The organism is Deinococcus indicus, from assembly GCF_002198095.1.
Classification (GTDB): Bacteria; Deinococcota; Deinococci; order Deinococcales; family Deinococcaceae; genus Deinococcus; species Deinococcus caeni.
Genome location: NZ_NHMK01000018.1, coordinates 1 through 54,840, shown reverse-complemented (window position 1 = coordinate 54,840; position 54,840 = coordinate 1). Strand labels below are relative to the sequence as shown.

The following is a 54,840-nucleotide window of genomic DNA, read 5'->3' as shown; positions in this document are numbered from 1 at the left end:
ATCGAGCGGCTTCAGGACGACGTGACGGAACTGACGGCCGGGTGCCTGTGCTGCACGGGGCGGGATGATCTGCTGCGGGCGCTGGTGACGATCGCCATGCGCGAGCAGAAGCCGGACGCGGTGGTGGTGGAACTGTCGGGCGTGGCGGACCCGACGCCGGTCCTGACGACGCTGCTGGAACGGTCGGTGCGCGCGGCATTCCGCGTGACGACGCTGGTGGCGGTCGTGGACGCCCGGCACGCGCTTCAGACGTTGCGGGAGCATCCGGAGGCGGCGCGGCAACTGGCGTACGCGAACGTGGTCGTGCTGAACAAGACCGATCAGGCGGACCCGGCGCTGCTGGATCACGCGCAGGGCGTGCTGCGCGGCGTGAATCCGCTGGCGGACATCAAACGGGTGGAGCGGGGTCAGGTGGACGCGGACGCCCTGCTGGCCCGCGACGACTTCGATCCGCGCGTGCTGGACGGCGTGGATGCCCGCGCGGCGCACACGCCGGGCCTGAAGTCGTTCACGTTGCGCGCGGACCGGCCGCTGGACCCGTACCGCTGGCAGCGGTTCATGACCGATTTCCTGCTGTCCCGCCCGGCCGAGGTGCTGCGCGCCAAGGGGTTCCTGGACCTGTTCGGGTACCCGCAGCGCATCCTGTTCCAGGCGGTGCGGGACCTGTTCACGGCGGACGCCTGGGACGCCGGGGACGGCACGTCCGAACTGGTGGTGATCGGGCGTGGCCTGGACCGCGCGGAGTTCGAGGGGGCGTGGGAGGCGTGCTTGACGCCGGACCCGGCGGACCTGATCCCGGACTGACGCCGGGGCCGGGCATGAACGAACCTGAAGTCGTCTCGCACGCGCGGCGGGGTGGCGCGGGCCTACGGTGAGGGCCTCACAGGAGGTCTTTCATGCTGAACCCGCTCCGGTCCCGACCACCCGCCCACGTTCCGCCTGCCCACGTCCTGGAGGACGCCGTCAGTGACCACGACGCGCTGGAGGGCGTGGCCGACACGCTTCAGGCGCTGCTGCGCGGCGCGGAGGCGACCCTGCCGCCCGGCGTGACGGACGCCCTGCACGGCGAGTGGCTGGGGCATCCGCTGCACCCGATTCTGGTGCACCTGCCGCTGGGCGGGTGGATGATCGCGGCGGCGCTCGATCACCTGCCCGCGCGGTCGCCGGGCGCGAACGACGCGGCGGCGGACCGCGCGCTGCTGCTGGGCACGCTGGGCGCGGTGGGGACCATCGCGACCGGCTGGGCCGACTGGGCGAACACGCGCGGGCAGGCGCGGCGCACCGGCCTGATTCATGGGGCGCTGAACGAGGCGGCGTTCGTGCTGAACGTGGGGTCGCTGCTGGCGCGGCGGCGGGGGCGGCGCGGCCTGGGAAAGGCCCTGTCCGGGGCGGCGCTGGGCGTGGCGGTCGCGGGCGGGTTCCTGGGCGGCGAACTGGTGTACCGGCACGGGCTGGGGGTGGGCCGCACGCTGGCGCACCGGCAGGGCTGACCCGCCGGCGCGGGCGGGGGCGGTAGCATCCGGGCATGACGCTGCACCCGGACCTGCTGTTCCCCACCGCGCATGAACTCGACACGCTGACGCCCGAGGCGCTGGCGGGCCGCATGAACGCCCTTCAGGGCACGCTGGGCGCCCGGATCGGCATCGAGTTCCTTCAGGCGGGCCGTGAGCGGCTGGTGGCCCGGATGCCGGTCGAGGGGAACCGCCAGCCGGCCGGACGACTGCACGGCGGCGCGAACCTCGCCCTGGCCGAGGAACTGGCCAGCGTGGGGTCGTGGTTGAACCTGGACCCGACGCGGCAGGTGGCGGTCGGCGTGGACCTGAGCGGCACGCACGTGCGCGGTGTGACGGACGGCTGGGTGACGGGCGAGGCGACCCTGGCGTACCGGGGGCGCAGCATGATGGTCTGGACGGTCGAGATCCGCGACGAGCGGGGCCGCGTGACCAGTCTGGCGCGCTGCACCTGCAACGTCATCGCCACCGGCGCGTGAGGGAACGGCAGCCCGGTGGGCCGCTCAGGTTCCGTCAGTCGGGAGCGGGTATGCTGCGCGGCGTGAACGAACGGCAGTCCTTCCAGCGGTCCCTGCGCGGCGCGGCCCTGCTGCTGTGCCTGGGCGTGTCGGCGCAGGCGGTCACGTCGTACCGGGTGCAGCCGGGCGACACCCTGAGCGGCATCGCGGCGCGCGCCGGGGTGAGTGCCGCGCAGATCCGCGCGGTGAACGCCCGCCTGCGCGGCACGGATCAGGTGCAGGCCGGGTGGGTGCTGACCCTGCCGGACCGGACGCTGCCCGCCCGGACGCACACCGTGAAGAGCGGTGAGAACCTGTCCGTGATCGCCGCCCGCTACGGCCTGAGCCTGAACGCCCTGCTGCGCGCCAACCCCGCCTACCAGGGCGGGAAGGCCGTGTGGGTGGGGGCGCGCCTGACCATTCCCGCCCGCAACGCCGCCCCCTCCCCTGCCCCGGCGGCCTCCGGCACGGCGGCCCGCAGCGCCGCAACGGTCCGCGCGGCCAGCTCGTCCGGCCGGTCCGGCGGGTGGCTGTGGCCGGTCGCGGGCTACCACGGCGTCAGCAGCGGCTACGGCCCGCGCGTGCTGGACGGCGTGCGCGAGGACCACCTGGGCGTGGATATCGTCGCGCCGGTCGGCACCCCGGTCCGCGCCGCCCGTTCGGGCCGCGTGCTGGAATCCCGCCCGGACTTCGACCGGGGCTGGGGCTGGACGGTCGTGCTGGAACACCCGGACGGCTGGATCACCCGTTACGCGCACCTGAGCGCCAACCTCGTGAAGAAGGGCGAGCTGGTCGTGCGCGGCCAGCCGGTCGGGCGGGTCGGGAACACCGGGCGCAGCACCGGGCCGCACCTGCATTTCGGCACGTACCTGCGCTGGGACCCGCGCGATCCCCTGAGCCTGTACTGATGCCCGCCCAGGACCGCGTTCCGGCCGCCTGCGTCCACTATGCCGAGGGGAAGGGTGAGGCGGCCCGCGCCGCCCTGCACGCCTTTCTGGACGCGCTGGCCGGTCAGGCCGGGTTCCTGGGAGCCGAGCTGCTGCTCTCGGCCGCTCAGCCGGAGCTGACGCTGGTCGCCAGCCGCTGGGCGGGCGAGGCGCCGCCCCTGCCGGTGCCGGACGGCGTGCGCGCCTGGGTGTTTCAGGTGCAGGCCAGCCGCTGACCCTATTGGCTGTTACAGCTGCGGGACGTATCCGGCGAGGTCGCCGAGCAGGTCGCGGGCGGTCAGGTCGATGCGGACGGGCGTGACGCTGATCAGTCCGGCCTCGACGGCGCCGTAGTCGGTGTCGGGGTCGTGGGCGTCGGGGGCGGTGCTGGTGCCGGACACCCAGTGGTACTCGCGGCCTTCGGGGTCGTGGCGGGTGACGAGGCGGTCTTCCCAGCGGTGCTCGCCAACGCGGGTAACACGCACGCCTGAGGGTGTGCGGGCGGGGAAGTTGACGTTCAGCAGGGTGCGGGGGGGCAGGCCGCGCGTCAGGACTTCCTGGGCGAGGCGGGCGGCGTACGCGGCGCCGGGCGCGAAGTCGTACTCGCCGGCGGGCGTGGCGCGCTGGCTGAAGGCGATGGCAGGCACGCCGAGGCTCATGCCCTCGATGGCGGCGGCGACGGTGCCGGAGTGGGTCAGGTCGTCCCCGAGGTTCGGGCCGAGGTTGATGCCGCTGACCACGAGGTCCGGCTGACCGGTCAGGTGGACGCCCAGCACGACGCAGTCGGCGGGCGTGCCGTCCACGCGGTAGGCGGGAATGTCGCCGAAGCCGGCGCTGGCGGTGTGCTTGAAGCGCAGGGGCCGGCGGATGGTGATGCCGTGCCCGACGGCGCTCTGTTCGACGTCGGGGGCGCTGACGATCACGTCCGCGAAGGTGCTCATGGCCTGGGCGAGGGCCTTGATGCCGGGGCTGAAGATGCCGTCGTCGTTCGCCACGAGGATGCGCGGGCGGGGGGCAGGGTTGCTCATGGGGGGCAGCGTAGCGCGTGGCCGGTCATGGGTTCGCCCGGCCGGCGTATGGTGAAGCATGAAGGGGACGGGGCGAGGCTGCGCGTGTCGTTGACGCTACCGGCAGGGCTGATCACTGGACGGCTGGGCGCGGCCCTGCTCGTTCGGGCGCTGCCGGGTGCCGGTGTGGCCCAGGGCGGCCCGCTCCTGCCGCACGCGGAGGTCGCCCGCCCACGTTCCGAGGGGCCTCTGAAGGTTCAGTGGCTGGCCTGTCAGGCGGCGGGGCAGCCGGAGTTACGGGCGTCCCTGACCTTGCAGGGCAGCGGGCCGCTGTACTACCGCGTGGTGAACCTCGACACGAACGACGCCGCGCACACGCTGTTGCAGGCCGGTCAGAACGCCCCGCAGGTGCGCGGCCTGTTCGCCCGCTACGTCACGCAGGGGCAGCTGCTGGGGCGGGTCACGCTGGCGGGCCTGCTGGGCACCTGGAAGCTGTTCGGCCTGAAGTTCGACTGGCAGGGGGCCACGTACCGCTGCCAGATGGGTGATGGGTGATGGGTGATGGGTGATGGGTGATGGGTGATGGGTGATGGGTGATGGGTGATGGGTGATGGGCGGCCCTGTAACCGACAGGGCCGCCCATTCAGGTCGCCGGGGTTACTTGCCCTGCTGCGCGAGTTTCAGGTAGTAGGCGCTGCTCCTGTCGGTCGGGTCGAGGGTCACGGCCTGCGTGTAGGCCTCGGCGGCGCCCGCGTAGTTCTTAGCTTCGTAGCGTACGCGGCCCAGCCACGCCCAGGCCTTGGCGTAGCGGGGGTTCTGCTGAGTGGCGGCCAGGAATCCGGTTTCGGCGGCGGCGCGGTCACCGGCCGTGTACTTCTGGTACGCGGCGCGGTGGGTCTGCACGGCGTTCAGGCCGTACTGCTGCGCCTCGGTGGCCAGCGCGAGGTTGAATTTGTCGGCGGCGGTGGGGCTGGGCAGGGCGTTCAGGGCCGTGTAGGCGTCCAGTGCGGCCTGCGTGTTCCCGAGTTCCAGGGCGAGGCGGCCTGCTTCGCGTTGCGCCTCTGTGAAGTTGGGGGCGCTGCGGGCGGCTTCCTGGAATCCGGCGAGGGCCTGGGTCTTGCGGCCGGCGTCCAGGTCGCCGTAGGCGCGGCTGAAGGCGCGGGTGGCGGCGGGGCCGTAGCGGCCGGCGCTCTGCGCGAGGCCCTGGAAGTACGTTAGCGTCTTGTCGGCGGGGTTCAGGGTGAGGGCGCGGGCGTACAGCGTCTGCGCCTGGGTGTAGTTTCCGGCTTCCAGGGCGGTGCGGGCGGCCCAGGTGGCACAGGGGACGCTGTTCGGGTCGAGTTGCAGGCAGGCCGCGAAGAAGGTGGCGGCCTGGTCGGGCATGTTGCGGGTGTACGCGGCGTACCCGAGGTTGTACTGCACGGCGGCTGCCTGCTGCGATTCGGGCGTTCCGGCGGCGGGGGCGGCGCGGAAGTAGGCGTTCCAGGCGAGTTCCGCCTGCCGCCAGAAGCCGACTTCGGTGTAGATCTGCGCGCGGAGTTTCAGGTAGTCGGGGTTGCCGGGCGCGGCGCTGACGGCGGTTTCGGCGGCGGCGGCGGCCTGTTTCCAGAGGGTCTGGTCGATGTTGGCGCTGCCCTTGGGGTAGGCGCTGCGGGCCTTGAGGATCAGGTCGCGGGCCTCGGCGGCGGCCTGCGCGGCGCCCTGGGTCTGCGTGAGCAGGCTGGTGGGGGCGGGCGTGGTGGCCGGAGCGGCGGGGGCGGTCTGGGCCGGTGTGGTCTGGGCGCTGGCATGGCCCAGCAGGGCGGCGGTCAGGGTCAGGATCAGGGTGGGGCGGGTAGGGGTCATGCGTCTCCTTGGGGCGGCGTGCGCCGGGTGAGCGGGAAGGGGCGGACTCTCAACTGACTGGTGGTCATTTTAATCACGCTTACCTGACGCTCAGGGGCGAACTTGCGTGAGGGGCCGTTCATGCTCCCGCCATCCGTCCGGCACGCCGGGGACCGCCGGGCGCGGGGAGACAAGGCTGGACTGGGATCAGCGGCAGGGTCGTGGGGGCGCCCGTCTGGTAAAACAGAGCATTGTGACGGACCTCGATTCTCCCCGCGTGTACCCGCTGCGCCTGTACGGCGACCCGGTGCTGCGCCGCAAAGCCAAGCCCCTGCAGGCCACCGACACGCTGACCGTGCCGGGCTTCGATCCGCAGACCGTGCGGCAGGTGGCGAACAGCATGCTCGAAACGATGTTCGAGGCGCGTGGCGTCGGACTGGCCGCCCCGCAGATCGGGCTGCCCGTGCGGATGTTCGTGGCCGTCGAGTACGAGGACGACGAGGAAGAGAACGAGGGCGGCGACGACAACCTGCGCTCGCGGGTGCTGCGTGAATTCGTGATGCTCAACCCGGTCCTGAAGGTCATCAACAAGAAAAAGGACCGCTCGTACCAGGAGGGCTGCCTCAGCATTCCCGGCATCTACGAGGAGGGCGTGCCGCGCGCCCGCGCCGTGCAGGTGTCCTACACCGACCTGGACGGTATGAGCCGCGTGGTCGAGGCGGACGATTACCTCGCGCGGGTGTTCCAGCACGAGGCCGATCACCTGGACGGCGTGCTGTTCCTGGACCGCCTGCCGGCCGAGGTGACCGAGGATTACCGCAAGGAGCTGCTGGCCATCGGGCAGAAGTCCCGCACGTTCCTGAACGACCTGGCCGCGCACGAGCAGCGCCGCCGCGCCGAGCGCGCATGACCGGCCGCCCGCCGCGCGTGGCGTTCTTCGGGTCACCCGCCTTCGCCCTGCCGGTGCTGGACGCGATCCGCGAGCGCTTCGAGGTCGTGCTGGTCGTGGCGCAGCCGGACAAGCCGGTGGGGCGCGGCCTGAAACTCACGCCGCCGCCCGTCGCGGCCCGCGCGGCCGAACTGGGCCTGCCGCTCGCGCAGCCCAAGAAGCTGCGCCGCAACCCGGACTTCGAGGCGACCCTGCGCGACTCCGGCGCGGACGTGGCCGTCACCTGCGCGTACGGGAAGATCCTGCCCCTCAGCGTGCTGGAGGTTCCCCGCTACGGGTTCCTGAACACGCACACCAGCCTGCTGCCCGCGTACCGGGGCTCCGCGCCGATCCAGTGGGCGCTGATCAACGGCGAGGCGGTAACGGGCACCACGATCATGCAGACCGACGAGGGCATGGACACCGGCCCGGTCCTGCTTCAGGAGGCGCTGCCGGTCGCGCCCGAGTGGACCAGCCTCGAATTGGCGGACGCCCTGAGTGCCCAGGCGGCCCGGCTGATCGTGCAGGCACTGTCCGACCTGGACGGCCTGCAGCCCACCCCACAGGACGAGGCGCAGGCCACGCACGCGCCCATGCTGGTCAAGGAGGACGGCTTCGTCCGCTGGACCGACACGGCCACGCAGGTCGTGAACCGCCACCGGGGCGTGGCCGCGTGGCCGCAGACGACCGCGTTCCTGGGCGGCGCGCGCCTGAAACTCGGCGGCCTGAGCGTCACGGCCGGGTCCGGTCAGCCCGGCGAGGTGCTGGGCGTCACCGAGGGCGGCCTGACCGTCGCCGCACAGACGGGCGCCGTGCTGATCCGCACCGTGCAGCCCGAGGCCCGCAAGGCCCAGCCCGCCCACACCTGGGCGCAGGGCGCGGGCGTGACGCGCGGCACCCGCCTGGACCTGTGGGAACCCGCCGCCCCCTGATCCCGTAGGGGACAGCGTGAAGCTCACCTTTCCCCTGACGCTGGAATTCAAGTTCAGTCTGTTCACCGAACTGCGCGTCACGGACGCGAGCGGCACCCTCGTCGCGATGGTGAAGGAAAAGACCTTCAGCGTCCGTGACGAGGTCCGCGTGTACCGCGACGAGGGCCGCCGCGAGCAGACGCACGCCATGAAAGCCCAGGGGTTCCTCGCCGGCGCCCTCGACTGGAAGGCCCGCCGCCTCATCAGCCGCGCGGACGGCAGCCCCGTCGGCGCGCTCCAGGCACAGGGCCTGCGGACCCTGTGGGGAGCCAGTTACGACCTGCTCGGCCCAGACGACGGACCGCGCTTCACCATCCGCGACGACCAGCCCTGGCTCAGCGTCGTCGAGGGCGCCATCGGCGCCGTGCCGTTCATCGGGGACCTGATCGCCATGGGCTTCGACTACCTCGTGAACCCCACCTACACCGTCACCGACGCGGGCGGGCAGGCGGCGTACCGCGTGCACAAGAAACGCAGCTTCCTGTCGCGCCGCTTCACCGTGCAGGAACTCCAACCCCAGTCCGGTCAGGACGACGAACTGGTCCTGCTGGGCCTGATCCAGCTGATCCTGCGCGAACGCGAACGCGGGTAAGCGCCCAGAAGAGCATCCCTGACCTGTCCGCCCCAGCGGCTTTCCTGCCGCCGGGTTACGCCGTCTTCAGCGCGGCTGGACGCCCGTGGCGTGCAGGATGGCGTCCACGGTCTCCTCCACCGTCAACCGGGTGGAGTCGATGACGTGCCAGCCCACCTTCGGATGGCGTTCCAGTTCATCGTCCACGAACGCGATCGCCTGCTCCAGCAGGGGGCGGAAACTGTCCCCGTCCGTCCCCCGCGCCGCCAGCCGTTCGAGCACCGCCGCCCGCTGGGGGCGCAGCAGGACGCAGTGCAGGCCCGGCCCGAGTAGGCGCTGGTAGTCCGCTTCTGGCTGCTCCCCGAACCAGAAGTCATCGAGCGCGGCGACGAACCCGGCACGCGTGTACGTGCGGGCCATCAGCGCGGCGGCCTCGTGCGCCAGCGCCAGCTGGGCGAGCAGTTCGTCGCTGATTTCGAAGCTCATGTCCACCAGCCCGGACGTCACCATGTGCCGCACGTCATCCACCGGGATGTGCACGCCCCGCGGAAAGCGGCGCATCAGTGCCCGGGCCACCGTGCTCTTCCCGGCTGCCGGTGGCCCCATGATCAGGAAGGCGTCGCTCATGAGGTGAGCCTCACCCCTTCCAGGCGGGCACCCCATCCCCGTACTGCGCGTGGGCGTCGCAGCGGGAGCGCAGCACGCACGCGCCGCAATTCGGGTCGTGCCACGAGCACACCCGCTGGCCGTGCCGGAGCAGGTTCACGTGCAGTTCGTACAGGAACGCCGGGTCGGGCGGCAGGAGCTTCAGGAGGGCGCGGTGCGCGGCCTGTTCGCCCATCTTCGGGATGGCGCCCACGCGGGTCGTGACGCGGTGGACGTGCGTGTCCACCGGGAAGACCGGCCGGGCGAAATTGAACAGCAGCACCAGACTGGCGGTCTTGATGCCCACGCCGGGCAGGTCCGTCAGGACCTTCAGGGCGTCCTTGACGGGCAGGTCGCGCAGGAAGTTCAGGTCGTACCCGCCGGGCGAGTCGCGCAGCGCGGCCAGGGTCGCCTGAATGCGCGGGGCCTTGCTCTCGGGGTAGTTGCTGCGGCGGATGGCGTGTGCCACGGCGTCCACCGGCGCGGCGATGATGGCGTCCCAGTCGCCCAGCGTCCGCAGCTCCCGGTACGCGGCTTCCTCGTCGGCGTGCGTGGTGCGCTGCGAGAGGATGGTGCTGATCAGCTCGTGCAGCGGCTCGCGGCGGGGCTTCAGGGGTCGCTCGCCGTACTCGGGCCGCAGGGTGTCCTTGATCCACACGAGCAGCGCGAGCCGCTCGTCGTCCGGGCGGGCCACGTTCAGGGGTGCTTCAGTCGTCACAACCTCAGGACTGGCTGGGGGCGCTGCCTTCCACCTCGTCCCGGCCTCCCTCGGCGGGTTCGGGTTTCGCGGCGGGGTCAATGTTCGGGTCCTTCCCTTTGGCCGCGTCGGGAATGGCGCGGCTCTGACCCTCGGCGGGGCTGGTGTTGGCGGGGTCGTAGCCGGTCTTCTGCTCGTCGCTCATGCCCTCAGCTTGCGCGTGCGGGGGCGGGGTTGGATGGCGCGCACATCAGGACGCCTTAACGCAGCCCCCGCCCACCGGCACCCGAAACAAAAAACCCGCCCTGCGGGGCGGCTTCGGAGGTGTACCTTGATTTCTTCAATGTAGCGCGGAATGCACGGGATGTCAATCCTATGCGGGGCTTTCGAAAATTGCCCTCCAGCAAGGCTTTTTTCAGGCAGGCGCAGGGAAGGGTCATGCAGTCGAGGGAGAGGCCCGCACCCGCTGGTCCCCTCCCCCACCCGCAGCCGGGTTCAGCTGTGCGTCATGTCGAGCGGCACGACCCACTCGTCGAACTCGGCGTCCGTGACGTAACCCAGGCTCAGGGCCGCTTCCTTCAGGCTGCTGCCTTCCTTGTGGGCTTTCTTGGCGATCGCGGCGGCCTTGTCGTACCCGATGTGCTTGTTCAGCGCCGTGACCTGCATCAGGTTGATCGAGAGGTTGTGCTCGATCTTCTCGTAGGCAGGCTCGATACCGACCGCGCAGTTGTCGTTGAACGCGAGGCAGGCGTCACTGATCAGACGGATGCTTTCCAGCACGGCGTGCACCATCACGGGCTTGAACACGTTCAGCTGGAAGTTGCCCTGACTGCCCGCAAAGGCCACGGTGGCGTCGTTGCCGAACACGCGCGTGGCGACCATGGTCATCGCCTCGGACTGGGTGGGGTTCACCTTGCCGGGCATGATGGAGCTGCCCGGCTCGTTCTCGGGAATGACGATCTCGCCGATGCCGTTGCGGGGGCCGCTCGCCAGCCAGCGCACGTCGTTCGCCATCTTCATCAGCGCGCCCGCCAGGGTCCGCAGGGCCGCCGACGTCTGCACCAGCGCGTCGTGCGCGCTCAGGGCCGCGAACTTGTTCTCCGCGCTGCGGAACGCGAAGCCCGTCTCCTCGGCGTACTTCTGCGCGGCCAGATCACCGAACTGCGGGTGCGCGTTCAGTCCGGTCCCCACCGCCGTCCCGCCGATCGCCAGTTCCAGCAGACCCTCGCCCGCGTGCCGCACCTGCTCAAGCGCGTAATCCAGCTGCGCGACCCAGCCGCCGATCTCCTGCCCCAGCGTGATGGGCGTGGCGTCCTGAAGGTGCGTGCGACCCACCTTCACCAGCCCCGCGTGCTCCTGCGCCTTGGCGTGCAGCGTGTCGCGCAACTTGCCCACACTGCCGTACAGCCGCTCGTTCAGTTCCAGCACCACCGCGATGTGCATGGCGGTCGGGAAGGTGTCGTTGCTGCTCTGACCCCGGTTCACGTGATCGTTCGGGTGCACGGGCTTCTTGCTGCCCATCTCGCCGCCCGCGATCTCGATGGCGCGGTTGCTGATCACCTCGTTCGAGTTCATGTTGCTCTGCGTGCCCGACCCCGTCTGGAACACCACCAGCGGGAAGTGATCGTCCAGTTTCCCGGCGATCACCTCGTCCGCCGCCTGCACGATCAGGTCCGCCACGTCGCGCGGCAGTTCACCCAGTTCCGCGTTCGCCTGCGCCGCCCCCTTCTTCAGGATGCCCAGCGCCCGGATCACCGGACGGCCCCATACGAACGTGTCCCGCCCGATCGGGAAGTTGTGAATGCTGCGCTCCGTCTGCGCGCCCCAGTAACGGCTGGCGTCCACGTCCAGGGTGCCCATCGTGTCCGACTCTTTACGAATGTTGGTCATAGCACCTGAGTCTAAAGGCCCAGCCCCGACCGGAGGCCTGTCACGAACCGGGGAACGCGACACCCGACCCGCTGCGGCAACCCCGCACGCACCTGACCGCCCGCACAGGTACGCTGGAGCGGTCCGCCCGCATCCTCATCCCCGTCCCCCCGGAGGTCCGCATGAACGCCCGCATCATCCTCAGCACCCTGCTGCTCACCCTGCCCCTCGCCCCCACCGCCCAGGCGCAGACCGACACCGCCGCCAGAAAAGCCATCCAGACCGAACTGAAAAAAAGCACCACCTTCTACCTCGGCAAGGGCTACAAGACCGTCAACGCCGACATGCTCGACATCAACTTCCTCGACGAGGGCGACAGCGACACCGAACTCGTGTACACCCTGACCAGCGGCCGCGAGTACCTGATCTACGGCGTCTGCGACGAGGACTGCAGCGACCTCGACATCAACGTCTACGACGCCAAGGGCAACCTGATCGCCACCGACGAGGAAGAAGACGACGTTCCCGCCGTCAGCGTGAAAGTCACCAAGACCGCCGACTACACCGTCGAAGTCGTCATGGCCGCCTGCGACAACGACCCCTGCTACTACGCCGTCGACGTCCTCCAGAAGAAATAAACCCAGCCACGCGCAGCGGCACTCCGGTTTGACAGTTCAACACCGGAGTGCCGCTCTATAATTCTTTCAGGCGCAGGCAACCCGCCTCTCTTCGCGCACATGGGACGCACAGCACCACCATGAAAAAAGACGGCCACCTCTGAAAGTCAGCCGTCCATGCCTTCACAACAGCGTTTTCAAGATCGCACTCCTTCCGACGGGAGCGCATTCCCTCACTATTGCCCACGCAATCTAAGCCTGCCTGCGCCGATTGAATGGGCATGGAGATACACGGACCCATGACCGACTCCGCTTCCCTGGCTCTCTTCGGCCTGCTCGCCTTCATGCTGTTACTGCACGCACTGGGCATGACACTCCCCTTCGCTCAGATCTTCGCGTTTCTCTCCGGTTCGGCACGCCAGCTTGCCGCTCTCGCTGCATTCACTGCGCTGCTGGCATACCTTCTGAAACTGTAATTTCTGCGTTCAGGGCGGCATTTTCTCAGACATGGGAGAGTACCGCCCTCAGCGTTCTACACTGCTGTTGATGAAGCAGTACCTCGATCTGATGCGGCATGTGCTGGAGCACGGCACCGTGAAAACCGACCGGACCGGCACCGGCACCCGCTCGGTGTTCGGCGCGCAGATGCGCTTCGACCTGCGCGACGGCTTCCCACTGGTCACCACCAAGAAAGTCCACCTGAAAAGCGTGATCTACGAACTCCTGTGGTTCCTGCGCGGCGAGAGCAACGTCCGGTGGCTCCAGGAGCGCGGCGTGAGCATCTGGGACGAATGGGCCGCCCCGGACGGCGAGCTTGGCCCGGTGTACGGCGTGCAGTGGCGCAGCTGGCCCACCCCGGACGGTGGCAGCATCGACCAGATCGCGCAGGTGATCGAGCAGATCAAACGCACCCCGGACAGCCGCCGCCTGATCGTGAACGCCTGGAACGTGGCGCAGATCGACGACATGGCCCTGCCGCCCTGCCACACCATGTTCCAGTTCTACGTCGCGGACGGGCGGCTGAGCTGCCAGCTGTATCAGAGATCGGTCGATTGTGGTCTGGGGTTGCCGTTCAATATTGCCTCGTACGCCCTGCTGACCTTGATGGTCGCGCAGGTCACGGGCCTTGAACCCGGTGAGTTCATTCATACGTCCGGGGACGCGCACATCTACCTGAATCACATTGATCAGGTGAAAGAACAGTTGACGCGCGAGCCGCACCCCCTCCCCGTGATGCACCTGAATCCAGACGTCAAGGATATTTTCGATTTCAAATACGAAGATTTCCGACTTGAAGGGTACAAGGCGCATCCTCATATCAAGATGGCCGTTTCCGTCTGACGTGAGTGGGGAGGGCGACGTGACCGGAGGAATCTACGAAATTCGCCACCGTGAGAGCGGCCGGTATTACGTGGGGCGCACCGAGTGCTTCCGGAGTCGTTTTCGCCAGCACCGTTCTGATCTGCGGTGCGGGCGGCACCACTGCGTCTTTCTTCAGCGGGCGTGGAACAAGTACGGCGCGCAGGCCTTCTCGTTCCATATCGTGACGGTATGCAGTCTCAGTGAAGCGGTTGATATCGAGACGGCCAGACTGGCGCAGGAAGACCCACTGAGGTACAACGTCAGCCGGGTGTCCAGCGGCGGGGACCTGTTACGGCACCATCCGGATCGGGAGGCCATCCTGACCCGCCGCAGGGCCTCCTCGGCGCGCTTCATGCGGAGCCTGAGTGCGCAGGAGCGGATTCGTCTCTATGGCTGCCCCGGTGAGAAGAACGGCATGTACGGCCGAACCCACAGTGAGGAGAGTCGGCGGAAAATGTCCGAGACGTCGCGCCTGACGGTGAAGAGGGGGAAGGACAGTCCGAATTACGGTCTGAAACGGTCCCCCGAGACTCGGGCTCGACTGTCGGAACTCGCCTCGGCCCGAACGGGCGAGCGCAATCCATTCCACGGCCGCACCCACAGTGCAGCAACGAAGGAGAAACTGGCGATGGCCAACAGAGGACGAACACCGACGAATTCCCGTCCCGTTCAGGTGGAGGCCCAGCGGTTCCCATCGGTCACTGCGGCGGCCCGGCACCTCGGGGTCACGCCTGCTCTGGTGATCTACCGGATCAAATCGCCCAAGTACGCGTACGCTTACGCCCTGCCGCAGCAGGATCACCGGGAGACCCTGTGACCCGTCCGTCCTTCGATGAGCTGGGGCTGGCGACGGCGCGGCTGTGGGCGTCGCGGAGTGCGGACAGCAAGGTGCGGGTGGGGGCGTGCATTCTGGACCGGCATCACCGGGTGGTGGGGGTGGGGTACAACGGGCGCGCGGCGGGCGAGCCGAACGAGCGTGAGAGTCTGGAGCAGGGGCACAGCGGGTTCATTCACGCGGAGGTCAATGCGCTGCTGGCCGCGAACTGGAACGGCGAGGGGCATACGTTGTACGTGACGCATGAGCCGTGCGCGGCGTGTGCGCGGCTGATCGTGAATTCGCGGCGGGTGGGGCGCGTGATTTTCGAGTCGGCGTACCGGGAGTCGGTGCGGGTAGAGTCAGGCCTGCCGAGCGGTGAGCAGATCCTGCGGGATGCGGGGATTGAGGTGCGGCATGTCCCTGGGGCCTGAGCAGATGGGGCCGGAACTGGTCGGCATTGTGGCTGTGACCGAGAACGGCGTGATCGGGCGGGGCGGGGGGATGCCGTGGCATCTGCCGGCGGATCTGGCGCACTTCCGCTCGCACAGTCGCGGGAAACCGAACGTGATGGGCCGGAAGGTGTGGGATTCGCTGGGCGGGCGGCCGCTGCCGGGGCGGAAGAACATCGTCCTGACCCGTAACGGGGCGTTCAGTGCGCCGGGCGCGCAGGTGGCGCACTCGCCGCAGGAGGCGCTGGCCCTGGCCGGGGACGTGCCGGAGGTGGCGATCATCGGCGGGGCCGAGGTGTACGCGCTGTTCCTGCCGCTGATCACCCGCTTCGAGCTGACGCTGATTCACGCGCGGCTGGACGGGGACACGTTCATGCCGGACCTGGGGAGCGGCTGGGTGGTCACGCAGGAAACGCAGCGCGCGGCCGATGACGCGAACCCGTTCGACCTGACGTTCCGCACACTGATCCGCAGCTAAGGGTCGGGCGTCAGCCGGGGGGGTGGGGGTCCGTGTCGGCCTTCCAGCCGTTCCGGCCGGCGGCCTTGGCGCGGTACAGGGCGTGGTCGGCGCGGGTGATCAGGGCGGGCAGGGTATCGCCGGGGCGGGTGACGGTCAGGCCGATGCTGACGGTCAGGTGGCCCACGCCGGGCCAGTCGTGCGCGGCGAAGGCGCGGCACAGGCGGTCGGCCTGCTCGTGGGCGGGGGTGTCGCCGGTGGCGGGCAGCGCGGCCAGGAATTCCTCGCCGCCCCAGCGGCCGACCTGTCCGGCCGGACCGAGGACGTCGGTCATGAGCCGTCCGGCCAGGATCAGGACCTGATCGCCGACCTGATGGCCGTGCTGGTCGTTCACGCGTTTGAAGTGGTCGAGGTCCAGCAGCAGGACCGCGCCGCCCGCGCCGGGGGTCAGCAGGGCCTCCACGGCCGGGTACAGGCCGCGCCGGTTGGGCAGGCCGGTCAGCTGGTCGGTGTACGCGAGCTGCTGCGCGAGAAGCAGGCGGGTACGTTGCGCCTCGAACTGCCCCCGGTACCACGAGAGGGCGTGCACGAACACCAGGGTGATGCCGGCCGTCAGTTGCACGCGCACCAGATCGGCCGACACCGGCTGGTCGGTCAGCAGCAGTCCGCCGAGCGGCAGGGCGCAGCTCAGCAGGTACGCGGCGACGCTGTACAGCCCGGCGAGGCGGGTGCGGTAGATCAGGTGCGCGACCATGCAGATCGTGACGAGCATCCAGTACGGCGAGTCGTTGCGGGCCAGGGCGTTCGGATCGGGGCCGAACGACTGCTCCAGCAGTTGCGCGAAGTGCGCGGCGTTCATGCACAGGAACACGGCGCGCTCGATGAACGTGACGGACCGGCGCGCCAGCAGCCAGCCGGTGCTGAACAGCACCATGACGGTCAATGCCGGAACGAACACGGTGGTGTACAGGTCCCCGCGCCCCTGGAGCTGCCCGACGGCGTACACGATGATCAGGACGGCCAGCCCGCCGATGAGTGCCACCAGGTACGCGCGGCGACGCAGTTCGTCGGGCGGCAGCAGCGGCTTCTCCGGGGTGGGCGGAGTGGGCCGCGGCCGGGGGGGGGCGTTCATGGTGCTCCTCAGCTTACGGGGTGCGGGGCGGCGCGTCTTGCCCCCGTGCGGGGCAGCGCCCGCCCTGAACGGGCCTGGAGCGGGAGGTCCGCCGGTTACACTGCCCGCTATGGGTCACATGCAGCTGGTGCAGGAGCAGAAGGGCAACGGGTTGACGTTACGCATTCACGCGCTGACGCACGTCACGCGGTTCTCGCACGGCAGTGACGGCCTGAACGAGTCCCGCGAGATGGACGGCCGGTTCACGGTCGAGGCGGAACTGCACGGCAGCGGCGTGCTGATCGAGCCGGGCGCGTTCCAGTACTCGGTGGGGCAGGTGCAGGCGGCCGTGGAGCAGCAGCAGCAGGGCGGGTTCCTGCGCCGCGCCATCGCGACCGCCGGGACGGGCGAGAGTGCCTTCGCCACGCGCTTCACCGGGCAGGGGAAGGTCTGGACGGAACCCACGCGGCGGCACTTCATCATTGCGGAGTCCACCGGGGACGCCGGGGACGACATGATCCTGGACGACCGGGCCTTCTACCTCGCGCAGGACACCATGCAGCTCGGCGTGCACACGCACAACACGGTGTCGGGCGCGCTGTCCGGGAACGGGTTGCGGCAGCCCAAGCTGACCGGACGGGGCATCTTCGTGGTCGAGTCGCCGGTGCCCGTCTCGGAGGTCGAGGTGATCGAACTGAACGGGCGGGACTCGGTGATCGTGGACGGCGACATGATCCTGATGTACTCCGCGTCGCTGCGGGTGGAACTGCGGCCCCTGGTGCGCGGCGTGCGCAACGCCATGCGCAGCGGCGAGGGGCTGGTGTTCGTGATCAGCGGGACCGGCACGGTGTTCCTGACCCCCACGCACCGCAACGTGTCGGTGGCCAGTACGGGCCTGACCTGAGCGCCGGTTGCGGGCGGCCGGGCGTCCACCGTGCCTGTCCCGCAGTCCGGGCCTGCCGGGACTGGCACAATGCCGGGCATGAGTCTGGTTGATGTTGCCATTGTCGGGGCGGGTCCGGTGGGTCTGGCCGCCGCCATCGCCTGCAAACGCGCGGGCCTGAGTTACGTGGTGCTGGAGAAGGGCTGCGTCGTGAACGCCATCTTCGAGTACCCGACGTACATGACGTTCTTCACGACCGCGCCGGAACTGGAGATCGGCAATCACCCGATGGTCACCGGGCACGACAAACCCGACCGCCGCGCCGCGCTGATGTACTACCGGCTGGTCACGCAGCGCGAGGCGCTGAACGTCGAGCAGTACACCGAGGTCACGCGCGTGCACGCCGCCCCGGCGGGCTTCACGCTGGCTGTCGAGACGCGGGACGGAACGCCCGGCGTGGTCGAGGCGCGGCGCGTGGTGGTCGCCACCGGCTACTACGACAACCCCATGCCGCTGGGCATTCCCGGGGAGGACGGCGAGAACGTCAGCCACTACTACACCGAGGCGCACCCGTTCATGGGCCTGAACGTCACGGTGATCGGAGCCGGGAACAGCGCCGCCGACGCCGCGCTGGACCTGTGGCGTGGCGGCGCGAACGTGACCATGGTCGTGCGCGCCCCGGAACTGAAGAGCACCATCAAGTACTGGGTGCGCCCGGACCTGGAAAACCGCATCCGGGAGGGCAGCATCACCGCGCACTTCAACTCGCAGGTCGTGCAGATCGCCGGGGATCACGTGCAGGTGCGCGGCCCGGACGGTCAGCTGTTCGCGCTGCCCACGCACTTCACGTTCGCGCTGACCGGGTACCGCCCGGACCTGTCGTTCCTGTCGGACCTGAACCTCGCGGCGCAGCCGGACGAGTGCCTGGTCCTCGACGACCACTACCAGAGCAGCGTGCCGGGCCTGTTCGTGGTGGGCAGCGCGGGCTTCGCCGGAAAGACCAATCAGGTGTTCATCGAGAACGGCCGTCACCACGCCGTGGCCGCCATCGCCGAGATCGAGCGGCAGCTGGCCGGGCAGCGCGACCTCCAGCCCGGCTGAACGGTCCCTCATGGCGGGGCGCGCGGCCCGTGAAATACTGCCGGGCATGATCCGGTCCCGCCGCATATGGTTCCTGAGCGCACTCCTGCTGGGCGGAACGGGAGGCGTGGCGCAGACGGGGGCCACCCAGCCGACCGTCCCGGCGCCGCCTGCCCAGACGGCGCCGGGCATTCCGGCCCTGCCGCCCGGCCCCGCTCCCGTGAACCCGGACCCCGTCACACCAGCGCCTGTCATGCCGGCTCCTGTCACGCCCGCGCCCGTCACTCCGGCGCCAGAGCCGACGCCTGCGCCGGTGACCCCAGCGCCTGTGACCCCAGCGCCGGACCCCACGCCTGCGCCCTCCCCCACCCCGGTCCCGGCCCCGGCGGTGCCCACCCCGGTCATCACGCCCGCCCCGGCGAAGATCACGGCCCCGCTGCTGATCAATGTCGAGGCGCAGTGGCCGGCGCTGGTGAACGGCAAGAAGACGACCGTGCCGTTCACGCGGACCCTGACCATTCCGGGCAAGCGCGTGGAGCTGCTGCGGCAGCGCGGCGTGATCACCGAAAGCCTGGAAGCGGACCTGCAACGCTTCGTGCGGGAACTGCCCACCACCCCGCAGGACGCCCGTTTCGAGGAACTGTGGAGCGGCTGGGCGGTCGTGCAGCGCAACGGCCTGTCCGTGAACATGGACCGGACCCGCGCGAACCTGCTGGCCGCCCTGAAGGACCCGCGCGGCGTGAAGGTGAACGTGGTGCTGGGCGCGCAGACCGCACCTAAACGCACCCTGAGCTTCTTCTTGTCGCGTGGTGTCACCGCGCACCTGGGGACCGGCGAGACGAACTACTACGGCAGCAGCCCGGCGCGCGTGACGAACATCCACGTCGGGTCGCGGCCCTTCCAGGACCGGCTGGTGGAGGGCCGGACCGTCTCGTTCAATCAGATGGTCGGCCCGATCACCACCGGCGCGGGTTTCGTAACCGGGCTGGTCATCTCGGGGGAACGCACCGCCGACGGCGTGGGCGGCGGCATCTGTCAGGTCAGTACCACGGTGTTCCGCGCGCTGTACGGCGCGGGCCTGCCCATCCTGGAACGCCGCAACCACTCGTATCAGGTGCGCTACTACGATCCGCAGGGACTGGACGCCAGCATCTACCAGCCCAGCCTGGACCTGCGCTTCACGAACGACACGGGCGGCGCGCTGTGGTTCCAGACCGACTGGAACGACCAGGAATCGCGCCTGACCGTCCACGTGTTCGGCAAGGCGCGTGACTTCATGGTGCAGATCGGCGCGCCGAAGACCCTGAGCACCACCCCCCCACCCCGCGACCGCCTGATTCCGGACGCCAGCGTCCCGGCCGGGCAGCGCCGTCAGGTGGACTGGGCCGCGCCGGGCGCCGTGATCGAGGTCACGCGGTCCTTCGTGCGCGGCGGCAAGGTGTTCAAGCAGGACACCCTGAAGAGCACGTACCGCCCCTGGCCGAACATCTTCCTCGTGGGCCGCTGACAGCGGTTTTCAGGGGTGTTGAGGGGTTCCCTCAGCACCCCTGAAACGAGCGAAGCGAGAAGCCGTCCACAACAGCGGTTGGAAGTGGAATTGAAGGGCGTGCTGTTGGCCCTTTAATGGAACTGGAAACCGCTGTGAGCAGCCGCAACGGGAAGGGGCCGCGCAAGCATGACGCGGCCCCTTCCCCGTTCATCCCCGTGCCTATTCCTCGGCGGCGTATCCGAGGAGGTTCAGCAGGCGGTCGAGTTCCTCGCGGGACCCGAAGTTCAGTTCCACGCGCCCCCGGTCCTCACCCGTGATGCGCACGCGGGTGCCGGTGCGGCGGCTCAGGTCCAGTTCCAGCTGCCGGTAGGCGCGCGGCGGATTCACCTTGACGGGCGCGTCGGCGCGGCGTTCGCGTTTCAGGGCCTCGGCGTCCCGGACGCTCAGGTTGCGGCTGGTGATCTGCTCGAGCGCCCAGGCGCGGTCCGTGTCGGGTTGCGAGAGGATCGCGCGGGCGTGCCCGGCGCTGATCTGCCCGGCGTCCAGGGCGCGCAGGGCGGCGTCGGGCAGGGTCAGCAGGCGCAGGGCGTTCGACACGGCGCTGCGGCTCTTGCCGACCGCCTGCGCCACGCCCTCCTGGTTCAGGCCCTGTTCCATCAGGGTCTGGTACGCGCGGGCCTCTTCCAGCGGGCCGAGGTCCTCGCGCTGGAGGTTCTCGACGATGGCGATCTCCAGCGCCTCTCGGTCCCCGAGGTCGCGGATGATGACAGGAACCTCGGTCAGGCCGGCCAGCTGACTGGCGCGCCAGCGGCGTTCCCCGGCGACGATCTCGAAGTGTTCGGCGCGCGGGCGGACCAGCAGGGGTTGCAGCACGCCCTTGTCGCGGATGCTCTGCGCGAGTTCCGCCAGCGCCTCGGGCGCGAACACCTGACGGGGCTGGTAGGCGGCCTGCACGATCTGGGTGATCTTCAGGGTCTGCACCTGCGGGCCGCCCGCCTCGGGTTGCGGTTCGGCGGGGCGGGCCAGCAGGGCGTCCAGGCCGCGTCCCAGGCTAGATTTTTTCGACACGCTGCATCACCTCCTCGCTCAGTCGTTTGTACGCGGCGGCCCCGGCGGACAGCGGCGCGAAGGCGTTGATGGGTTTGGCGTAGCTGGGCGCCTCCGAGAGGCGCACGTTGCGCGGGACGACCGACCAGAACACCAGTTCCCCGAAGTGCTGCCGGACCATGCTCTCGACTTCCTGCGAGAGGTTCGTGCGGCCGTCGAACATGGTCAGCACGACGCCCAGCACCTTCAGGCGCGGGTTCAGGCCGCCCTGCACGCGCTCGACGGTTTCCATCATGCCAGCCAGTCCCTCCAGGGCGTAGTACTCGGCCTGCAACGGGATCAGCAGCGCGTCCGAGGCGGCCAGGACGTTCACGGTCAGCGGCCCCAGGCTGGGCGGCGCGTCGATCAGGACCACGTCGTAGCCGCTGACGCTGGCGAGCAGGCGGGCCAGGGCGTCCGGGTCCTCGGCGAGTTCCACTCCGGCCCCGGCGAGGTCGGGCGTGGCGGGCAGGACCCGCAGGCCCGCCTGTGCGGTGTCCAGCGTGAATTCTGCCGCGCGGGCCGGTTCGCCCAGCGCCTCGTACAGGCCCTGGGCAGCGCCGCGCAGGCCCAGGCCGCTGGTGGCGTTGCCCTGCGGGTCCATGTCGAGCAGCAGCACGCGCTTGCCCCCGGCGGCGAGGTACGCGGCGAGGTTCACGGCGGTGGTGGTCTTGCCGACCCCGCCCTTCTGGTTGACCACGCCGAGGACCTTCATGCGGCCGCCTGGGTGGGGGCGGGTCGCCCCGCGTGGGTAGGGTTGCCTGGAAGTCTCATGCGTGTCACCGTGCCGTCCAGAATAGCGGTTGCTGGTTGGGCACGCCTTCACGCCTGGGGTACTTCGCGGGCGTGGGGCCGGTCTTCTCGATGACGACCAGGGTGCGGGCGTCGCCCAGGACGGGCAGCGTGAAGGCGTCCACGACGGTCACGCGCCCGCCCACCTCTCCGGCGGCGCGGCGGCCGGCACGCAGTTCGTCCTCGCTGATGGGGCCCTTCTGCGCGACGAGTCGCCCGCCGGTCTTCAGCAGCGGCAGGCCCAGTTCGGCCAGGATGGGCAGGGCCGCCACGGCGCGGCACACCACGCGGTCGTAGCCCTCGCGGTGGTCGGCGTCGCGGCCCAGCGTTTCGGCGCGGCCCACCTGGGGGCTGACGTTGGTCAGGTTCAGGGAGGCGGCGGCGGCCCGCACGAAGTCGATCTTCTTGCGGATGGAGTCCAGCGGCGTGAAGTCCGTCTGCGGGTTCATGATCGCCAGCGGCAGGCTCGGGAAGCCGGCGCCGGTGCCGATGTCCAGCACGCGCAGGCCCTCGCCGTCCAGGTGTCCGCCGCGCAGGCAGCTGAGGGAATCCACGAAGTGCTTCAGGACGATGTCCGACTCGGTCTTCAGGGCGGTCAGGTTCACGCGGCTGTTCGCCTCGACGAGCAGGTCGAGCAGCGCGGCGAAGGCCGGCACCCGCGCGTCCACGTTCAGGCCCAGTTCGGCCGCACCCTGGCGCAGCAGCGCCTCGCCTTCGGGGGTCACAGTTTGTACCTGAGTTTCATTTCCTGGTACCTCTCGTATACGTATTCATCGGTGTCCTCCAGCGGCAGGGCGTCCAGCATGGGCAGCAGCGTGTCGCGCAGCACCTGCCCGCGTGCCATCCACTGAAAATACCGCCTGCCGCCATGGTCGTACGGCCCGTACAGTTTCGAGCCGGGCACGAGTTCCAGCAGCCGCTCGAACAGGCGCTGGTGGCGGGTGTGCATCCGCAGCGTGATCTGGGGCTGGCGGCCGTCCCCGCCGAACGATCCCTCGCCGATCAGGATGCCCAGCAGCAGGCCACGGTGAAAGTCGCTGAGCGGGCGGTCCGCCGCGGGTGGGGTGGGGGGTGACGTGTCTGTGATGGCGACCTCCGGCGGGGCACCCTGCTGTGGACCGGGCGCCCCGTGTTTCACCGTCAAGTTTCCCGTGAAACGTCCGGGCCGTCAAGCCGGGGCACAGGCGGCGGGGCGCACTCACCGGTGCGGCCCACGGTCCTCCTCTTCAGGCAGAGGTGTGTTTCACCGTCAGGTTTCCCGTGAAACGCTCCGCCCCTTCAGATGCACCAGCAGCGCGCTGATGTCGGCGTGGCGCACCCCGGAGATGCGGCTGGCCTGCTCGACCGTCTGCGGTTGCAGGCGCACCAGCTTCTCGCGGGCCTCGTTCGACAGCGCCCCGATGGATGCGAAGTCCACACCGCCCAGGCTCAGGTCGCGCGAACGGTCCTCGGCCCGCAGCTGAATCTCGGCGCGGCGGATGTAGCCGGCGTACTTCACGCGGATCTCGACTGCCTCACGCTCGGCCACCGAGAGCTCCGGCAGGGTCACACCCAGCGCCTCCACGTCCGGCAGCGAGAACTCCGGGCGGCGCAACCACGCGTCGCCAGTCTGCCCCTGCACCCGCTGCGCCGCCAGCGCGTCGATGCCGGCCTGCACGCGCGCGTACTTCGCCTCGACCCGCGCGACCTCGGCGGCGTCCACCAGTCCCAGGGCGTGCCCGATGGGCGTCATGCGCTCGTCGGCGTTGTCCTGCCGGACCAGCAGGCGGTGCTCCACGCGGCTGGTCATCATGCGGTACGGCTCGTTGCTACCCTTGAACACCAGTTCGTCCAGTAGCACCCCGATGTACCCGGTCTCACGCCCGATGAACTGTTCGGCCTCTCCCCCGGCGCGGCGGGCGGCGGCGGTCCCGGCGATCAGTCCCTGCGCGGCCGCCTCCTCGTAGCCGCTGGTGCCGTTGATCTGCCCGGCCGTGAACACGCCCGGCATCCGCTTCGATTCCAGGTTCAGGGTGAGTTCCAGGGAGTCCACCACGTCGTACTCGACCGCGTAGGCGTAGCGCTGGATCACGGCCCGCTCGAAGCCCGGCAGCGTGCGTACCAGGGCGTCCTGCAGGTGCGGCGGCAGCGACGAGCTGAAGCCCTGCAGGTACACCTCGCTGGTCTGCACGCCGTCCGGCTCCACGAACAGCAGGTGCCGGTCGTGGTGGGCGAAACGCACGACCTTGTCCTCGATGCTGGGGCAGTAACGCGGCCCCAGGCCCTCGATGTCCCCGGCGTACATGGGCGACTCGTGGATGTTCTCGTGGATCAGGCGGTGCGTTTCCGGGGTGGTGTGCGTCTGCCAGGTGGGGGACTCGGCGGCGCGCGGGCCGGGCGTGCCGGTGAAACCGCGCGGGTTGGGGTCGGCGGGGATTTCCAGCAGCTCGGCGAAGTTCACGGCGTCGGCACGCACGCGGGGCGGCGTGCCGGTCTTGAAGCGTTTCAGGACGTGCCCGGCGCGGGCCAGCGGCGCGGACAGGAAGCGCGAGGGCGGCTCGCCCTGACGGCCCTCGGCGCGCGACTGCCGCCCGTACCACGTCACGCCGCGCATGAAGGTCCCGGCCGCCACGACCACGCTGCGCGCCGCCAGCCGGCGCCCGTCGGTGGTGACGACCAGCCAGCCGCCCTGCCCGTCGCTTTCCAGGTCGGCCGCCTCGCCGCGCAGGATGTCGATGTTCGGGTGCCCGAAGATCACGTCCTGCGCCCGCTCGGCGTAGGCGTCGCGTTCGTTCTGCACGCGCAGGGACTGCACGGCCGGGCCCTTGCTGGCGTTCAGCACGCGGGTGTGGATGGCAGTCTCGTCGGCCAGCCGGCCCATCAGGCCGCCCATGGCCTGCAACTCGAACACCAGCTGGCTCTTGCCGGGGCCGCCCACCGCCGGGTTGCACGGCATGCGACCCACCGTGGCGGGGTTGCCGATCAGCAGGGCCACGCGGGAGAACTTCGCGGCGGCCCACGCCGCTTCCAGGCCCGCGTGTCCACCACCGATCACAATCACATTCCAGCCACTCATCTCAACTGGTCAGTGTACCGGGCGGCCGGCTTGGGCAGGGTGACCCGCATTCCCGAACGCGGCCCGGCCCGGCGGGGGTGTGTGGCCACCATGAGCGCCGTGAAGGCCCCTTAAGATGGGGCATGGATTTTGCTGCGCTGCGCGCTGACCTGATCGGTACCGACGTCCTGATCGACACGCCCTTCGGGGAGCGGCGCGTGACGTACGCCGATTACGTCGCGTCAGGCCGGGCGCTGCACTCGGTCGAGCGCCGCCTGGAGACGCTGGCCCTGCCGCTGTACGCGAACACCCACACCGAGGACAGCGCCACGGGCGCGCACCTGACGCACCTGACCCATCAGGCGGCCGGGTACGTCAAGGAGCAGCTGGGCGCGGACAGCACCTGCAAGCTGGTGTTCTGCGGGTCCGGCAGTACGGCCGCCGTGCGCCGCATGCAGGACATCCTGGGGCTGGTCGTGGGCGGCCCGCACCGTCAGACCGTGCTGGACGCCCTGCCGGACTCGCAGCGGCCCGTGGTGTTCGTCGGGCCGTACGAGCATCACAGCAACGAGATCAGCTGGCGCGAGACACTGGCCGAGGTCGTCGAGATTCCGCTGTGCGAACGCGGCAACCTGGACCTGGACGCCCTGGTCGGCGCGCTGAAGGACCCCCGCTACGCCGGACGGCCGAAGATCGGGTCGTTCAGCGCGGCCAGCAACGTGACGGGCCTGCTGACCGACACCCGGTCGGTGGCGCGGCTGCTGCACGCACACGGGGCGTTCGCGTTCTTCGATTTCGCGGCCAGCGGGCCGTACGTGAAGATCGACATGAAACCCGGCCGCCCCGACGGGTACGACGCAGTGTTCCTCAGTCCGCACAAGTTCGCGGGTGGGCCGGGCACGCCGGGCCTGCTGTGCTTCCGGCAGGAGCTGTACCGCCTGAGCGTTCCCAGCACGCCGGGCGGCGGAACGGTGCGTTTCGTGAACCGGACGGCGCAGCTGTACGTCGAGGACATCGAGGCCCGCGAGGACGCCGGCACGCCTGCCATCCTGGGCAAGCTGCGCACGGCGCTGGCGTTCCGGGTCAAGGAAGAGCTGGGCACCGAGGCACTGACCGCCCGTGAGCACGAACTGTACGCCCGCGCCCTGGACAGGCTGCGCCCGAACCCGCGCCTGCGGCTGCTGGGCAACCTGGACGCGCCCCGGCTGGCGTTCCTGTCGTTCCTGACCTTCACGTCTGCGGGCACGCAGCTGCACCCCCGGCTGGTCGTGCGGCTGCTGAACGACCTGTTCGGCATCCAGGCGCGCGGCGGCTGCGCCTGCGCCGGGCCGTACGGGCACGCGCTGCTGGAGATCGACGACCGGCGCAGCGAGCAGTTCATGCAGTGCGCCGTGAATCACCTGGACGGCGTGAAGCCCGGCTGGACCCGCCTGAACCTCGCGCCGTGGGCGACCGACGAGGAGGTGGAGTTCCTGCTGGACGCCATGGAGTTCGTGGCCGAGTACGGCGAGCGGTTCGTGGCGCTGTACAACTTCGACTGGGCCAGCGGCGCCTGGACTCACCCGGCGGACCGCGCGCCCATGAACCTGTTCGGCGAGGACCGCCCCAAGCGGCAGGCGGGGCCGGTGCCGTTCGGGGCGTACCTGCGCGAGGCGCGGGCGCTGGCCGGGGGGCTGGCCCCGGCAGGGGAGGGGAGGCCCGTTCCGGCGGGTGTGCCCGACGGACTGGTGTTCTTCGCACACTGAAGCCCGAGAGCAGAGGAGCGGGCCAGCCGGGCTAGGGCGGCTGACCCGCTCGCCTTTCCGTCCGGCCTGAGTGGACAGAATGCGGGCTTCCGGCCTTCCGGGAGGCGGCTGGAGGGGGCCGGGCCGGGCCGCGGGGCTGCCGCAGGCCAGCCGGGTTTCCCGCGCGGGGGGCAAACCGTCTAAAATGCCTAACGAGCGTTTGCTAGACAGATCTATCAGGGGAGGAGCCGGCCACCGCGCCGCGCTTCCCGCTCCCTGTCAGGAGGCCCCAGCCCATGATTCAGCCCTTCACCCCTGAACCCATCCGCTTCGTGGCGGAGGACGGCACGCCGGTCCAGCCGCTGCCCGCGCGGTTCACGCCCGAGCTGCTGCGCGAACTGCACGCCCTGATGCTGCGCGCCCGCGAGTTCGACCGCAAACTCATCACGCTGCTCCGCCAGGGGCGCACCACCTTCTACGCGCAGTCCAGCGGCATGGAAGCCACCCAGGTGGGCCTGGCCCGCTCGATCCGCGTGGGCCACGACTGGGTCTGGCCGTACTACCGCGACCACACCCTGGGCCTCGCCATGGGCGTCCCGATGGCCGAACTGCTCAGCCAGTGCCTCGGCACGAACAGCGACTCCTCGCGCGGCCGCCAGATGCCGCACCACTTCGCGGCGCAGGCGCAGAACTTCGTGAGCATCAGTTCCAGCATCGCCTCGCAGGTGCCGCCCGCCGCCGGGAACGCCATGGCGCAGAAGTACCTGGGCGTGGACGAACTCACGGTCTGCACTTTCGGGGACGGCGCGACCAGCGAGGGCGACTGGCACGCCGGACTGAACATGGCCGGCGCCGCGAAGGCCCCCGCGATGTTCGTCTGCGAGAACAACCAGTGGGCGATCAGCACCTCCATCCGCGAGCAGACGGCCAGCGAGACCATCCACATCAAGGCGAAGGCCTACGGCATGCCCGGTTACTACGTGGACGGCAACGACATCGTGGCCGTCATGGAGGTCTGCGCCTACGTGGCCGACCAGATCCGCGCCGGGCACGGTCCCGCGCTCGTCGAGTGCCTGACCTACCGTGTGGGCTCTCACAGCAACGCCGACGCGGACGCCGAGAAGCACTACCGCACCCGCGAGGAGGTCGAGGAGTGGCTGGGCCGCGACCCGATCACCCGCGTCGAGAAACTGCTGGAGCATCTGGGCCACCCGGTCAGCGCCGAGGAACGCGCCGCACTGATCGCCCAGACGCACCGCGAGGTCGACGAGCAGGTCCTGAAAGCCGAGGCGACCGGTCAACCCGACTGGCGGATCATGTTCGAGGACGTGTACGCCGACCTGCCGGGCCACCTGCGCGACCAGGAAGCCTTCCTGCGCGCCGAGCAGACCGGCCAGAACGGTCAGGGAGGACGGGCATGACCGCCACGCAGGAACGCACCCCCACCCAGGGGACCGACGCCGACAGCGGCGCGCGCACCATCAACCTGATTCAGGCCGTGACCGAGACCATCGCCGAGGAGATGGAACGCGACAGCCGCGTCGTGCTGTTCGGCGAGGACGTCGGCGCGCGCGGCGGCGTGTTCATGGCGACCGCCGGCCTGCAGGAACGCTTCGGGCCGCGCCGCGTGTTCGACACGCCCCTGAGCGAGGCCAGCATCGTGGGCGCCGCCGTGGGCATGGCCGTGCGCGGCCTGCGCCCCATCGCAGAAATTCAGTTCGCGGACTACATGGGGCCCGGCTTCGACCAGATCATCTCGCAGGCCGCCAAGATCCGTTACCGGTCGGGCGGGCAGTTCACGGCCCCCATGGTCATCCGCACGCCGTCGGGCGGCGGCGTGAAGGGCGGGCACCACCACAGCCAGAGCCCCGAGAGTTACTACACGCACACGCCGGGCCTGAAGGTCGTGATGCCCAGCACGCCCTACGACGCCAAGGGCCTGCTGCGCAGCGCCGTGCGCGGCGAGGACCCCGTGATCTTCTTCGAACCCAAACGCCTGTACCGCGCCGCCAAGGGCGAGGTGCCCGCCCACGACTACGTCGTGAAGTTCGGCGAGGCCGCCGTGCGCCGCGAGGGCACGGACCTGTCCCTGATCGGGTACGGGGGCGTCATGCCGGACCTGGAGAGGGCCGCCGACGCCCTGGCCGCCGAGGGTGTCAGCGTGGAGGTCATCGACCTGCGCTCGCTGGTGCCCTGGGACAAGGACCGCGTCCTGAGCAGCGTCGAGAAGACCGGCCGCGCCGTGCTCGTCAGCGAGGCGCCGCGCATCAGCAACTTCATGGGCGAGGTCGCGTACGTCATCCAGGAGCAGGTCTTCGATTCCCTGACCGCCCCGGTCGGACAGGTGGCGGGCTTCGACACGCCGTACCCGTACGTGCAGGACAAGGTGTACCTGCCCGGCCCGAACCGCATCGTGGCCGCCTGCGTCCGCGCGCTGAACTACTGACCGCCCCCTGAACGCCGTACCCTGAACCCCATGAAACCCGACCTGCTTCGTCCCCTGCTGGGCACCATCGGCCTGGTGATCGGCTTCGCGCTGTACGCCCTGGCGGGCCGGCTGGCCGAACCGTGGCAGAGCGCCGCGATCGGCGGCATGTTCGCCCTGCTGGGCGTCAGCGCCTGGGTGTACGCGCGCGGGGAACGCTGGATTCAGGGACTGGCCCTCCTGCTCATCATCTACGGGCTGCTGCGCACGTTCGTGCTGCGCTGAGCCCTCCCGAGGTTCCCCATGAAAGAAGTCCTGCTGCCCGAACTCGCTGAAAGTGTCGTCGAGGGCGAGATCCTCAAGTGGCTGGTGTCCGAGGGTGACACCATCGCGCTGGAACAGCCGCTGTGCGAGGTCATGACCGACAAGGTCACGGTCGAACTGCCCAGCCCCGTCGCGGGCGTGCTGCACCGGCGACTGGCCGGCGAGGGCGACGTGGTCGCCGTTCACGCCGCCATCGCCCTGATTGACGAGACCGGCGGGGCCACTCCCGAAGCCTCCGCCCCGGCGCCCGCCCCGCAGGCAACCGCAACTCAGGCGCCCTCCATTCAGGCGCAGGAGGAACGCGAGCAGATCGCGCCGGCGCCCGAGGACCGGGGCGGCAGCATCGTGGAGGCCGGGCACCTGGCCGGCAAGACCGACGACGATGCCAGCAGCCTGTTCAAGGCCTTCGCGTCCGACGAGCGGGTGCAGGTGCAGGGCCTCGGCGTGCGGGGCGCGCCGGCAGCCCAGGCCACGCCGGCCCAGCCGGCCCGCGCGGACGGCCGGGTGCTGGCCGTGCCCGCCGCGCGGCAGCTGGCGCGCGAACTGAACGTGACCCTGGCCGACGTGCGCGGCAGCGGCCCGAACGGCCGGATCCGTGTCGGGGACGTGCTGGCGCATCACCAGGGCGCAGGGGCGGCCGCCAGCGCGCCCGCGGTCTCCGCTCCGGCCAGCGCCGCACCCGCCGCGGCGCCAGCGGCCTCTGCCCCTGCACCGACAGCGCCCGCCGCGAAGGGCGCCGGTGGAATGCCGGTCGCGCCCGTGCAGTACCGCACGCCGAAGGGGTACGAGCACCTGGAAGACCGTGTGCCGCTGCGGGGGATGCGCCGCGCCATCAGCAACCAGATGCAGGCCAGCCACCTGTACACCGTGCGGACCCTGACGGTGGACGAGGTGAACCTCAGCAAACTGGTGGAGTTCCGCGCGCGCGTGAAGGACGACGCGGCGGCCGCCGGGGTGAAACTGTCGTACCTGCCGTTCATCTTCCGGGCGGTCGCGGCGGCGCTGCGCAAGTACCCGAGCCTGAACACGTCCTTCGACGAGGCCACGCAGGAGATCGTGCAGAAGCGCTACTACAACCTCGGCATGGCGGTCGCCACGGACGCCGGCCTGACCGTGCCGGTCATCCGGGACGTGAACCACAAGAGCCTGTTCGATCTGGCCCGCGAGGTCACGGACGTCGCCGGGCGCGCGCAGGCCGGCAAACTCCAGGCGGACGAACTGGCGGGCAGCACCTTCAGCGTCACGAACATCGGGTCCATCGGGGCGCTGTTCTCGTTCCCGATCATCAACGTGCCGGACGCCGCGATCCTGGGCATTCACTCCATCGTGAAGCGGCCCATCGTGGACGAGTACGACAACATCGTCGTGGCGCACATGATGTACCTGAGCCTGTCGTTCGATCACCGCCTCGTGGACGGCGCCGAGGCCGCCCGCTTCTGCAAGGAAGTGATCCGCCTGCTGGAGAACCCGGACCGCCTGATGCTCGAAGCCCTGTAAAGACGACCCAGAACGACCGACAGGGGAGAGGCCGGACCGTCGGTGTCCGGCCTGCCCTGCTGCGTGGGGGTTGGCGCGGCCCTTTCCTTCCGGCTCCGTGGGTTCCTTCAGGCTCGGTGGGCAATTGGGGCCGGGACTTCAGCGGCGCGTCAGGTCCAGGCGGTAGGCTGGGCAATCACAGGTCGGGAATCCCGTCCGGCCTGCCGCCCCCCGTTCCCCGCTGGCCCCAGTGGCCTGACCCGACCCCAGGAGATCCCCCGACCATCATGCCCAAGTTCCCTGCCCTGCTGCTGTCCGCCCTGCTGCTGTCCACGCCCGCACACGCCCTGAAACTCAGCGTGTGGGACAGTGAACTGCAGACCAAACTGGGCGACGGCGAGAGCAGCGGCACTCAGCTGCGGGTGCGGTTGGTCGGGGATTACAACGGTCCGGTCGTGGTGCTGTTCGCGCCCAGCGACGAGGAACGCGCCAGGAACACCTTTCCGGGCCTGAAGAGCCGCTACAGCGGCGTGTTACGTGGCGGCCAGCTGGACCTGCAGGCTGACAACGGCCCGCAGGGCATCGCGCGCTTCCTGACGGCCTTCAAGCTCACGGTGACGCTACAGGTGCCCGGTAGCCCCGTGACCCTGCCCGGCCTGAGGTCCGCGCCCGCGAACGCCCCCGCAAACAAGAAGTAAAAGAAGCGACGCGGGCGGCGCGCTAGGATCGGACCCGGAACTTCCATTTCCCGGCGGTCCCCCCGACCGCCCCACAAGGAGAACGTCATGCTGGCCCAGATTCTTGTTGTCGAAGACGATCCGCACCTCGGGCCGCTGCTCAAGGAGTACCTGTCCGGCGAGTACCAGGTGCATCACGCCGCCACCCTCAGGGACGCGCAGGCGTGGCTGGGTACGCACACCGCCCAGCTGATCCTGCTGGACCTGAACCTGCCGGACGGCGACGGCCTGGACCTCGTGCAGGCGCTGCGGCAGTACTCCAGCACGCCGGTCCTGGTGCTGTCGGCGCGCAGCGGCGTGCAGGAGCGTGTGGCGGGCCTGAATGCCGGCGCGGACGACTACCTGACCAAACCGTTCGCCATGCCGGAACTCGACGCGCGCATCACGGCGCTGCTGCGGCGCACGGCGGCCGGGTCCGGCGTGAACCTGGGCAACACCAGCCTGTCCACCAGCAGCCTGCTGCTGACCGTGGACGACAAGCACACCAACCTGACCGAGCACGAGGCCCGCATCCTGGAACTGATGATGCGCACGCCCGAGCGGGTGTTCTCGCGCGCGGACATCGAGTCTCACCTGTACGGGTGGGAGACGCCGAACAGCAACTCGGTCGAGGTGCGGATCTCGCAGCTGCGCAAGAAACTGGAACATGCGGGCAGTGACCTGAGAATCCGCACGATCCGCAACGTCGGGTACGTGCTGCAGGCCTGATGAGCCCGCCGCGCCCCGCCGCACTGATGCTGCCCGGCGGGGGGCTGGTGTCGGCGCGGGTGGCGTGGCGGCACTCGCTGCGGTTCCGGCTGGCCCTGACGTACAGCCTGCTGGCGCTGGTGCTGATCCTGCTGACCAGCTTGGGCGTGGTGACGCTGCTGCTGTCGCGCATGGACCAGCAGTTCACGGACCGCCTGAATGAACGGGCGGACACGCTGGCCGAGGCGTTCACGGGCGTGCAGCGCGGGCTGGGCCGCACGGCCGGCAGTGCCAGCGCGTACACCATGCTGATCGACGCGGAGGGCGTGGTGTACGCGACCAGTCCGATCCTGCGGGAATTCAACGACGCGCCGTTCCCCTTCGGCACGCAGGGGCAGGTGACCGTGCAGGACACCAGCGTGCGGGCCGTGCAGCGCCCGGTCGGGGATTTCGGGACGCTGTGGGTGGGCCTGCCGGAGGTGGACCTGATCGCCGCGAGGCAGAGTGCCCTGAGCGCGCTGCTGCTGGCGCTGATCGTGGCGCCGCTGCTGCTGCTGCTGACCGGCTGGTGGGTGGGCCGCCGCGCCCTGAGCGGCCTGGAGCACGCCGCGAACCTCGCGGACCGCATCGACCCGACCCGCAGTCTGGCCACGCTGCCGCTGCCGGCGCAGGAGGACGAGGTTCACCGCCTGCTGACCGCCATCAACCGCCTGCTGGTCCGCATCGAGGACGGGCAGGCGCGTGAAAAGCAACTGCTGGGGCAGATCGTGCATGAGCTGGGCGCGCCGCTGACCGTCCTGAAGGCCAGCCTGCAACGCGCCGAGGAACGCACGAACGACCCGGAGGTGCAGCGGGCCTCGCTGGTCGCGGACGAACTGACCTTCACCACGCAGGACCTGATGCAGCTGGCGCGCGGGGAACTGGAGATGAAACTCGCGTGGCATTACATCCCGGCCCGGACGCTGCGGGGCCGCGTGGACCGGCTGGTGCCCGGCACGACCTTCGAGGGCGACTGGACCGGCGGCATCCTGTGCGACCCGGACCGGCTGACGCAGGCGCTGCGGAACCTGACCGCCAACGCCCGCCGCGCCGCCGGAACGGACGGGACCGTGACCGTCACCCTGACCGAGACGCCCGAGTGGCTGACCTTCACGGTGCGCGACAGCGGGCCGGGCCTGCCGCCGGAACTGGGCGAGCGGATCTTCCAGCCGTTCGTGAGCGGGGCAGGCAGCAGCGGCCTGGGCCTGAGCGTGTCACGGCAGATCGCGCTGATGCACGGCGGCACCCTGACCGGCCAGAACCACCCGCAGGGCGGGGCGCTGTTCACGCTGGCGCTTCCCGGCGCAGCCCTCGGCGACGACAGCGACGACCCCGACGACCCCAACGACATGGACGAGGCGGACCTGCTGAACGAACCGCCCCTGCCCGCCCGCGCCTGAGAGCCCACCGGGCGCAGCGGCACCCCCACCGGGCGGACCGTGCCTGCCGCTGCGCCCGGTCCGGGCCGGACCGTATTCTGACCGGGTGACCAGTCGCCCCCTGTTCGCCGACCTGCACGTTCCGTCCGCGCCGGAGGAACTGCTGGCGCTGCTGACCCTGCGCTTCACGCCGGGACTGGGCCCACGCCGCACCGAGAGCCTGCGCGCCCACTTCGGGTCGGCGCACGCGGCGCTGCGTGCTCCCCGCAGCGAACTGCGCGGCGTGCCGGGCCTGGACATCCGCAGTCTGGCCGCCATCGGCACCCCGAAGGCCGCTGAACAGGCAGGGGCGGAACTGGCCGAGGCCGCCCGGCTGGGCGTGACCCTGCTCGGGCGCGGACTGGACGGTTACCCGCCCGCCCTGGACGCGCTGGAGGACGCCCCGGCGGTCCTGTGGGTGCTGGGCGACCTGCCGGACCTGCCGGTCGTGCCGCGCGCCGTCGGGATCGTGGGCACGCGCGCCGCCAGTCCTCACGCGGTCTCGCTGACCCGCACGGTCGCGGCGGACCTGGCCCGCGCCGGCGTGGTCGTGGTCAGTGGACTGGCGCGCGGCGTGGACACGGCGGCGCACGGCGCGGCGGTCGAGGCGGGGGGCCTCAGCGTGGGCGTGCTGGGCAGCGCCGTGAACGTCATCTACCCCCGCGAGAACGAGCGACTGGCCGAACGGCTCACGCTGATCAGCGAGTACCCGCTGGGGACCGGTCCCGCGCAGCATCACTTCCCGACCCGTAACCGCCTGATCGCCGCCCTGAGTGCCGGGACGCTGGTCGTCGAGGGCGAACGCAAGAGCGGGTCGCTGATCACCGCCACGCACGCGCTGGAATGCGGGCGCACCGTGTTCGCCGTGCCGGGCCGCGCCGGGGACCCCCGCGCCGCCGGGCCGCACGCCCTGATCCGCGACGGCGCGGTCCTGACCGAATCGGCCGCCGACATCCTGACCGAGTTCGGGTGGGGTAGCGTGCCGCAGCAACCCGCGCTAAACCTCCCGTCCGAGCAGGCGCAGGTGCTGGCCGCCATCAACGCGCCCACCACTCTGGACGACCTTCAGGCCCGCGCGCGCCTGCCGCTGGCAGACGTGCAGACCGCGCTGGTCATGCTGCAACTCGCCGGACTGGTCGAGGAGGTCGGGGGGCGCTGGAGCCGACGTTGACCTGATCAGGCGAGTTCCGTCTGTTTCGCCGACAACCCGGAACATCGCCGGCTTGTCAGCTTCACGTCCGGAACCCGTTGCTCTCCCACTCGCTTCGCTCGGATTGAACGGGCTTTGCAGCCCATTCAATCGGAGTTCATCTCAGCCGTGCTGCGGGCCGAAGTCCTTTTCCACAGTCACGCGCGGCGGGCCGTTCAGGGTCACGCCTTCCTGCGCGGGGTCCAGCAGCTCCGGTAGGCGGGCACGCAGGCCCACGCGCAGGTGCCCGGCACTCCCGCTCAGCGTGTCTCCGTACGGGTCGAGGGTCAGGGTCCAGCCTCCGCCGGGCCACTCGACGCGGGTTTCGAGGGACTCGCCGCGCGTCAGGGCCGCGAGTTCCAGATCGTCGATGCGGGCGCGGACCCGGCCGCCGGTGAACCTGACTTTCATGCGTGACAGGATAGACGCATGGACATCCTGATTCTGGGCGGCACGCAGTTCGTGGGCCGGCACATCGTGCTGGCGTTCCTGGCGGGCGGGCACCGCGTGAGCATCCTGACGCGCGGCCAGTCCCCGGACAAGTTGCCAGAGAATGTTGAGCGACTGCGCGGTGACCGGGCCGATTCGGGTGGCCTGGACACCCTGGCGGGCCGCCGCTGGGACGCCTGCGTGGATGTCAGCGGGTACACCCCGGCCGCCGTGCGGGCGAGTGCTGCGGGGCTGCGGGACCGGGTGGGCCGCTACGTGTTCGTCAGCACGGTCAGCGTGTACGCCGAGCCAGGCCGTCACCCGGTGCGGGAGGACGACCCGCTGCTGCCGCCCGCGCCCGAGGATCAGACCGAGGTGACGGGCGCCAGTTACGGCCCGCTGAAGGTGGCCTGCGAGCAGATCGTGCAGGAAGCGTTCGGGGACCGCGCCACCATCCTGCGGCCGCAGATCGTGGCGGGGCCGTTCGATCGCACGGCCCGCTACCCGTACTGGCCGGACCGGGCCAGGGGGGGGGGGGAGACCCTGCTGCCCGGCAGCGGCGAGGATCACGTGCAGGTGATCGACGCGCGGGACCTCGCCGAGTTCACGGTACGCATGGTCGAGCAGAATGTGGGCGGCGTATTCAATGTGGCCGGGCCGCGCCTGAGCTGGGCGGCCTTCGCGGGCGTGCTGGGCGTCCGGCAGCCGGTATGGGTGCCGGCGGAGGCCCTGGAACGCCTGGGCCTGGGCTTCCGGGAACTGCCGCTGTTTCTCCCGGAGCACTCGGAGCAGGCGGGCCTGATGGACGTGGACAACAGCCGGGCACTCGCGGCGGGCCTGAGCCTGCGTGACCCGGCCGTGACGGCCCGCGACACCCGCGCCTGGAGTGCCGGGGCCGCCCTGACCTACGCCCTGACCCCGGACCGCGAGGCGCAGGCGCTGGCCGCGTGGAGAGAAGAACAGGCCGGGTAGAGACGGCGTCCCGGCCCGCTTCTCTCCAGGGTGATCCCGAGAGAAGCCGGCCCGGGTGGTATGCTGACCCCCGCTTCAAGAGTGCCTTAAGGGAGGTGCGCCTTATCTCGCAGGAAATCTGGGCGGACGTGCTTGGGTACGTCCGCAAGAACATTTCAGAGGTGGAATACCACACCTGGTTCGCCCCCGTGAAGAACCTGGGCGTGCAGGAAGGGTCGCTGGTCCTGGGCGTGCGGAACTCGTTCGCGCAGGAGTGGTTCCGCAAGCATTACCTGGAGTTGCTGGAGGACGCGCTGCGCAGTCTGGGCGCCCAGAACCCGCAGGTGAGTTTCCAGGTGCTGCCGGCCGCGCAGGACGCGCTGCTGCTGCCCAGCGACCCGCCGCCGCCCCCACCCGCCCCGCCCGGACGCGCCGCCCCGGCACCCGCGCCGGTCGAGAACCGCAAGGTCCTGAACCCCAAGTACACCTTCGAGAACTTCGTGGTGGGGCCGAACAACAACCTCGCGCACGCGGCGGCGCTGGCGGTCGCGGAGTCGCCCGGCAAGGCGTACAACCCGCTGTTCATCTACGGGGACGTCGGGCTGGGCAAGACCCACCTGATGCACGCGGTCGGGCATTACATGACCGAGCGCTTTCCGGGCAAACGGATCGAGTACGTCTCGACCGAATCGTTCACGAACGACCTGATCAACGCGATCCGCGAGGACCGCATGACGCAGTTCCGCAACCGCTACCGCAGCGTGGACCTGCTGCTGGTCGACGATATTCAGTTCCTGGCCGGCAAGGAGCGCACGCAGGAGGAGTTCTTCCATACCTTCAACGCGCTGTACGAGAACCACAAGCAGATCATCCTGAGTTCCGACCGACCGCCGAAGGACATCCAGACGCTGGAGGGGCGGCTGCGCAGCCGTTTCGAGTGGGGTCTGATCACGGATATCCAGTCGCCGGAGTATGAGACGCGCGTGGCGATCCTGAAGATGAACGCCGAGCACAACCGCATCGACATTCCGCAGGAGGTCCTGGAACTGATCGCGCGGCAGGTGACGACCAACATCCGTGAGCTGGAAGGCGCGCTGATGCGGGTGGTGGCGTTCTGCAGCCTGAACAACGTGCCCTTCAGCCGGGCGGTGGCGGCCAAGGCGCTGAGCAACGTGTTCACGCCGCAGGAAGTCAAGGTCGAGATGATGGACGTGCTGAGGCAGGTGGCGGCGCACTACAACATGTCCCCGGACGTGATCCGGGGTTCCGGACGGGTGCGGGAGGTCGTGCTGCCCCGTCAGGTGGCGCAGTACCTGATCCGTGAACTGACGGACCATTCCCTGCCGGAGATCGGGCAGTTCTTCGGGCGGGACCACTCGACGGTCATGCACGCCATCAACAAGGTGACGGAGCAGGTGGGCCGCGAACCCGAGATCACGGCGGCTGTCGAGACGCTGCGGCGCCGGATGCAGGGCCTGTCGGACGACGAGAATGAGGCATAATACCGTGTCCGGTTTTTCCTGTGGGCAGAATAAGTTCCAAATCCCGTTCCAAAACTGTGTGCGCAGTTTCACAAGCTGTGGATAACCCTGTGGATAACCTGTGGATAACCCCGTTTTTTCTGTGGATAAAATTGTGGATAACCCAGGCCATCCACACCCCTGTGGATAACCGGGCTTTTTGTCCACAGGTTATCCACAGGAAACCGCCACTTATCCACAATTTTGTCCACAGGGCAAAGCCGCGCTGGGCGCAGCCCTAGACCACTTTTCCACAGTTTCCACAGGCCCTATTACTACTACTACTATCTTTTTTTAAGATAAGAACAGATAAAAGATAGGACCCAGACAGAGAGGCAAGCCATGAACGTACACGTCACCAAAAAAATCCTCAGTGAGGGGCTCGGTCTCCTCGAACGCGTGGTTCCCAGTCGCAGCAGCAACCCCCTGCTCACGGCCCTGAAAGTCGAGGCCACCGAGGCAGGCCTGACCCTCAGCGGCACCAACCTCGAAATCGACCTGTCGTGCTTCGTTCCGGCCGAGGTCCGGGACCCGCAGAACTTCGTGGTGCCCGCCCACCTGTTCGCGCAGATCGTCCGCAACCTGGGCGGCGAACTGGTCGAACTGGAACTCAGCGGCGCGGAACTCGCCGTGCGGGCCGGCGGCTCGGACTTCAAACTGCAGACCGGTGACCTGGATGCCTACCCGCCCCTGAGCTTCCCGGCGCAGGCCGACGTCAGCCTGGACGCCACGGAACTGGCCCGCGCCTTTTCCAGCGTGCGGTACGCCGCCAGCAACGAGGCCTTCCAGGCCGTGTTCCGGGGCATCAAGCTCGAGCACCGGCCCGAGGGCGCGCGCGTGGTTGCCTCGGACGGGTACCGCGTGGCCATCCGTGACTTCCCGGCCAGTGGAGACGGCCGCAACCTGATCATCCCGGCCCGCAGCGTCGATGAACTGATCCGCGTGCTCAAGGACGGCGAGGCGCGCTTCACGTACGGCGACGGCATGCTGAGCGTCACGACCGACCGCGTGCACATGAACCTGAAACTGCTCGACGGCGATTTCCCGGATTACGAGCGCGTGATTCCCAAGGACATCAAGCTGCAGGTCACGCTGCCCGCCACCGCCCTGAAGGAGGCCGTGAACCGCGTGGCCGTGCTGGCCGACAAGAACGCCAACAACCGCGTGGAATTCCTGGTGTCCGAGGGCAAGCTGCGGCTGGCGGCCGAGGGCGACTACGGCCGCGCGCAGGACACCCTGGACGTGGTGCAGGGCGGCACCGAGCCCGCCATGAGCCTCGCCTTCAACGCCCGGCACGTTCTGGACGCCCTGGGTCCCATCGAGGGGGAAGCCGAGCTGCTGTTCAGCGGCTCCACGAGCCCCGCCATCTTCCGCGCGGCGGGCGGGGGCGGGTACATGGCGGTCATGGTCACGCTGCGCGTCTGAGGGGCCTGTGGGCGCCCGCACGGACCGGCCGTGTGGGCACCCAGGGGTCACGGGCCTGCGGGGCGCCGGTCTCTAGCGTGGTCCGTTCGACTTAGACCGGGTGTACCGTTCCATGACCTGAGCCGCTTATAGTGTCTGAAGTACACCTACTCGACCGGTGGTCCCGCCCCACGGCAGCCCGGCGGCGGGAGGGCACCCCAACCTCGGAGGAAAGAGCGATGAAGATTGAGAAAGTGATGGCCCGTGAAGTGCTGGACTCGCGCGGGAACCCCACCGTGGAAGCCGAAGTGCACCTCGACAGCGGGTTTTCCGGCCGCGCGATCGTCCCCTCGGGCGCCAGCACCGGCACCCACGAGGCCCTCGAACTGCGTGACGGCGGCAGCCGCTACCTCGGCAAGGGCGTCCTGAAGGCCGTCCAGAACGTCAACGAGGCCCTCGGGCCGGCCGTGGTCGGCATGGACGCCACCGAACAGGCCGCCATTGACGCCGCCATGATGGCCGTCGACGGCACCCCCAACAAGGGCAGCATGGGCGGCAACGCCATCCTGGCCGTCAGCCTCGCGACCGCCCGCGCCGCCGCCGCCGAACTGGACATCCCGCTCTACCGCTACCTGGGCGGCAGCAACGCCAAGACCCTCCCGGTCCCGATGATGAACGTCATCAACGGTGGCGCCCACGCCGACAACTCGGTGGACTTCCAGGAGTTCATGGTCATGCCGGTCGGCGCACCGACCTTCCGCGAGGCGCTGCGCTACGGCGCCGAGACCTTCCACAGCCTCAAGAAGGTCCTGTCCGCCAAGGGCTACAACACCAACGTCGGTGACGAGGGCGGCTTCGCCCCGGACCTCAAGAGCAACGAGGAAGCGCTGGACGTGCTGCTCGAGGCGATCGAGAAGGCCGGTTACGAGCCCGGCAAGGACATCGCCATCGCGCTGGACCCGGCCGTGACCGAGCTGTTCAGGGACGGCAAGTACCACCTGGAATCCGAGGGCCGCGTCCTCTCGACCGCCGAGATGGTGGACTTCTGGGCCGACTGGGCGCAGCGCTACCCGATCGTGAGCATCGAGGACGGTCTGGCCGAGGACGACTGGGACGGCTGGGCGCAGCTGACCGCCAAGATCGGCGACCGCGTGCAACTGGTCGGGGACGACCTGTTCGTGACCAACCCCGAGCGCCTGCAGCGCGGCATCGACACCAAGGTCGGCAACGCCATCCTGGTGAAGGTCAACCAGATCGGCAGCCTGACCGAGAGCATGGACGCCATCGAACTCGCCAAGCGTCACCACTACGGCACGGTCATCAGCCACCGCAGCGGCGAGTCCGAGGACGCCTTCATCGCGGACCTGGCGGTCGCCACGAACGCCGGGCAGATCAAGACCGGTTCGGCCAGCCGTTCGGACCGCATCGCGAAGTACAACCAGCTGCTGCGCATCGAGCACGCGCTGGGCGACCGCGCGGTGTATCCGGGCCGTAAAGCCCTGCGTTAAGGGTGTCGCCGGGCGGTGGGGACCAGTCCTCGCCGCCCGGCCTTTCAGGTGTTTGGAAAGGATTCCACATGAAACAGATTGACCGCGCCACCAAGATCGTGGCGACCGTCGGCCCCGCCAGCCGCAGCCCGGAAGTGCTGAGCCGCATGATCGACGCGGGCCTGAACGTCGTCCGCATGAACTTCAGCCACGGCGACCGCGAGGACCACCGCCAGACCCTCCAGATGGTCCGTGAACTGGCCGCCAAGAAGGGCGTCACCATCGGCATCCTGCAGGACCTTCAGGGTCCCAAGATCCGCGTGGCGCGCTTCGCGGAGGGTAGCGTCACGCTGGCGCCCGGCGACAAGTTCACCATCACCATGGACGACGTCGAGGGCGACGCCACCCGCGTCGGCACGACCTACAAGGCCCTGATCCACGACGTGACGCCCGGCATGACCCTGCTGCTCGACGACGGCAACATGTCGCTGCGTGTCGAGGGCGTGCGCGGCAACGACGTGCTGACCACCGTCGTGATCGGCGGCGTCCTGAAGAACAACAAGGGCATCAACGTGCCCGAGGCTGACCTGAGCGTTCCCGCGCTGTCCGAGAAGGACGTGCAGGACATGGAGTTCGGCGCGGAACTGGGCGTGGACTGGGTGGCGCTGAGCTTCGTGCGCTCCCGCGACGACCTGCTGCTGGCCCGTCACTACATGTCCCGCTTCGGCAGCCGCGCCAAGCTGATGGCCAAGATCGAGAAGCCGCAGGCCGTGGACCGCTTCGAGGACATCCTGAAGGAAGTGGACGGCATCATGGTCGCGCGCGGTGACCTGGGCGTCGAGATGCGTCCCGAGCAGGTGCCGACCATCCAGAAGCGCATCATCCGCATGTGCCGCGAGGCGGGCAAGCCCGTGATCACGGCCACGCAGATGCTCGAGAGCATGATCAGCCTGCCGCGCCCCACCCGCGCCGAGGCCTCCGACGTGGCGAACGCCATCTACGACGGCACGGACGCCGTGATGCTGTCGGCCGAGTCCGCCGCCGGCCTGTACCCGGTCGAGTCGGTCGCCATGATGGACGCCATCGCCCGTGAAGCCGAGGCCAGCGAGCACTACAAGATGCTGCAGCGCCAGCTGGTGATCGACACGGAACTCGCGCAGGATTCCATCGCGTACGCCGCGTGCAACATCGGCGAGAAGCTGGACTCCCCGGCCATCGTGACCTTCACGAGCACCGGCGGCGCGGCGGCCCGCATCGCCAAGAACCGCCCCCCGCTGGCGATCCTGGCCCTGACGCCCAACGAGACGACCCGCAACCAGCTGGCGCTCTCCTGGGGTGTCGTGCCGGTCCTGAGCGAGGACCCCCGCAACACCGACGACATGGTCCGCATCGCGAACGACGAGCTGGGCCGCAGCGGACTGGCCGAGCCGGGCGACCGCTACGTGATCACGGCCGGCGTGCCGTTCGGCGTGCGCGGCACGACCAACATGCTGCGCGTGGAACGCCTGCGCGAGTAATCCGGGCCTCCGTCCGTTCACAGTCCGGGGCCTCATGTCAGGGGCGTGTGATGCGGAGGGCGGATTTTTATCCACAGGGACGGGGTTTTTCCACACCCTCCCTGTGGATAAGTCTGTGGGGACGGCCGGGGTTTTCCGGCTGCCACACACCGTCCACAGGCTGCCGGGGTTGTCCACAGCAGCCTGTGCATAACTTTCCCTGACCGGGGGGCGGTCCCGGCGGCCCTGAGAGCCACGTAAAGGCCCCGTGAAGGGCCGGGGTGGATCAGGAGCCCAGGATCAGGCGCGCAAAGCGGTCCTTGCCCTTCTGGATGACCACGCCGCCCTCTGCCGAGAGCTGGTCGCGGGTCAGGGTGCCCTGCGGGTCCGTGAACGGCTCCCCGTTCAGTTTCAGGCCCCGGTTCTGCATCAGTTTGCGGGCCGCGCCGTTGCTGGGTTCCAGTCCGGCCAGCACCACCAGTTTCGCCATGCTGATGCGCTGCGGGTCCACGCTGCCGTCCAGATCGGCGGCCGGGACGGTCACCGCCGGGATGTTCTCGGGAATGCCCCCCCTGGCGACGCTGCGGAAGCGGGCCTCGGCGGCGTCCAGGTCCGCGCCGGGATGCAGGCCCGAGACGACCTCGCGGGCCAGTTCGCGGTGCGCGGCGACCGGGTGTCCGGCCAGCAGTTCCTCGATCCGGGCGGCGGGCAGGTCGGTCAGCAGTGTGAAGTAGTTGCCCAGCAGCGGGTCGGGCACCTTCATCAGTTTGGCGAACATCTCGTGCGGTTCGTCGGTCAGGCCGATGTAGTTGTCCAGGCTCTTGGACATCTTCTCGGTGCCGTCCAGGCCGACCAGCAGCGGCAGGGTCATGACGACCTGCGCCTCCTGCCCGTAGTCGCGTTGCAGGGCGCGGCCCACGAGGTTGTTGAACAGCTGATCGGTGCCGCCCAGTTCCACGTCCGCCTCCAGCGCCACCGAGTCGTAGCCCTGCGTCAGGGGGTACAGCAGTTCGTGAACGGCGATGGGCACGCCGCCCTCGAAACGTTTGCGGAAGTCGTCGCGTTCCATGATCCGCGCGACCGTGTAGCGGCTGGCGAGGCGGATCACGTCGGCGTACCCCATGGGCTCAAGCCACTCGCCGTTGTAGCGGATCTCCAGCACCTCGGGCTCCTGGCGCAGGATCAGGCGGCACTGCTCCAGGTAGCTCTTGGCGTTCTCGCGGGTCTGCTCCAGGGTCAGCGGGGGGCGGGTCTTGGACTTGCCGCTGGGATCGCCGATCATCGCGGTGAAGTCCCCGATCAGCATGATGACCTTGTGGCCCAGGTCCTGGAACTGCCGCATCTTGCGCAGGATCACGGCGTGCCCCAGGTGCAGGTCCGGGCGGGTGGGGTCGGCCCCCAGTTTCACGCGCAGCGGCGCGCCCTTCTCCAGTTTGCGGCGCAGGTCGTCCTCGGACACCAGGTCTACCACGCCACGTCTGAGCAGCTCGATCTGCTCGGCGATCGGTACGTTCCAGCGGATTTCACTCATAGGTCACTCCATGAAAGGAGCGGCGCACTTGCTGCTTGCAGGTGCGCCGCTCGGGGTTGGATTTCAGGCTGTCACTGACCCTCCTACCGCTGGCGGCAGGGGAGATACGCACGTCGGGTCAGGTGCCTCACGCCGCCCAGCATAGCAGGCGCGCGGGCCGGCGCTCTAGCATGACCGGCGTGAAGACCATCCATGAACTGCGCGCCACCTTCCCCCGGCCGGGGCGGGTCGAGTGGATCGGGCTGCGGCCCGCCCGCCGCGCCCCGCTGCTGCGGGTGGCGCAGATCGAGGCGCACCCGCTCGTGGGCCTGATCGGCGACCACGGCAAACTGGCCCCCCCGCGCCTGACGGCCCTGACCGGCGAGGTGGGCGAGGCGGGCGGGCGTCCGGCGGCGCCGCCGGTGCCGGGCGGGCCGGGGCGGCGGCAGGTGACGCTCATCCAAGCCGAGCACCTGCCGGTCATCGCGGCGCTGTGCGGGCGGGCGGAGGTCACGCCGGACCTGCTGCGGCGCAACATCGTGGTCAGCGGCCTTCCGCTGCTGGCCCTCAAGGACGCCCGCTTCCAGATCGGCGAGGTGATTCTGGAGGGGACGGGCGAGTGCCACCCCTGCTCGCGCATGGAAGAGACCCTGGGCGAGGGCGGGTACAACGCCGTGCGCGGCCACGGGGGCCTGACCGCCCGCGTGATCCGGGGCGGCCTGATCCGCGAGGGCGACACCCTGACCCCGCTGCTGCCCTGACGGTGGAGGGACCCAGCGGGCCCGCTATGCTGGGCGGCATGGCGAAACGCTCCCCCCAGGCTCCCCTGAGTGCCGCCCAGCGGCTCACCCTGGCCGGTGCGTTCGGGTTCACGCGCCTGATCGTGGAACTGGGCGTCCTGAGTTCCTTCGCGTTCAGTCTGGCGCTGTTCGTGGCGGCGATCGCGCAGGCGTACGTGACCATCCGCGCCGCCATGGGCCGCCTGGGCGAGGCGGAAACCACCAAGACCCTGATCATCGCGGCGGTCGAGCAGGCCGACACGCTGCTGGTGGGCGTGGCGCTGCTGATCATCTCGTTCGGGTTGCAGGCGCTGTTCGTGGGGCGGCTCCAGAACGTCCCGGCGTGGCTGCACATCCGGTCCTTCGATGACCTGAAACAGAAACTGATCGGGATCGTGGTCGTGGCGCTCGCCGTGAACTTCTTCAGCGTGGCGCTGGAATGGAAGGGCGGCGCGGACATCCTCGCGTACGGCGCGTCGCTGGCCGCCGTGATCCTGGCCGTCGGTGCGTACTCGGTGATCCTGAGCCGGCAGGACGCCGGGCGCTCCCACCCGCCGGCCCCCCACGCAGACCCGAATGCAGAGCTACCAGCGGCAGAGCAGGCGTGACCGCGCCACTGGACGCCCGCCTGGAGACGGTCCTGTCCCTGATCCGCGCAGGGGCGCACGCGGACATCGGCAGTGACCACGCGGCCCTGCCGCTGGCGCTCGTGCGGCGCGGTCACATCGGGCGCGGCGTGATCGTGGAACTGAACCCCGGTCCGCTGGCGCACGCCCGCCGCAACGTGGCGCTCGCGGGCCTGGGCGACCGTCTGGAGGTCCGGCAGGGCGACGGACTGGACCCGCTGGCGCCCGACGAGGTGCCCAGCGTCAGCCTGACCGGCATGGGCGCCCTGACCATGCGCGGCATCCTGGAACGCGGCGCGGCCCGGCAGGTGCGCCCGGACGCCGTGACGCTCCAGCCGAACGACAACCCCGCCCCGCTGCGCGAGTGGGCACGCGGGGCCGGGTATCACCTGCGGGCCGAGCGGCTGGCCAGCGGGTACTGGACCTACCCGGTCCTGCGCTTCGAGCGGGCCGAAGGGCCGGACCCCGCCTACGACGGCCTGCCAGGCGACGCGGCGCGGCGCTACGGCCCCCTGCTGCTGCGGGAGGGGAGTGCGCTCCTGCACCAGCAGGTGTGGGCGGACGTGACCCGCCTGACCCCGCTGGCCGCGCCCGGCCGCCCGGCGGCGCTGGAACTTGCCACTGCGCGTTCGGCGCTGGCGTGGCTGGAAGGCCGCACCTCACCGGACCCTGCGGCCAGGGGGTAAAACAAAAAATCCGCCCTTCTCGGACGGTGATAAAACCAGAATAGCGTGGAATGCACGGGGTGTCAAATCTATGCATTCGTTCCTGAAAACAGCGTCCAGCGGGGCGCTTTTTAACGCGACTCCTGAGTGTGGGTGCATGGCCGCAGGGTGGTGTGCGGGGGCCGGAATAAAAAAATCCGCCTCTCGGGCGGTTATGTCTTCAAGATAGCGCGGTATGCGCGGTACGTCAATTCCATGCGGGCGGGCCGGAAAAGACCGTCCGGGACGGCTTTTCTGGCCTGCAGTGAACGGGGGTGGGTGCATAGGGAGGGGGGCGGCCCGCCCGCAGCCGCCCCCCCGATCCGCGCCGCGCTGCGTTAGCGGGCGACTTCCACGGCGCGGCTTTCACGCACGACGGTCACCTGCACCTGACCGGGGTACTCCATGTCCTGCTCGACCCGTCCGGCGATCTCGCGGGCCAGCAGGGTCGCCTGGGCGTCCGTGACCTTCTCGGGCTGCACGATCACGCGCACCTCGCGCCCGGCCTGGATGGCGTAGGCCTGCTGCACGCCGGGGAACGACACGGCGATCTGCTCCAGCTGTTCCAGGCGGCGCACGTACGATTCGAGTTCCTCGCGCCGCGCGCCGGGCCTCGCGGCGCTGATGGCGTCGGCGGCGGCGACCAGCACCGAGTACAGCGTCTCGCCGTTCTCCGGGTCGTGGTGGTGCGCGATGGCGTCGACGACCTCGTGCGGCTCACCGAAGCGCTTGGCGAGGTTGATGCCGATGTCCACGTGCGTGCCGTCGATCTCGCGGTCGATGCTCTTGCCCACGTCGTGCATCAGGCCGGCGCGGCGGGCCATGCCGGCGTCCAGGCCAAGCTCCCCGGCCATGATGCCGGTCAGGTGCGCCACCTGAATGGAGTGCTTCAGGACGTTCTGCCCGTAACTGGTGCGGAAGTACATGCGCCCCAGCAGCTGCACCAGCCCCGGTTTGATGCCCACCACGCCCGCCTCGATGGCAGCCTCCTCGCCCTGGGCGTGCATGAAGACCTTCATCTCCTCCTGCGCCTTGCTCACCATCTCCTCGATGCGGGTCGGGTGGATGCGGCCGTCGGCGACCAGGGCGTCCAGGACGTGCCGGGCGACCTCGCGCCGGACCGGGTTGAAGCTCGACAGGATCACCGCTTCCGGCGTGTCGTCGATGATCAGGTCCACGCCGGTCAGGGCCTCGAAGGCGCGGATGTTGCGGCCCTCGCGGCCGATCAGGCGGCCCTTCATGGCGTCGTTGGGGATGGGCACCACCGACACGCTCAGGGCGGCGCTCGTCTCGGAGGCGCTGCGCTGGATGGCCTGCGCGATCACGTGCCGCGCCGTGCGTTTGGCGTCGGCACTGGCGCGTTCCTGCATGGCCTTCACGCGGATCGCCTTTTCCTCTTCCAGTTCGGCGTCCAGTCGGCCCAGGATCTCCTCGCGGGCCGCCTCGGGCGACAGGTTCGCCACCTCGAACAGTTTCAGTTCGGCCTGATGCAGCCGCGCGCCGATCTCGGCCTCGTGTTCGGTGAGGGTCCGGCCGCGTTCCTCCAGCCGGTCCTCCAGGGCGTCGAGTTTCTCGCCGCGCGCGTCGAGCTGCTCGGCGCGGCGGTTCAGGCGCTCGATCTCCCGCTTGAGTTCGTCGCGTTCCCGCCGCGTTTCCTGGCGGTCGCTGCTCAGGGCCTCGCGTTCCCGTGCGGCATCCTGCTTGGCCTGGGCGCGTTCGGCCTCGACCTGGGCGCGCAGGGCGGCGATCTGTTCCCGCTGGCTGCTCAGCTGTTCCCGCTGACCGTCGAGCTGGGCTAGCTGCACGCCTGCCTGCGCCTCGCGGTCAGCGGCTTCCTGTGTCCTTCTTCCGGCGTCCTGTCTGGCCTGGTCGGCCTGTTCCCTGATGCGCTGCGCGTCCGCCTCCGCCTGCGCGCGGATACGCTGCGCCTCGGCGCTGGCTTCCCGCTGCAGCCGGTCGTCCACCTCGGCCCGCTGGCGCGCGCCGCGTGACTGCCCCCCCAGGAATCCTCCGACCAGACCGATCAGGAGCGCGGCAATGATCCAGATGATCGTCACGTTCAGCTCCTTTTCGGGTTTACGAGAAGTGGTGGTCACCACTCCCTGACATTGGTGTTGAAAAACGAACGCCACCAGTGGGGACGTTCGGCCCGCAGTGTAGCTCCAAAGCCCACCCAGCGGGGGAGGGGGGGGCGCGCCCAGGGAGGCGGCGGCGCGTGGCCGCATGAAAAACCCCCGCCGGGAAGGCGGGGGCCAATCACACGGGGTGTGATTACTTCGCGGCGTGCACCACGAGTTTCATGGGGATGGTGACTTCGGGGTGGGCGCGGTAGGCAATGTCGTACTCGCCGATTTCCTTGACGGTTTTCGGCATGTCGATCTTGCGCTTGTCCACGTCGAAGCCCAGCTTGTCCAGGCTGCCGGCCACGTCGGCGTGGGTCACGGCGCCGTAGATCTTGCCTTCGCCGGCGCGCACGCTGAGTTCAACGGCGACGCCGTTCAGGCGGCTGGCGAGGTCCTCGGCGGCGGCCTTCTCCTGTGCCAGGACTTTCTGGCGGGAGCGGACGCGCGCTTCGAGGCTTTTCATGTTGCTGCTGGTGGCGGGAGCGACGATGCCCTGGGGGATCAGCCAGTTACGGGCGTACCCGTCCTTGACGTTCACGATATCGCCGGTCTTGCCCAGTTTGCCGGGTTCAAGAAGAATGACCTGCATGTGTATTCTCCTTATTTCCGGACGAGCTTCTCGGTGTAGGGCAGCAGGGCCAGCTGGCGGGCGATCTTGATCGTCTGCGCAATGCGGCGCTGGTGCTTGGCCGAGAGGCCCGTGCGGCGGCGAGGGAGGATCTTGCCCGTGTCACTGACGAAACGGCGCAGCATCTTCACGTCTTTGTAATCGGTGATTTCCAGTTCTCCGATGGAGAACGGATCGACCTTCGGCTTGCGGGGACGCTTGGGTCCCTTGCCGCGCGGTTTGCGCTCGGCGTTGCTGGATTGGGTCATGTTGGTGTCCTTAAATCTGCGTTCCTACGCCCCGGAAAAGGTCCCTTGCGGGGTGGGGGTCAGAACGGCAGGTCTTCTTCTTCCGGTGGGAAATCGTCGAGACCTTGGTCAATATCTAAGCCGCCCGAACGGTTCCCCGTGTTCGCCGCCCGGCTGGGAGCGTAGCCGCTCTGCTGGGGGCGCGCCGCACTGCTCGCGGTCTGCGTGCGAGGTCCGGCGGGGGTGGCTGCAGGGTTACCGGCGCCTGCGCCTCGGGACAGGGCTTCGACTCGCGTCGCCTCTACTTTGGTGGAGTTGCGTTTGTTACCGTCGCGGTCGGTCCACGCTTCGTTGACCAGTCTTCCCTGCACGAGCACGGGGTCCCCCTTGCGGAGTTCTTTCATGCTCTCGGCCAGTTCACGCCACAGCGTGACATCAATCCAGTGGGTTTTCTCCTGCTTCTGTCCCTGACGGTCGTTCCAGGTCTCGTTCACGGCCAGGCCGATTCCGAGCACGGCGTCGCCGGCGGGGGTGTAGCGCAGTTCGGGGTCGCGGACGACGTTCCCGATGAGAATCACTTCGTTCATGCCGCTGCCCATGCGTACGCCGCCTCCGGCGTCCTGCACGAGTTCCGGGGCGTAGCCCAGCTGCTCCATGCGGAGCGACTTGACGCGCACCATGCTGCGTTTGCCGCCTTCGGGCGCTTCCCACTGGCTGTATTCCAGGCTGCCCTCGACCATCACGGCGTCGCCGCCTTTCAGGTTCCGTTCGGCCTGCCACTCGGCGGGTTTGCCGAGAATGGACACGCGGTGATACCAGGGGAGTTTGCGTTCACGTCCGTCGTTGCCGACGATGTGGTCTTCTCCGGCCACGGTGGCCTCGAACACGGCGGTCCCGTTGGGGGTGTAGCGCAGTTCGGGGTCGCGGGCGAGTGCGCCGATCAGGTAAACGTGGTTCATGCCTCGGGCCATGACTGGGTCTCCTTTGTTGCTGGCTGAATCCTGGGACGGTCGGTCCCGGGGATTCGTACTGGGGGCTTGGTGGGTTGCTGGCGGGTTGACCCTTGCGGGTGACCGTACTGTAACAGGCCGGGATCTTTTACGTCAAGAGCGTAAAAAGATCAGGCCTTCTTGGTCTTCCATTCCGGGCGGTCCTTGACCACCAGGACGCGGCGCACGTGGTCACGCAGGCGCAGCGTGGAAGCGATGTCCTTCTCCGGGTTGCCGCTGCCCTTGATGGTGTACATCAGGTAGTAGCCCTCGCGGTCCTTGTTCACGGCGTAGGCGAGGCGGCGGTTGCCGAGCTCGTCGAGGCCCGTGATCTCGCTCCCGGCGTTCTTCACGGTGGTCTCGATGTAGTCCTTCTCGATGCTCACCTGCTCGGCGCTGAGGTTGGGGTTCAGGATCAGGTTCAGGTCGTACTGGTTCATAATTCACCTCCTTGTCGCCGCTCGCAGGCGGGGGTTCCTGACAGGGTCAGGCCTCGCCGGGCAGCGCAACTCACCACATTACCAGAGTCCGCGCAGGGTTTCCAGAGGTCAGCTGGCGCATCCCCCGGCAGGGGCCAGCCGCTACGCTGAAGGGCATGACGGACTCTCCCCAGCACGCCCTGGACGGCATCCTCGACATCCTGCGCGAGGCCGTGGAAGGCGGTCGGCCCGGACAGGGCACCGCCTTTCTGGACGGCACGAACGCCGACGGCACCGGGAACCACGGCCTGCTGGCGACCCTGGACGTCCTGAGCGCCGAACAGGCCAGCCGCGACCTTCACGGCGCGACCGTGGCCGGGCAGGCGCGGCACACGGCGTTTCACATGGAAGTCGTGGTGCGCTGGCAGCAGGGCGAACGAGGCCCCTTCGACTGGCAGGGCAGTTTCCAGCCCGCGCAGGTCACGCCAGCGGAATGGGACGCCCTGCGCGCCCGCGTCCGGGCCGCCTACGCGGGGCTGGTGGCCTTTGTGGACACTCAGCGCGACCAGCCAGTGACTGGGGACGCCACGGGCGGCCTGAGCGGGGCCGTGTCGCACGTCGCCTACCACCTGGGCGCCATCCGGCAACTCGTGAAGGCGCTGGCATGACGGACCTGCGCCCTTTCACCCCCGCCGACGCGGACGCCTTCGCCGCCCTGCAACTCGCGGCACTCGGCCGCGCCGGCAGCGGCGAGGACCTGCTCGCCGCCGACGCCCGCCGCCCACCCGCCGACCTGCTGCGCCGCCGCCTGCTGGTCGCTGCCGACGGTGAGGTCCTGGGGGGCACGCAGCTTCAGACCTGGGCCTTCTCTCCACCCGGCTTCCTGCACGCGCAGCTGATGGTCCACCCGCACGCCCGCGGGCAGGGCCACGGCAGCGCGCTGTGGCAGGACCTGCTGACGGCCGCGCGCCACGCCGGAGCGCGCGGACTGCACACCGACGTGCCCGACCCGGACCCCGCCGACCGGGACTGGGCCGCGCGCCGGGGGTTCACCGTGCACGCCCACCGCTTCGCCTCGCAGCTCGACCTGACCCGCTTCGACCCGGCCGCTTTCGAGCCGCAGCGGCAGGCGGCCCAGGCGCAGGGCGCCACCTTCACGGACCTGAGCGGCACCGACTTAAACAGTGCAGATGAAGCCACCCTGGACCGCTACCTGAACTTCGTGGCCGACCGCCTGATCGAGACCCCGGACCTCGCCGGGCACCCCCGCTGGCCGCTGACGCAGGTGCGCGAGATCCTGCGCCTGGACCACGACCCCCGCCCGGACTGGCTGGTGCTGGCCGTCGGTCCGGACGGAGAGTGGCTGGGCACCACCGCCATGATCCGGTTCCGCAGCCTGCCGTTCGCGTACAACGAACTGACCGCCCTGCACCCGCAGGCGCGGGGGCGCGGACTGGCGCTGCCCCTGAAACTTCAGGTGATCGAACGGGCGCAGCGCGAGGGCTTCACGACCATGCGCACCAACAACCACTCCCGGAACGCGCCCATGCTGGCCGTGAACCGCCGCCTGGGCTTCGCGCAGCAGGCCGGCCGCTTCGAAATGCACCGGCCGCTGCCCTGAACCTACCTGTACCAGAACCGTCCAGACAGAGGCCCCTGGACCGACCTGCCGGACCTACTTACGGCGCCTGAAGGGATTCCAGCGGGAACCGCCGTCCTCCCGCGCCTCCCTGACCGGTTCTGGTGCCGCGGGTGCCGGCGCGGCGGCCCGGCCTGCTGGACCGTGACGGCCCACCAGCCGGGTCGTCGGTTCGGCCGGTTTCTCATCCGTCTCGTAGACCTCGTCGGCGGGCGTCTCTCCCAGCGCGGTCAGCAGGGCGCGGCGCAGCGCGTCGGCCGTCGGACGCTCGCCCGTGCGTTTGGCGAGCGCCAGCTCGGCCAGCCGCGCCACGTTGCGCGGCACCTGCGGATTCAGGTGCGCCAGGGGCGGCGGGAAGCGTGTCAGGTGCGCCACCATCAGCTCCTCGTACGTGTGACCGTGGTAGGGCCGCTCGCCGCTCAGCAGCTCGTACGCCAGGATGCCCAGGCTGTACACGTCGCTGGCGGAACTGCTGCTCTCACCGTGATAGATCTCGGGCGCCATGTAGTACGGGCTGCCGCTGACCTTCCCGCCCTGCGCCAGGAAGTACGTGTTCCCCAGGTCGCCCAGCGCGGCGCGGCCCCCGGCGACATACACGTTCTGCGCCTTCACGTCCTGATGCACCGCCCCCAGGTGGTGCAGGTACGCCAGGGCCGACGCCACGTCCGCCAGGATCCGCAGGGCGCCGTCCAGGGTCAGCGGCGTGCCGTCCCGCTGCAACTGCTCGCTCAGCGCGCCGTCCGGGTAGTACTGCACCGCCAGGAAGGCCTGCGGTCCGAACGGAGTTCCCCCGAAGCCCTGCACCAGATGCGGATGCCGGAACTGGAGGGTCAGGCGGACCTCGTTCCCGAACAGTTCCGCCGAGTCCTGCACGGCCAGCGTCTCGGCGTGCGGGATCTTCACGGCGACCTGCTGACCGCGCGGATCGGTCGCGAGACGGACCAGGGACGTGTTCCCGCGACCGATCACGCGGTGCAGGGTGTAGGCAGACAGGGTGTTCTGATCAGGCATGGGTAGGGGCAACTCGGAAAGGCGTGAAAAGGCGAAAAAAGCTGCGGCGGAACGCGGACCAGACCGGACCAGGGCAGACCGGACACAGCAGGCGGCGGTACCACAGGGTAAGCCCCCGCCGATGATCCCAGGCTGACACAGAAAATCCCTGAACGTTGCATGAACTACAGAAGCGGCGGGACCGGATCAGGCCACGCCGCTCTGTCATACGGACGTCCGTTCGTTTCGCCGACAATCCGCAACTTCACCGGATTGCCAGCTCCTCGTCCGGACCCCGTTTCTCCCTCTCTCGCTTCGCTCGGACCGGGCAGGCTTGGTAGCCCACTTGATCCGAGTGCGGATTACTCGTCGTCGCCGCTCTCCTCGGCCACGCGCTTCCCGGCCAGCCACTCCAGACCGGCCCACATCAGGTCGTCCAGGTCGCCGTCCAGCACGTCGGCCGGGTTGTGTTTCATGACGCCCGTGCGGTGGTCCTTGATGTACTGCTTGTCCAGCACGTACGAGCGGATCTGCGATCCCCACTCGATCTTCTTCTGCTCGCCGCGGGCCTTCGCTTCCTCGTCCTCGCGCTTCTTGACCTCGATGTCGTACAGACGCTGCTTCAGGATCTGCAGGGCGATCTCGTGGTTCTTGATCTGCGAGCGCGTCTGCTGCGAGGCCACGGCCAGTCCGGTCGGAAGGTGGGTCAGGCGCACGGCCGAGTCGGTCGTGTTCACGCCCTGACCACCGGCGCCCTGCGAACGGAACACGTCGCGGCGCAGGTCACTGTCCGGAATGTGGATGTTGATCTCCTCGGCCGGAACTTCCGGCACCACATCCACCGACGCGAACGACGTGTGGCGGCGGTTGTTGCTGTCGAACGGCGACACGCGAACCAGCCGGTGAACGCCGTGCTCGGGCAGCATCATGCCGAAGGCCTTGTCGCCCCGGATGATGAACTCGCTGCTGATCACGCCCGCCTGCTCGCCGTCCACCTGATCGATCAGGTCCACCTTGTACCCGCGCCGTTCGGCCCAGCGCATGAACATCCGGGTCAACATTCCGGCCCAGTCCATGCTCTCCGTGCCGCCCGCGCCGCTCTTGACGCGCACGATGGCCGACGTGTCCGCGTGCTTCATGGTGAACAGCGTCTCGCGGTACAGGTCGTCCACCCGCTTCTGGATGCTCTGCTGCTCTTCCATGAGCATCTCGCGTTCATCCGCGTCGGCGATCTCCATCATCTCGCTCAGGCCCTGCGCGTCGGATTCCAGGCTGGTGTAGCCCTCCACGATCCGCCGGACCGTTCCGGCCTCCTGCGTGACCTGCCGCGCGCGGGCCGCGTTGTTCCACAACTCCGGATCCCCGAGTTCGCGATCCAGTTCGTTCAGTCTGCGTGCTTTGCCGGGAATGTCAAAGGTACTCCCGGAGCGACGCCAGTTTTTCCAGTAATTCCTGCATGGACGTGCCTCCCTTCCGCCGCGACCCGTTGAGCGGGGGGCGGGTTCATATACCAAGAGAACAGTATACGGAGGAGGCGGTGGGAGAGAGGCAGCGGGGAATGGGCAGAAGGAAGTGGACAAGGCTGCCTGTCCCTGTCGCGCTGCTGAGTGGGGAAGAGGTCGGGCAGAGGGGAGGCGTCGAGGCGATGTTCCTGGCGTCCCAGAGGCACATTCCCGATGGCAGGGCCACCCACGTCCCATGCCTCGTGCCCACTGGCGTGGGGAGGATCAAGCGAGTCTCTGGACCGGGGTGTTGACAGATTCACCGGGGGCCTGTATCTTTTCTGAGCCTCAAGCGAGGCGGGAAGCATGACAGGCGAAGAGATGTGAGAACAGGCCAGCTCGACAGGGCTGGGCGAGCGGAACACCACCCCGGTGTTCTCCAGATTCGTGAAACGGACCGAGTCCTTCGGGATGAAGTCGAAACAGTACTCTAATGAGTACAGCCAAGCGCAAGCGAGGCATCAAACACATCGATACCGCTCCGCTTGCGGAGCGTTATGGAACCATTTTTTGGAGAGTTTGATCCTGGCTCAGGGTGAACGCTGGCGGCGTGCTTAAGACATGCAAGTCGAACGGGCTCTTCGGAGCTAGTGGCGCACGGGTGAGTAACGCGTAACTGACCTACCCCAAAGTCGCGGATAACGGTTCGAAAGAATCGCTAATACGTGATGTGCTGCTCCCTCGTGTGGGATCAGTAAAGGTTGACTGCTTTGGGATGGGGTTGCGTTCCATCAGCTAGTTGGTAGGGTAAAGGCCTACCAAGGCGACGACGGAT

General features: G+C 69.3%; 58 protein-coding genes and 1 rRNA gene (1 of these 59 only partly in view). 38 read left to right on the top strand and 21 right to left on the bottom strand.

The annotated features are described in order from the left end of the window. From CBQ26_RS12725 to CBQ26_RS12705, 5 genes are all read left to right on the top strand, one after another. Window positions 1–804 carry the 3' portion of a CobW family GTP-binding protein gene (locus tag CBQ26_RS12725; RefSeq protein WP_088249003.1) on the top strand. The gene continues 168 nt to the left of window position 1, outside the view, so 804 of the gene's 972 nt are visible here — the last part of the coding sequence; the start codon falls outside the window, past its left edge; its stop codon occupies window positions 802–804. A gap of 92 nt (window positions 805–896) precedes the next feature. Next, a complete protein-coding gene (locus CBQ26_RS12720; protein ID WP_088249002.1) occupies window positions 897–1,490 on the top strand; it encodes a DUF2231 domain-containing protein in 594 nt (197 codons plus the stop codon). A 35-nt stretch (window positions 1,491–1,525) separates the two neighbouring features. Beyond that, complete coding sequence (locus tag CBQ26_RS12715; protein WP_088249001.1) at window positions 1,526–1,990, top strand: PaaI family thioesterase; 465 nt, start codon at window positions 1,526–1,528, stop codon at window positions 1,988–1,990. Between the two features lie 62 nt (window positions 1,991–2,052). After that, entirely contained in the window at window positions 2,053–2,916 is an 864-nt protein-coding gene (locus CBQ26_RS12710) for a LysM peptidoglycan-binding domain-containing M23 family metallopeptidase (RefSeq protein ID WP_229844373.1), read from the top strand. After that, a complete protein-coding gene (locus CBQ26_RS12705) occupies window positions 2,916–3,170 on the top strand; it encodes an antibiotic biosynthesis monooxygenase (protein ID WP_088248999.1) in 255 nt (84 codons plus the stop codon). Before CBQ26_RS12710 ends, CBQ26_RS12705 begins: the two co-directional genes overlap by 1 nt. A gap of 12 nt (window positions 3,171–3,182) precedes the next feature. Here the strand turns inward: CBQ26_RS12705 and surE are convergent, their stop codons facing one another. Beyond that, window positions 3,183–3,962, bottom strand: coding sequence for a 5'/3'-nucleotidase SurE (surE, locus tag CBQ26_RS12700; RefSeq protein WP_088248998.1), 780 nt, complete (start codon window positions 3,960–3,962; stop codon window positions 3,183–3,185). Between the two features lie 84 nt (window positions 3,963–4,046). On the opposite strand from surE, the gene CBQ26_RS12695 reads away from it, so the two are divergent. Then, complete coding sequence (locus CBQ26_RS12695) at window positions 4,047–4,496, top strand: hypothetical protein (RefSeq protein WP_088248997.1); 450 nt, start codon at window positions 4,047–4,049, stop codon at window positions 4,494–4,496. Between the two features lie 102 nt (window positions 4,497–4,598). Here the strand turns inward: CBQ26_RS12695 and CBQ26_RS12690 are convergent, their stop codons facing one another. Further along, the gene (locus CBQ26_RS12690; RefSeq protein ID WP_088248996.1) at window positions 4,599–5,786 is read right to left on the bottom strand and encodes a tetratricopeptide repeat protein; all 1,188 of its coding nucleotides are present in this window, start codon (window positions 5,784–5,786) and stop codon (window positions 4,599–4,601) included. 232 nt (window positions 5,787–6,018) lie between these two features. Here CBQ26_RS12690 and def point away from each other — a divergent pair, with 232 nt between their 5' ends. Genes def through CBQ26_RS12675 form a run of 3 tightly spaced genes read left to right on the top strand, consistent with a single transcriptional unit; the run spans window position 6,019 to window position 8,256 of the window. Next, a complete protein-coding gene (def, locus tag CBQ26_RS12685; protein WP_172418069.1) occupies window positions 6,019–6,675 on the top strand; it encodes a peptide deformylase in 657 nt (218 codons plus the stop codon). Continuing rightward, window positions 6,672–7,625 (top strand): methionyl-tRNA formyltransferase, encoded by a 954-nt coding sequence (gene fmt / locus CBQ26_RS12680; RefSeq protein ID WP_088248995.1) that lies wholly within the window; start codon window positions 6,672–6,674, stop codon window positions 7,623–7,625. The genes def and fmt overlap by 4 nt, the downstream gene beginning before the upstream one ends. Window positions 7,626–7,641: 16 nt before the next feature. Next, window positions 7,642–8,256, top strand: coding sequence for an LURP-one-related/scramblase family protein (locus CBQ26_RS12675; RefSeq protein ID WP_172418068.1), 615 nt, complete (start codon window positions 7,642–7,644; stop codon window positions 8,254–8,256). 66 nt (window positions 8,257–8,322) lie between these two features. Here CBQ26_RS12675 and CBQ26_RS12670 read toward each other — a convergent pair whose 3' ends face one another. The 4 genes from CBQ26_RS12670 to fumC all read right to left on the bottom strand — a co-directional run bounded on the left by CBQ26_RS12670 (window position 8,323) and on the right by fumC (window position 11,467). Next, window positions 8,323–8,862 (bottom strand): AAA family ATPase, encoded by a 540-nt coding sequence (locus CBQ26_RS12670; protein WP_172418067.1) that lies wholly within the window; start codon window positions 8,860–8,862, stop codon window positions 8,323–8,325. A 10-nt stretch (window positions 8,863–8,872) separates the two neighbouring features. Beyond that, window positions 8,873–9,598, bottom strand: coding sequence for a monofunctional DNA glycosylase (locus tag CBQ26_RS12665; protein ID WP_229844372.1), 726 nt, complete (start codon window positions 9,596–9,598; stop codon window positions 8,873–8,875). Window positions 9,599–9,602: 4 nt separating this feature from the next. Continuing rightward, window positions 9,603–9,782, bottom strand: coding sequence for a hypothetical protein (locus CBQ26_RS12660; protein ID WP_088248993.1), 180 nt, complete (start codon window positions 9,780–9,782; stop codon window positions 9,603–9,605). A gap of 290 nt (window positions 9,783–10,072) precedes the next feature. Continuing rightward, the gene (gene fumC, locus CBQ26_RS12655; RefSeq protein WP_088248992.1) at window positions 10,073–11,467 is read right to left on the bottom strand and encodes a class II fumarate hydratase; all 1,395 of its coding nucleotides are present in this window, start codon (window positions 11,465–11,467) and stop codon (window positions 10,073–10,075) included. Between the two features lie 161 nt (window positions 11,468–11,628). Between fumC and CBQ26_RS12650 the strand changes: the two genes are divergently transcribed. From CBQ26_RS12650 to CBQ26_RS12630, 6 genes are all read left to right on the top strand, one after another. Beyond that, on the top strand, window positions 11,629–12,084 hold the full coding sequence (locus tag CBQ26_RS12650; RefSeq protein ID WP_088248991.1) for a hypothetical protein: 456 nt from the start codon (window positions 11,629–11,631) through the stop codon (window positions 12,082–12,084). A 278-nt stretch (window positions 12,085–12,362) separates the two neighbouring features. Beyond that, complete coding sequence (locus CBQ26_RS21925) at window positions 12,363–12,539, top strand: hypothetical protein (RefSeq protein ID WP_172418066.1); 177 nt, start codon at window positions 12,363–12,365, stop codon at window positions 12,537–12,539. A gap of 70 nt (window positions 12,540–12,609) precedes the next feature. Then, window positions 12,610–13,404 (top strand): thymidylate synthase, encoded by a 795-nt coding sequence (locus CBQ26_RS12645; protein WP_088248990.1) that lies wholly within the window; start codon window positions 12,610–12,612, stop codon window positions 13,402–13,404. 19 nt (window positions 13,405–13,423) lie between these two features. After that, entirely contained in the window at window positions 13,424–14,242 is an 819-nt protein-coding gene (locus tag CBQ26_RS12640) for an NUMOD3 domain-containing DNA-binding protein (protein ID WP_172418065.1), read from the top strand. Further along, window positions 14,239–14,673: a dCMP deaminase family protein gene (locus CBQ26_RS12635; RefSeq protein ID WP_088248988.1), complete on the top strand. Its 435-nt coding sequence runs from the start codon at window positions 14,239–14,241 to the stop codon at window positions 14,671–14,673. The genes CBQ26_RS12640 and CBQ26_RS12635 overlap by 4 nt, the downstream gene beginning before the upstream one ends. Beyond that, on the top strand, window positions 14,657–15,169 hold the full coding sequence (locus CBQ26_RS12630; protein WP_229844371.1) for a dihydrofolate reductase: 513 nt from the start codon (window positions 14,657–14,659) through the stop codon (window positions 15,167–15,169). The genes CBQ26_RS12635 and CBQ26_RS12630 overlap by 17 nt, the downstream gene beginning before the upstream one ends. Before the next feature lie 10 nt (window positions 15,170–15,179). Here the strand turns inward: CBQ26_RS12630 and CBQ26_RS12625 are convergent, their stop codons facing one another. Further along, the gene (locus tag CBQ26_RS12625; protein ID WP_088248987.1) at window positions 15,180–16,280 is read right to left on the bottom strand and encodes a GGDEF domain-containing protein; all 1,101 of its coding nucleotides are present in this window, start codon (window positions 16,278–16,280) and stop codon (window positions 15,180–15,182) included. A gap of 109 nt (window positions 16,281–16,389) precedes the next feature. Here CBQ26_RS12625 and CBQ26_RS12620 point away from each other — a divergent pair, with 109 nt between their 5' ends. From CBQ26_RS12620 to CBQ26_RS12610, 3 genes are all read left to right on the top strand, one after another. Next, entirely contained in the window at window positions 16,390–17,163 is a 774-nt protein-coding gene (locus CBQ26_RS12620; protein WP_229844370.1) for an AIM24 family protein, read from the top strand. Between the two features lie 78 nt (window positions 17,164–17,241). After that, a complete protein-coding gene (locus tag CBQ26_RS12615; RefSeq protein WP_088248986.1) occupies window positions 17,242–18,243 on the top strand; it encodes a YpdA family putative bacillithiol disulfide reductase in 1,002 nt (333 codons plus the stop codon). 46 nt (window positions 18,244–18,289) lie between these two features. After that, a complete protein-coding gene (locus CBQ26_RS12610) occupies window positions 18,290–19,729 on the top strand; it encodes a VanW family protein (RefSeq protein WP_088248985.1) in 1,440 nt (479 codons plus the stop codon). Window positions 19,730–19,930: 201 nt separating this feature from the next. Here CBQ26_RS12610 and CBQ26_RS12605 read toward each other — a convergent pair whose 3' ends face one another. The 5 genes from CBQ26_RS12605 to mnmG all read right to left on the bottom strand — a co-directional run bounded on the left by CBQ26_RS12605 (window position 19,931) and on the right by mnmG (window position 24,644). Continuing rightward, window positions 19,931–20,779, bottom strand: a complete 849-nt coding sequence (locus CBQ26_RS12605; RefSeq protein WP_088248984.1) for a ParB/RepB/Spo0J family partition protein — start codon at window positions 20,777–20,779, stop codon at window positions 19,931–19,933. Then, entirely contained in the window at window positions 20,763–21,512 is a 750-nt protein-coding gene (locus tag CBQ26_RS12600; protein ID WP_088248983.1) for a ParA family protein, read from the bottom strand. Before CBQ26_RS12600 ends, CBQ26_RS12605 begins: the two co-directional genes overlap by 17 nt. 64 nt (window positions 21,513–21,576) lie before the next feature. Further along, entirely contained in the window at window positions 21,577–22,314 is a 738-nt protein-coding gene (rsmG, locus tag CBQ26_RS12595) for a 16S rRNA (guanine(527)-N(7))-methyltransferase RsmG (protein WP_088248982.1), read from the bottom strand. Next, window positions 22,311–22,727, bottom strand: a complete 417-nt coding sequence (locus CBQ26_RS12590) for a hypothetical protein (protein ID WP_229844375.1) — start codon at window positions 22,725–22,727, stop codon at window positions 22,311–22,313. Before CBQ26_RS12590 ends, rsmG begins: the two co-directional genes overlap by 4 nt. A gap of 111 nt (window positions 22,728–22,838) precedes the next feature. Continuing rightward, window positions 22,839–24,644, bottom strand: a complete 1,806-nt coding sequence (gene mnmG, locus CBQ26_RS12585; RefSeq protein ID WP_088248981.1) for a tRNA uridine-5-carboxymethylaminomethyl(34) synthesis enzyme MnmG — start codon at window positions 24,642–24,644, stop codon at window positions 22,839–22,841. A gap of 122 nt (window positions 24,645–24,766) precedes the next feature. On the opposite strand from mnmG, the gene CBQ26_RS12580 reads away from it, so the two are divergent. From CBQ26_RS12580 to dprA, 9 genes are all read left to right on the top strand, one after another. Continuing rightward, entirely contained in the window at window positions 24,767–26,368 is a 1,602-nt protein-coding gene (locus CBQ26_RS12580) for an aminotransferase class V-fold PLP-dependent enzyme (protein WP_088248980.1), read from the top strand. A 275-nt stretch (window positions 26,369–26,643) separates the two neighbouring features. After that, window positions 26,644–27,768, top strand: a complete 1,125-nt coding sequence (locus CBQ26_RS12575) for a thiamine pyrophosphate-dependent dehydrogenase E1 component subunit alpha (protein WP_088248979.1) — start codon at window positions 26,644–26,646, stop codon at window positions 27,766–27,768. Continuing rightward, window positions 27,765–28,793 (top strand): alpha-ketoacid dehydrogenase subunit beta, encoded by a 1,029-nt coding sequence (locus tag CBQ26_RS12570; protein WP_088248978.1) that lies wholly within the window; start codon window positions 27,765–27,767, stop codon window positions 28,791–28,793. The genes CBQ26_RS12575 and CBQ26_RS12570 overlap by 4 nt, the downstream gene beginning before the upstream one ends. Window positions 28,794–28,823: 30 nt before the next feature. Further along, window positions 28,824–29,057 carry a hypothetical protein gene (locus tag CBQ26_RS12565; RefSeq protein ID WP_088248977.1) on the top strand — a complete coding sequence of 78 codons (234 nt, stop codon included), beginning with the start codon at window positions 28,824–28,826 and terminating at the stop codon, window positions 29,055–29,057. A gap of 18 nt (window positions 29,058–29,075) precedes the next feature. Then, window positions 29,076–30,593: a dihydrolipoamide acetyltransferase family protein gene (locus CBQ26_RS12560; protein WP_088248976.1), complete on the top strand. Its 1,518-nt coding sequence runs from the start codon at window positions 29,076–29,078 to the stop codon at window positions 30,591–30,593. Window positions 30,594–30,859: 266 nt separating this feature from the next. Beyond that, on the top strand, window positions 30,860–31,270 hold the full coding sequence (locus CBQ26_RS12555) for a hypothetical protein (RefSeq protein WP_088248975.1): 411 nt from the start codon (window positions 30,860–30,862) through the stop codon (window positions 31,268–31,270). Window positions 31,271–31,357: 87 nt separating this feature from the next. Beyond that, window positions 31,358–32,017, top strand: coding sequence for a response regulator transcription factor (locus tag CBQ26_RS12550; RefSeq protein WP_088248974.1), 660 nt, complete (start codon window positions 31,358–31,360; stop codon window positions 32,015–32,017). Next, a complete protein-coding gene (locus tag CBQ26_RS12545; protein ID WP_088248973.1) occupies window positions 32,017–33,435 on the top strand; it encodes a sensor histidine kinase in 1,419 nt (472 codons plus the stop codon). The genes CBQ26_RS12550 and CBQ26_RS12545 overlap by 1 nt, the downstream gene beginning before the upstream one ends. An 85-nt stretch (window positions 33,436–33,520) precedes the next feature. Further along, a complete protein-coding gene (dprA, locus tag CBQ26_RS12540) occupies window positions 33,521–34,624 on the top strand; it encodes a DNA-processing protein DprA (protein WP_229844369.1) in 1,104 nt (367 codons plus the stop codon). Between the two features lie 141 nt (window positions 34,625–34,765). Here the strand turns inward: dprA and CBQ26_RS12535 are convergent, their stop codons facing one another. Beyond that, window positions 34,766–35,053: a hypothetical protein gene (locus CBQ26_RS12535; RefSeq protein ID WP_088248972.1), complete on the bottom strand. Its 288-nt coding sequence runs from the start codon at window positions 35,051–35,053 to the stop codon at window positions 34,766–34,768. A gap of 18 nt (window positions 35,054–35,071) precedes the next feature. Between CBQ26_RS12535 and CBQ26_RS12530 the strand changes: the two genes are divergently transcribed. The 5 genes from CBQ26_RS12530 (at window position 35,072) to pyk (ending at window position 41,950) form a co-directional block, all read left to right on the top strand. Beyond that, window positions 35,072–36,043, top strand: a complete 972-nt coding sequence (locus CBQ26_RS12530; RefSeq protein ID WP_088248971.1) for an NAD-dependent epimerase/dehydratase family protein — start codon at window positions 35,072–35,074, stop codon at window positions 36,041–36,043. 104 nt (window positions 36,044–36,147) lie between these two features. Further along, a complete protein-coding gene (gene dnaA, locus CBQ26_RS12525; protein WP_088249006.1) occupies window positions 36,148–37,524 on the top strand; it encodes a chromosomal replication initiator protein DnaA in 1,377 nt (458 codons plus the stop codon). 360 nt (window positions 37,525–37,884) lie between these two features. After that, window positions 37,885–38,967, top strand: coding sequence for a DNA polymerase III subunit beta (gene dnaN / locus CBQ26_RS12520; protein WP_143342097.1), 1,083 nt, complete (start codon window positions 37,885–37,887; stop codon window positions 38,965–38,967). Between the two features lie 218 nt (window positions 38,968–39,185). Beyond that, a complete protein-coding gene (eno, locus tag CBQ26_RS12515) occupies window positions 39,186–40,454 on the top strand; it encodes a phosphopyruvate hydratase (RefSeq protein ID WP_088248970.1) in 1,269 nt (422 codons plus the stop codon). Between the two features lie 68 nt (window positions 40,455–40,522). Next, a complete protein-coding gene (gene pyk / locus CBQ26_RS12510) occupies window positions 40,523–41,950 on the top strand; it encodes a pyruvate kinase (protein WP_088248969.1) in 1,428 nt (475 codons plus the stop codon). A 265-nt stretch (window positions 41,951–42,215) separates the two neighbouring features. On the opposite strand, the gene tyrS is transcribed toward pyk, so the two are convergent. Further along, the gene (tyrS, locus tag CBQ26_RS12505; protein ID WP_088248968.1) at window positions 42,216–43,460 is read right to left on the bottom strand and encodes a tyrosine--tRNA ligase; all 1,245 of its coding nucleotides are present in this window, start codon (window positions 43,458–43,460) and stop codon (window positions 42,216–42,218) included. A gap of 179 nt (window positions 43,461–43,639) precedes the next feature. Here tyrS and CBQ26_RS12500 point away from each other — a divergent pair, with 179 nt between their 5' ends. Genes CBQ26_RS12500 through CBQ26_RS12490 form a run of 3 tightly spaced genes read left to right on the top strand, consistent with a single transcriptional unit; the run spans window position 43,640 to window position 45,530 of the window. Then, a complete protein-coding gene (locus CBQ26_RS12500; RefSeq protein ID WP_229844368.1) occupies window positions 43,640–44,200 on the top strand; it encodes an MOSC domain-containing protein in 561 nt (186 codons plus the stop codon). 38 nt (window positions 44,201–44,238) lie between these two features. After that, the gene (locus CBQ26_RS12495) at window positions 44,239–44,826 is read left to right on the top strand and encodes a YqhA family protein (protein ID WP_088248966.1); all 588 of its coding nucleotides are present in this window, start codon (window positions 44,239–44,241) and stop codon (window positions 44,824–44,826) included. Next, window positions 44,823–45,530, top strand: coding sequence for a tRNA (adenine(22)-N(1))-methyltransferase TrmK (locus CBQ26_RS12490; RefSeq protein WP_088248965.1), 708 nt, complete (start codon window positions 44,823–44,825; stop codon window positions 45,528–45,530). Before CBQ26_RS12495 ends, CBQ26_RS12490 begins: the two co-directional genes overlap by 4 nt. Before the next feature lie 356 nt (window positions 45,531–45,886). On the opposite strand, the gene rny is transcribed toward CBQ26_RS12490, so the two are convergent. The 5 genes from rny to rpsF form a co-directional block, all read right to left on the bottom strand. Next, window positions 45,887–47,605, bottom strand: a complete 1,719-nt coding sequence (gene rny / locus CBQ26_RS12485; protein WP_088249005.1) for a ribonuclease Y — start codon at window positions 47,603–47,605, stop codon at window positions 45,887–45,889. Between the two features lie 214 nt (window positions 47,606–47,819). Then, entirely contained in the window at window positions 47,820–48,260 is a 441-nt protein-coding gene (gene rplI, locus CBQ26_RS12480) for a 50S ribosomal protein L9 (protein ID WP_088248964.1), read from the bottom strand. An 11-nt stretch (window positions 48,261–48,271) separates the two neighbouring features. Continuing rightward, the gene (rpsR, locus tag CBQ26_RS12475) at window positions 48,272–48,547 is read right to left on the bottom strand and encodes a 30S ribosomal protein S18 (RefSeq protein WP_055362092.1); all 276 of its coding nucleotides are present in this window, start codon (window positions 48,545–48,547) and stop codon (window positions 48,272–48,274) included. Window positions 48,548–48,606: 59 nt separating this feature from the next. Continuing rightward, window positions 48,607–49,497, bottom strand: coding sequence for a single-stranded DNA-binding protein (locus tag CBQ26_RS12470; RefSeq protein ID WP_088248963.1), 891 nt, complete (start codon window positions 49,495–49,497; stop codon window positions 48,607–48,609). 149 nt (window positions 49,498–49,646) lie between these two features. Then, window positions 49,647–49,955 carry a 30S ribosomal protein S6 gene (rpsF, locus tag CBQ26_RS12465; RefSeq protein WP_088248962.1) on the bottom strand — a complete coding sequence of 103 codons (309 nt, stop codon included), beginning with the start codon at window positions 49,953–49,955 and terminating at the stop codon, window positions 49,647–49,649. 155 nt (window positions 49,956–50,110) lie between these two features. Between rpsF and CBQ26_RS12460 the strand changes: the two genes are divergently transcribed. Next, entirely contained in the window at window positions 50,111–50,602 is a 492-nt protein-coding gene (locus CBQ26_RS12460) for a hypothetical protein (protein WP_088248961.1), read from the top strand. Further along, entirely contained in the window at window positions 50,599–51,555 is a 957-nt protein-coding gene (locus CBQ26_RS12455; protein WP_088248960.1) for a GNAT family N-acetyltransferase, read from the top strand. The genes CBQ26_RS12460 and CBQ26_RS12455 overlap by 4 nt, the downstream gene beginning before the upstream one ends. A gap of 54 nt (window positions 51,556–51,609) precedes the next feature. Here CBQ26_RS12455 and CBQ26_RS12450 read toward each other — a convergent pair whose 3' ends face one another. Together CBQ26_RS12450 and prfB are read right to left on the bottom strand one after the other, a co-directional pair. Next, the gene (locus tag CBQ26_RS12450) at window positions 51,610–52,584 is read right to left on the bottom strand and encodes a serine/threonine-protein kinase (protein ID WP_088248959.1); all 975 of its coding nucleotides are present in this window, start codon (window positions 52,582–52,584) and stop codon (window positions 51,610–51,612) included. Window positions 52,585–52,925: 341 nt separating this feature from the next. Beyond that, window positions 52,926–54,021 (bottom strand): peptide chain release factor 2 gene (prfB, locus tag CBQ26_RS12445; RefSeq protein ID WP_143342096.1). Its coding sequence is split into 2 segments (ribosomal slippage): window positions 52,926–53,975 and window positions 53,977–54,021, totalling 1,095 coding nucleotides; the frame shifts between segments, so codons are not numbered across the junction. Window positions 54,022–54,572: 551 nt separating this feature from the next. On the opposite strand from prfB, the gene CBQ26_RS12440 reads away from it, so the two are divergent. Then, a 16S ribosomal RNA gene (locus tag CBQ26_RS12440) occupies window positions 54,573–54,840 on the top strand; the annotation flags it as partial.

Excerpts from the sequence above, each read along its gene's own strand:
- CBQ26_RS21925 (WP_172418066.1), top strand. The coding sequence starts at position 12,363 with ATGACCGACTCCGCTTCCCTGGCTCTCTTCGGCCTGCTCGCCTTCATG.
- rpsF (WP_088248962.1), bottom strand. The coding sequence starts at position 49,955 with ATGAACCAGTACGACCTGAACCTGATCCTGAACCCCAACCTCAGCGCC.
- rplI (WP_088248964.1), bottom strand. The coding sequence starts at position 48,260 with ATGCAGGTCATTCTTCTTGAACCCGGCAAACTGGGCAAGACCGGCGAT.
- tyrS (WP_088248968.1), bottom strand. The coding sequence starts at position 43,460 with ATGAGTGAAATCCGCTGGAACGTACCGATCGCCGAGCAGATCGAGCTG.
- CBQ26_RS12460 (WP_088248961.1), top strand. The coding sequence starts at position 50,111 with ATGACGGACTCTCCCCAGCACGCCCTGGACGGCATCCTCGACATCCTG.
- CBQ26_RS12600 (WP_088248983.1), bottom strand. The coding sequence starts at position 21,512 with ATGAAGGTCCTCGGCGTGGTCAACCAGAAGGGCGGGGTCGGCAAGACC.
- rpsR (WP_055362092.1), bottom strand. The coding sequence starts at position 48,547 with ATGACCCAATCCAGCAACGCCGAGCGCAAACCGCGCGGCAAGGGACCC.
- CBQ26_RS12630 (WP_229844371.1), top strand. The coding sequence starts at position 14,657 with ATGTCCCTGGGGCCTGAGCAGATGGGGCCGGAACTGGTCGGCATTGTG.
- CBQ26_RS12645 (WP_088248990.1), top strand. The coding sequence starts at position 12,610 with ATGAAGCAGTACCTCGATCTGATGCGGCATGTGCTGGAGCACGGCACC.
- CBQ26_RS12705 (WP_088248999.1), top strand. The coding sequence starts at position 2,916 with ATGCCCGCCCAGGACCGCGTTCCGGCCGCCTGCGTCCACTATGCCGAG.
- CBQ26_RS12555 (WP_088248975.1), top strand. The coding sequence starts at position 30,860 with ATGCCCAAGTTCCCTGCCCTGCTGCTGTCCGCCCTGCTGCTGTCCACG.
- CBQ26_RS12650 (WP_088248991.1), top strand. The coding sequence starts at position 11,629 with ATGAACGCCCGCATCATCCTCAGCACCCTGCTGCTCACCCTGCCCCTC.
- CBQ26_RS12560 (WP_088248976.1), top strand. The coding sequence starts at position 29,076 with ATGAAAGAAGTCCTGCTGCCCGAACTCGCTGAAAGTGTCGTCGAGGGC.
- pyk (WP_088248969.1), top strand. The coding sequence starts at position 40,523 with ATGAAACAGATTGACCGCGCCACCAAGATCGTGGCGACCGTCGGCCCC.
- CBQ26_RS12550 (WP_088248974.1), top strand. The coding sequence starts at position 31,358 with ATGCTGGCCCAGATTCTTGTTGTCGAAGACGATCCGCACCTCGGGCCG.
- CBQ26_RS12455 (WP_088248960.1), top strand. The coding sequence starts at position 50,599 with ATGACGGACCTGCGCCCTTTCACCCCCGCCGACGCGGACGCCTTCGCC.
- CBQ26_RS12625 (WP_088248987.1), bottom strand. The coding sequence starts at position 16,280 with ATGAACGCCCCCCCCCGGCCGCGGCCCACTCCGCCCACCCCGGAGAAG.
- CBQ26_RS12565 (WP_088248977.1), top strand. The coding sequence starts at position 28,824 with ATGAAACCCGACCTGCTTCGTCCCCTGCTGGGCACCATCGGCCTGGTG.
- CBQ26_RS12530 (WP_088248971.1), top strand. The coding sequence starts at position 35,072 with ATGGACATCCTGATTCTGGGCGGCACGCAGTTCGTGGGCCGGCACATC.
- CBQ26_RS12660 (WP_088248993.1), bottom strand. The coding sequence starts at position 9,782 with ATGAGCGACGAGCAGAAGACCGGCTACGACCCCGCCAACACCAGCCCC.
- CBQ26_RS12620 (WP_229844370.1), top strand. The coding sequence starts at position 16,390 with ATGGGTCACATGCAGCTGGTGCAGGAGCAGAAGGGCAACGGGTTGACG.
- CBQ26_RS12495 (WP_088248966.1), top strand. The coding sequence starts at position 44,239 with ATGGCGAAACGCTCCCCCCAGGCTCCCCTGAGTGCCGCCCAGCGGCTC.
- eno (WP_088248970.1), top strand. The coding sequence starts at position 39,186 with ATGAAGATTGAGAAAGTGATGGCCCGTGAAGTGCTGGACTCGCGCGGG.
- CBQ26_RS12575 (WP_088248979.1), top strand. The coding sequence starts at position 26,644 with ATGATTCAGCCCTTCACCCCTGAACCCATCCGCTTCGTGGCGGAGGAC.
- CBQ26_RS12450 (WP_088248959.1), bottom strand. The coding sequence starts at position 52,584 with ATGCCTGATCAGAACACCCTGTCTGCCTACACCCTGCACCGCGTGATC.
- CBQ26_RS12545 (WP_088248973.1), top strand. The coding sequence starts at position 32,017 with ATGAGCCCGCCGCGCCCCGCCGCACTGATGCTGCCCGGCGGGGGGCTG.
- mnmG (WP_088248981.1), bottom strand. The coding sequence starts at position 24,644 with ATGAGTGGCTGGAATGTGATTGTGATCGGTGGTGGACACGCGGGCCTG.
- CBQ26_RS12670 (WP_172418067.1), bottom strand. The coding sequence starts at position 8,862 with ATGAGCGACGCCTTCCTGATCATGGGGCCACCGGCAGCCGGGAAGAGC.
- CBQ26_RS12615 (WP_088248986.1), top strand. The coding sequence starts at position 17,242 with ATGAGTCTGGTTGATGTTGCCATTGTCGGGGCGGGTCCGGTGGGTCTG.
- fmt (WP_088248995.1), top strand. The coding sequence starts at position 6,672 with ATGACCGGCCGCCCGCCGCGCGTGGCGTTCTTCGGGTCACCCGCCTTC.
- CBQ26_RS12570 (WP_088248978.1), top strand. The coding sequence starts at position 27,765 with ATGACCGCCACGCAGGAACGCACCCCCACCCAGGGGACCGACGCCGAC.
- surE (WP_088248998.1), bottom strand. The coding sequence starts at position 3,962 with ATGAGCAACCCTGCCCCCCGCCCGCGCATCCTCGTGGCGAACGACGAC.
- fumC (WP_088248992.1), bottom strand. The coding sequence starts at position 11,467 with ATGACCAACATTCGTAAAGAGTCGGACACGATGGGCACCCTGGACGTG.
- CBQ26_RS12580 (WP_088248980.1), top strand. The coding sequence starts at position 24,767 with ATGGATTTTGCTGCGCTGCGCGCTGACCTGATCGGTACCGACGTCCTG.
- CBQ26_RS12610 (WP_088248985.1), top strand. The coding sequence starts at position 18,290 with ATGATCCGGTCCCGCCGCATATGGTTCCTGAGCGCACTCCTGCTGGGC.
- CBQ26_RS12720 (WP_088249002.1), top strand. The coding sequence starts at position 897 with ATGCTGAACCCGCTCCGGTCCCGACCACCCGCCCACGTTCCGCCTGCC.
- CBQ26_RS12715 (WP_088249001.1), top strand. The coding sequence starts at position 1,526 with ATGACGCTGCACCCGGACCTGCTGTTCCCCACCGCGCATGAACTCGAC.
- CBQ26_RS12470 (WP_088248963.1), bottom strand. The coding sequence starts at position 49,497 with ATGGCCCGAGGCATGAACCACGTTTACCTGATCGGCGCACTCGCCCGC.
- dnaN (WP_143342097.1), top strand. The coding sequence starts at position 37,885 with ATGAACGTACACGTCACCAAAAAAATCCTCAGTGAGGGGCTCGGTCTC.
- CBQ26_RS12690 (WP_088248996.1), bottom strand. The coding sequence starts at position 5,786 with ATGACCCCTACCCGCCCCACCCTGATCCTGACCCTGACCGCCGCCCTG.
- CBQ26_RS12535 (WP_088248972.1), bottom strand. The coding sequence starts at position 35,053 with ATGAAAGTCAGGTTCACCGGCGGCCGGGTCCGCGCCCGCATCGACGAT.